Here is a 41,971-nt window from a genome sequence, read left to right as displayed (position 1 = left end):
GACGCCAAGCCAGTCAACATAAGTGTCGAATGTCAAACCGCTTCGCGAGCAGGCTCGCTCCCACAGGGGTCTTGTACGTTGGCCTGAAAAAACTCAGCTGCCGGTACGAATCTTGTTCCAAACCCGCGTCCGGATCCGGTCGATATTCAGCGGCATCGCTTCCAGCGCGAACAGCTTGCCCATCATTTCCGCACTCGGGTAAACCTTGGTGTCGTTCTTGATCGCCGGATCGATGAGCGTGTCCGCCTGTTCGTTGCCATTGGCGTAATGCACGTAATTGGTGATGCCGGCCATGACATCGGGGCGCAGCAGGTAGTTCATGAAGGCGTAGCCGGCCTTTTCGTCCGGTGCGTCGACGGGCATGGCGACCATGTCGAACCAGATCGCCGCGCCCTCCTTGGGAATCGCATAACCGATCTCGACGCCGTTCTTGGCTTCCTTGGCGCGGTTCTCCGCTTGCAGGATGTCGCCGGAAAAGCCGACCGCTACGCAGATGTCGCCATTGGCCAAATCACTGGTGTACTTGGAGGAATGGAAGTAGCTGACGTAGGGCCGCACTTTCATCAACAGGGATTCGGCTTTTTTGTAGTCTTCGGGATTTTTGCTGTGGTGCGGCAGGCCCAGATAGTTGAGCGCCGCCGGGAGCAGTTCCGGGCCGTTGTCGAGGATCGCCACGCCGCACTTCTGCAGTTTTTCCATGTATTCGGGCTTGAAGATCAGATCCCAGGAATCCACCGGCGCGTTGTCGCCCAGCACCGCTTTGACCTTGGCAATGTTGTAGCCGATACCGGTGCTGCCCCAAAGATACGGGAAGCCGTGCTCGTTGTTCGGGTCATTGGCCTGCAAGGCCTTGAGCAGCGCCGGGTTGAGATTCTTCCAGTTCGGCAACTGACTCTTGTCGAGTTTCTTCAGCGCCCCACCCTGAATCTGCCGCGCCATGAAGTGGTTCGACGGAAAAACCACGTCGTAACCGGATTTGCCGGTCATCAGCTTGCCGTCGAGGGTTTCGTTGCTGTCGTAAACGTCGTAGGTGACGCCGATGCCCGTGTCTTTCTGGAAATTCTTCGTGGTGTCCGGGGCGATGTAGTCGGACCAGTTGTAGACCTTGACCGTCTCGGCCGCGTGACTGACGGAAGCGGCCAGCAACAGCGGCGCCAATGCGAGGGTTTTCTGGATCATGGGGCGATTCCTGTATGGGCTTTTTTTGTTGGCAGGCAATCAAAGGATCAAACAATCAGAAAATCAGCACGTAGCTCTTGCGCACGGTTTCCTGGATATCCCAGATCCCGAGCGTGTTGGCAGGCAACATCAGTGCGTCGCCGCCTTGTATGTGCAGGGTTTCGCCGCCACCGTCGGGGGTGAAGGTGCAGCGCCCGGAAATGAAATGGCAGAACTCCTGCGCGGTGATCTGCCGCCGCCAGCGGCCCGGGGTGCATTCCCAGACGCCGGTTTCGACACCGTCGTCGCGCTCGACACTGGTGGTCGAGGCAATTGCGACGGGTTCGCCGAGGGGCACGGCGACCGGGTTGGATTCTTCGAGCTCGAGCGTGGCGGTGTTCTTGAATTGGGTGATGCTCATGGCGTGACCTGTTTATTGAGGGAAACGACGTTCAGTGCATGAAACCTTCCATGAACCCGGCAACCCGGCTGGCGAGCTTGCGCCGCCAGGGCGCGGTCGCGGGATTGGCCAGGGTCTGGTCTTCGTGCACGAAACTTTTGATGATCGCGTTGTAGCCGAGCCAGCGGCATGGCTCTGGCTCCCAGGCACGCAGCGCATGAATGCCACCGTCGGGCAGGACCCACGGTTGTTGGGTCAGCTCGCTGTCGCGCTCAAGAATCAGATCGGCCAGCGTCCGGCCGCCGAGATTGCTGGCACCGACGCCCTCGCCGCCATAACCGCCAGACAACGCGATGCCGTTGGCGCGGTCGCAGAGCATGTGCGGCTTGAAATGCCGCGACATGCCAAGGTTGCCGCCCCAGGCGTGGGTGATCTGCACATTTTTCAGCTGCGGGAACAGTTCGCCGAACAGATAGCGGCGCAGTTCGACCTCATCGCGGGTGAGGTTGAAGTCATGGCGCAGCTTGCCGGCGAACTGATAACCGCCACGGGCGCCGAAGATCAGACGATTGTCGGCACTGCGCTGGCCATAGGTGACCTGACGGCTGAATTCACTGAAGGCCTGGCCGCGATTGAGGCCGATTTCGTCCCAGGTCGCAGCGGACAGCGGCTCGGTGGCGACAATCAGGCTTTGCACCGGCAATTGATAACGGCCAAGTGGCGGCAAGGTCACCGAATAACCTTCCACCGCCGGGACGATCCAACGGCTGCGCACGCTGGCCTTGGCGGTACGCAGACTGCCGGGTTGCCAGTGGGTGACCGGGCTGTTTTCGTAGATTTTCACGCCCATGTTCTGCACGGTCCGCGCCAGACCACGGACCAGTTTCGCCGGGTTAATGGTCGCGACATGGGGGGCGAAGATGCCGCCGTAGGGCTTGGCCACGCGGATCTGCCGGGCCAGCTGCTCGGGACTGAGCCAGCGGTAGTCGTTATCGGTAAGGCCTTGGGCGTGCAGCTTGCTCAGGTAATCGCGCAGAACGGTTTCCTGCTCTGGGTAGCGCGCCGCACAATAAAGCACCCCGCCCTTACGGTAATCGCAGTCGATGCCTTCGCGTTCGAGGACGATCTCCACTTCATCGGGGATGCTGTGCAGCAGATCGAACGACGCCCTGCGCTGCTGCGGCGATAAGCCTGCGAACAAACGATCCTCGCCCAGCAAATTACCCATCAGCCAGCCGCCATTGCGTCCGGATGCACCGAACCCGGCGGTTTGCGCCTCGACGATGGCGATATCCAGGCCGGGCGCCTGTTTTTTCAGGTAGTACGCCGTCCACAGTCCGGTGTAACCGGCGCCGATGATCGCCACGTCGACATCCAGGTCACGCTCCAACGCGGGCCGCGCCAATAGCGGCTCATCGAGCTGATCCATCCACAAACTGATCGTGCGCCACGCCGACATGCCAGACTCCGCCACTGAAAACTTTCGATGGCGTCGATCCTAGTGGCTGCCTTCAGTGGATGTCTTGCGCGCGTGCCCGCAGAGAAATTTGTTTGGCGTAGGCCTTGGGCGACTGGCCGGTGTGTTCGCGAAAGCATTTGTAGAACGCTGACAGCGAATTGAAACCGGCGGCGAACGCCAGCTCGTCGACGCGCAACGGCGGCGTGGCGCTGTCCAGCGCACGCAGCAAATGCTGCAGGCGCGCCTGATTGACGTAGCGATAAAAGCTTTGCCCGAGCACCTGATTAAGCAGATAGGAAATCTGATTGCGGCTGTACCCGCACTCCTTCGCCACGCGTTGCAGGTCAAGCTCAGGGTCCAGATAGGGCTGCTGCTTTTCGAAATACTGTTGCAGGTCTTCGGCCATGAAGCTCAGTTGCCGCGGTGACAGACCTAGCCTGCTGACCGCCGGACGGCTTGGCGCGGAGCTACCGTCGGCTTGAGTACGCACCAGCGAGGCATACTCGTTGACGCGCCAGATCAAGCCGTCCTTGACCGTGATCGCTTCGCTGGAACGAAACGACACCAGGCCGTCGCCGCCGCGCAAGGTCACCTCGTATTGAATGAATGCGGTGTTGCCATCCACCCGGATTCGGTCGCAATGTTCGAGCAGTTCGTCGGATTCTCGCGGCATGCTCACGCGCACGTATTCGCGTAACTCATCCAGACCGAGCACCCGGTTCTGAAAGAAATCGTTGTACTGGATCTCGGCGTGATAAAGCGCCATGACGCTGTCCAGATCCCGGTGTTTCCAGCTCAGGTGATAGCGCATGACCGTGGCGGCCGTGGCCTGGGTCTGTTCGGGGCCGTCTTCATCAGCGTGCATAAGCGGCTCGGCGAAAAAGAACCGAGCTTGCCCAACTTCCTCTGCCGCTTCAATGAAAAATCCATGGTGGCGTTTTGGCGATAATCGATGAGCCAGTGACTTACATCAAAAAATGCGAATCAATCGCTAAACGGACTGAAAAAACTCACAGTTTTTTCACACACGGATGCTACTTTTAAAGCTCAAGCACTGGTTGAGCCAATGAAGGCTCTTCCCACCTAACATGAGCAAAAGGAAGCGCTCGATGAAGCAGGCGGGCAACACCATGAATAAAGGGTTCAGCAAAGTCACCTTTCCAAACGCTTGCCAGCTGATGCGCTGGCATTTTCATCCCATGGGTTTCGAAGCGACGATGGATGCGCCGGGCAGCATGATCGCCCGTCTTTTCGATCGGGCCAGCGGCGAAACCATGATCGCCATCGCTGGCATTCCCTGCGCAACGGTGATGAACGCGGCGGATGTCGAGCGCATGATCGAAGCCATCGAGGATGAGCTGGAAGCCTTCACTCCTCCGGAATCTCTCAAGAACTACGCATAACCACCTGATTTAAAACAAAAAGCCCGCAGTGATGCGGGCTTTTTATGGGTCAGGCGCTGGCCTTTTCGCGTCGATGGTCGACGAAGAACGGCTTGCCCTTGGCGACTTGATCCGACGCCCTCGGCATGTTTACCGCTTGGGTTTCCTGCGGTTCGACATACCAGTAGCAATGACTGACGGCGCGCGTGATACCGACGTAGGCAAGGCGCAGGATTTCGTCCTTTTGCGCAGTGTCGTACGGCTCGCTGTCGCCACTTTTGCCCAATCCCGCCATGCGATAGACCTGATTCTTGTACGGAGAACTGGTCAGATGCTGGCAATCACCCAGCAGAAATACTGCGTCAGCCTGCAAGCCTTTGGCGCTGTGATAGGTCAGTTGCTTCAGCCGCCGCGCGTCATAGGGCAAGCTCGAATCTACATTAAGTACAGGCTGAATATGCTGCTCTATCAATAACTTATCGCTGCTTTTTCGATAAAGCATCAAGATTGAATCGCCGCGCCGATAATGCTCGGCCAAGCGCTGACCCAATGCTTTATCATCCCGCTCAAGCACATTGACCGGGTGAAGCGGCTTGGGCTCACCACTGGCCTTGGCCTTCTTGCCTGCGATTGCCGGCGCTACACGGACGATGTGTTCGGCGGCGTCGATGATGTGCTGATGGCTGCGATAGTTGTCACTGAGCATCACTCTTGTGGTGCTCGGTGAAGGAAATTCCTTGTTGAACTCCATGAAGTAGCTCGGTGAGCTGCCGCGCCAACCGTAAATCGACTGCCAGTCATCGCCAACACACAATAGCGACGAACGCTGCGCCCCTCGCCCAACGTGCATGGCCGGGCCACGGCTGCGGATTTCATTGAGGCTGGCACGAATCCACGAAACGATCTGCGGCGATACGTCCTGGAACTCATCGATCATCAAATGCGCCATAGGCCGCAGCAACTCATCGCTGAGCAGCTTGAGGTTTTCCGGCGAGTGCTCGCTGAACAGCGCGAACATGCGGTTGTAGGTCATCACTGGCGGTTTCTGATCCAGCAGATGATCTTCAAATGCGCGCCAGAACAGGCTCAGGGCTTCAAAGAAAAAACGATCAGGGTCGTCCTTGGCGAAGCTCATCCGACTGGCCGCGTCTGGTACATCCAGGCCGAGGTTTTCGATAAAGCCTGCTGCGGCGACAAAACAATCCAGCAATGGCGCCGATGCCAGCTCGCCTTTGACCTTGTAATCGAAGCCGGGACCGGCGCTGGCATCTCCGGCCAACGTCGCAAGAACGCGCCTGGATGACTCGTAACTATCCAGCCAGATCAATGGCTTACGGCAGAAAGCTTGAAACAGGGTGCGTTTGACCGCCCACTCTGCACGGACACTCAGCTTGGCGTTGGGTCGGGTCAGCTGGGCGTTTTCCCTCGCATCAAAGCCGAGCACCACCCAGGCATCTAGGCTGGGAATATAGCCATGAGCGTGGAACTTCGAGCCATTGATTTCGAAGGCCTGCCGATTCGGCTCGATGCCTTTAATGGGCCACGCCCCTGCACGAAACCATAAATCTTCAATCACATCGCAGAGCTCTTCATCGCGCTTGGCCGCCAGTTCGGTGACCGCCATGCGTTTCTGCACATCAGGATGATCGCGCTCCAGTTCCTTCAACTGTAATCCGGCACGGGACAGCGGCTGGATCAACTGGCGGAAACGCTCGTCGTCGTTGAACAGGCGGTGATAACAAGCATTAAGTTGCTGGCGCTGCGCGTCATTGATGCGCAGGTCAAACGGATTGCTGTCGACCTCCTCCGCGCCGCTTTGCGGGCGATCGCTGAGGTTCTCGAAGGCCTGCAAACGCTCGAAACCCGGCAGGCTGCGCACCATCGGCAGGATGCGTGAGTGGAAGGTTCTGACCAGCTCGCGGGCCTGCTTGAGGTTCAGCGGCTGCCCCCACAGCGTGAAGATTTCGATCAGTTTGTTGATGAAGTCCTTGCGCGATTCGCGGGTGAAGGTCACCACGGTCATCGAATCCAGCTCAAAACCCAGATAATGGCTGAGCAAGAGAATGCGCAGCACCAGCGTGGTCGATTTGCCGGCGCCGGCACCGGCCACCACCGAGGTGGACGGCGTATCGCTGAAAATCATCTTCCACTGTGCGGCGCTGGGCTGGGCGTGGGCCGGAAGCAAACGGGCAACGTCAGCCTTGATGCGCTTCTTCAGTTCCGCCGTCAGCGGCAGGCGCCAGTCATCGAACAGGTGGTTATCGACGCTGGGCGGCCGATGTTCGGTGTTGCGGCTGTCGCGAATCAACAGCACCTGGCGGCCTTCCTCCAAACCCTCAAGCTTGCCCTCCTTGAAACCGTATTCGACGCCAGCGGTGTGGCCACTGCGAAATCCGTCGGCTTGCCCGTGCAGCCACGACGCCCGGTGCTGGGCGCGCAGCTTGGTCAACCCGTGACCAAAGAATCGCGCGGCCAGACGTTTGAACCAGGGCATCTCGGCCAGTGGACGAAGTTCAGGGGGAAGATCGGGAATGTGTTGCGCCACGCTGACGGACTCCAGGGTGTGAGGCTGTGGCGGCTATGGTGTCTGGATTTGCCGTCCAGTTCTAGCGAAATGCTTACAGGTCATCGGTTTAGGCGACGAATTGAAAGTCGGATGAGACGATTTCGAGGCGCATTCCCATCAAATAACCTGATCATGATGCGGCAGTTTTTGCGCTTTTTATCGATGATTGCCTGATAGATGATCGTCGTCATCACCCACGGGGCCCGCCCCCTGACGACCCTTATTAGGAGACGATCATGCTTGAACTCAGACCCTTCAGCTCGCTGGGCGGCGCCCATCATGGCTGGCTGGACGCGCATCACCACTTTTCCTTTGCCGAATACTACGATCCGCAGCGGATGAGCTGGGGCAACTTGCGCGTGTGGAACGACGACATCATTGCCGCAGGTACCGGTTTCCCGCAGCATCCGCACCGCGACATGGAAATCATCACTTACGTCCGAGAAGGTGCCATCACGCATCAGGACAATCTGGGCAACAAGGGCCGCACCGAAGCCGGCGACGTACAAGTGATGAGCGCCGGCACCGGCATCGCTCACAGCGAGTACAACCTGGAGGACAAGGAAACCAAGATCTTCCAGATCTGGATTCTGCCGACTGAAACCGGTTCGCCGCCGTCGTGGGGCGCCAAGCCGTTTCCCAAAGGCGAGCGCGAAGGTTTTGTGACGCTGGCCAGCGGCAAGGACGGCGACGATGAGAGCCTGCACATTCGCGCCAATGCACGTCTGGTGGCGGCGAACATCAAGGCTGGTGAAACAGCCGAATACCGGCTCGACGAAGGGCGTCGCGCCTATCTGGTTCCGGCCACTGGCGTGATCGAGGTCAACGGGCTGCGCGCGCAGGCGCGGGACGGCGTGGCGGTGGCCCACGAGCAAGTGCTGACGGTCACGGCGATCGAGGACAGCGAAATCGTACTGGTCGACCTGGCTTGATCTGCAGGCAATAAAAAAGGGCAACCATTACGGTTGCCCTTTTTCATGTGCGCATCACTTAGTGGAAATAGCGCCATCCACCAAGGTTTGCGCCTCGGCCACCAGTTGCTTGAGGTGGTCGTCGCCGAGGAAGCTCTCGGCGTAGATCTTGTAGATGTCTTCAGTGCCCGAAGGACGCGCGGCGAACCAGCCGTTCTCGGTCATGACTTTCAGACCACCAATGGCCTGATCGTTGCCCGGTGCATGGCTGAGGATGCTCTTGATCCTCTCACCCGCTAGCTCGGTCGAGGTGACCTGTTCCGGCGCCAGCTTGCTCAGCAGCGCCTTCTGCTCCGGGTTGGCTTTGGCGTCGACACGCACCGAGAACGGTTCGCCCAGTTCGTCGGTCAGCGCACGGTAGGCCTGGCTTGGATCGCGCCCGGTGCGCGCGGTCATTTCGGCGGCGAGCAAGGCTGGAATCAGGCCATCCTTGTCAGTGCTCCATACGCCGCCATCCTTGCGCAGGAAAGACGCGCCAGCACTTTCTTCACCGCCAAAACCCAGCGAGCCATCAAACAGGCCATCGGCGAACCATTTGAAACCGACCGGCACTTCGTACAGGCGACGGCCCAGGCGCTTGGCCACGCGGTCGATCAAACCGCTGCTGACCACGGTTTTGCCGACAGCGGCATCGGCGCGCCATTGCGGACGGTTCTGGAACAGGTAGTCGATGGATACCGCCAGATAGTTGTTCGGCGCGAGCAAACCACCGGACGGCGTGACGATACCGTGGCGGTCGTGGTCCGGATCGCAGGCGAATGCCACGTCGAAGCGCTCTTTCAGACCAATCAGGCCCTGCATCGCGTGGCTGGACGATGGGTCCATACGGATTTGGCCGTCCCAGTCGACGGTCATGAAACGGAACGTTGAATCGACCTGTTTATTCACCACTTCCAGGTCAAGACGGTAGTGTTCGGCGATGGCCGACCAGTAGCGCACCCCTGCTCCGCCCAACGGATCGACACCCAGACGCAGCTTGGCATCGCGGATGGCATCGAAGTCGATGACGTTGATCAGGTCGGCGACATAGGTGTTCAAGTAATCGTGACGATGGGTCGTGCTGGCCTTGAGCGCTTGCTCGTAGCTGATGCGTTTGACCCCGGCCAGTTTGTTCGCCAGCAGCTCGTTGGCCTTGGCTTCGATCCACTTGGTGATGTGGGTATCGGCCGGGCCACCGTTGGTTGGGTTGTATTTGTAGCCACCGCTTTGTGGCGGGTTGTGCGACGGCGTGATGACGATACCGTCCGCCAGGCCAGAGGTACGGCCGCGGTTGTAGCAGAGAATGGCGTGGGAAACTGCCGGGGTCGGCGTGTACTCATCGCCTTCGGCGATCATCACGGTGACGCCGTTGGCGGCGAGGACTTCCAGCGCGCTGGCGCCGGCCGGGGTCGACAATGCATGGGTGTCGATGCCGACGAACAGCGGGCCGGTGATGCCCTGGGCTTCGCGATACAGGCAGATCGCCTGGCTGATGGCCAGAACGTGCCATTCGTTGAAACTTAAATCGAACGAACTGCCGCGGTGGCCGGACGTGCCGAACGCCACTCGCTGGGTAGAAATCGATGCATCAGGCTGGCCGGTGTAATAGGCCGTAACCAGTCGCGGGATGTCGACCAACAGTTCTGCCGGTGCCGGTTTGCCCGCAAAAGGACTGAGTGTCATGCAAAAACCTCTGAAATCGGAGTGGTTCAGGAAATGCAGCGCAGTTTACTGGCAGTTTGACCACTGTGCGACGGGATGTATCCGAAACTCGCCCGATGTTTTTTAACGTTATTGGCCGGGCGACAGGCGCAAGGCATCGCCGAGCAAGCCGATGACACTCGGCAGATCCCGCTCGCCGTGGTGCAACGCGCTTATCCGCAGATGATCCGCATGCAGACCTTGCAGGCTGAACAGCTCGCCGGGGGCCACGATGATCTGTTGCTTGAGCAGGCGACGGAACACATTCGCCATGTCGACCGGCCGTAACGAACGCACCCACACCGTCGCCCCGCCCTGCGGCTCGACTATCTGCAGCGTATCGCCCAAACGTTCGTGCAGAACCTGGATCAACATGGCTCGCCGCTCACCCAGCATTCGCCGCAGCACAGATAAATGCTGATCAAGCCGCCCGCCATTCAACAACCGGGCAATCGCCTTTTGGCGGATCGGCGACAAGCGAAATGCGCGCAGCAGAAAATGGCGTTGCAGCGCCTCACGCCAGTGACGCGACAGGACAAAGCCGAATGGCGCTTCAGCGCCGATGAATTTCTCGAAAGTGGAAAACACCAGCAGACGCTCAGGATCAAGCCAACTGCGCAAACGCTGTGAATCATTGCGCTCGTCGAGCTCGCTGTAGCAGTCGTTTTCCAGCACCCAGACGCCATGTTGATTGAGCAACTGCGCGGCGGCCTGCTGACGCTCATGGGTGAAACCCTTGCCGTGGGGCATGCTCAGCACTGAAGACAAAAGAACCAGACGTACTGGCTCGTTCTCCAGCAGCGATTGCAGTACCGACAGGTCAAGCACGCCTTCGGCCAGCAATGGCCATTCGATCACGCGCACCCCGCACGACTCGAGCAGACGCAATATCACCCAGTCGCACGGTGATTCGACAATTACGCTGGCGTGACGCAATTCAAGCACCGAAATCAGAATCTCCAGGACCCCGCGCAGATCAGCACCGATATAGATGTCATCGGCATGCCAGAAATGCTCTGTCGAACTCGTGTACCGCGCTGCCAGGGCAACCCGCAATTCCAGCTCTCCGCAAGGTTGCACGAATGTCTGTAGCTGACGCGGATATTGGCGCAGAAGCTCACGTTCCAACGTCAACAACGGACTGTCCAGCGGTTGCAGCGAGGCCGGTTCGTCGGCGCTCAACACACACATTCCGGGACGTCTGGCGTTGACGTACACGGTCTCCAGCAGATCATTGCCGTTGCCGGGCGCATCCATGCTGAACAGCGCTTGCGCGTAATACCCTGACTTGGCTATCGAATAGACTCGACCTTCCTTCTCCAGAAGCGAATAGGCGTACTGCACCGTTGAAATGGAGACATTCAGTCGATCCGCCAGTTGTCGCAAGGAAGGCATGCGTACCGCCGCACCACCTCCGGCGTCATCAATCAGCGTGGTCAGATATCGATAAACTGCCTGATAAACAAAGTCGTTGTCCCGCGCGCTTTTCACACCCTCATTTCCGTAGATATCGGTTCACAACCCAGGCTCCGGCTCACCGTCAGCGTTCCGTCGACCGCTCGAATGACGAGGCCGAACCCGCCTGATCCTCAGACGCGTTCTCCGAGGCTAATTGCCTGGGCGCATGAATCTGCACAGGGCCTGTTGCATAGAGGCGGATCACCAATCTGACCGGCAACCCGCTCACTTCCGTTATCCACTTCAAAACCTGCTCCGGCGCGTGCAAGCCTTGCATGGCGCGGTGCAGGTCAGGCATGGCGACCAGCATGCCGGGATGACAGTTGCGCAGGAAGCGTTCGAGACCTTTGCCGTTGTCGATGAACGGCGCAAACAGCAGGCACACCAGCTGCGTTTCGCTCAATCCGAAACCATTGGTGAGGTAATCCTCGGCAAGCATCCGCAGTTGTTCTGGCCCGCCGGCGTTGTCGTAGCTGGCCAGCAAGTGCTCGCAGACGGTTTCGGCAACCTGTTTTCGCCGCATGTCGGCCAGCGTGTGCCGGACGTAATCGTCGATGCCCGCCTCATAGGCGCGCCCCTCGATGAAGCGTGCGTACAAACCTCGCACGTGCGCCGAGATCAGAGGGTCAGCGAATACCGCTTCGCCCTGGTACAGCGCCAGGTCGTCAGGCTCATAACCGAGAAATTCGCCCAGCAGCGGCCAACGATCCTCGATTTTGCCGACCATCATGTCGTTGATGTCGATAAAACTGGTGCGCCGACAGGCTTCGAACTCACCTTCCGGGCGCCACGCTATCCGGTCGTCATCTGCGCGCAGCTCGCGGTAAAAATCATCACCGAGCCCGTCGAGCAGCGGAAAAAGCGCTTCGAATCCGGCATTGACCAGTTCTGGACCGGCTATTGCCACTCGCTGCATTGCACGGTTCAGGCCTTCGAGGAAATGCTGCTGACTGCCTTTGGTTTCAGTGCTGATCATGGCGTCGACACCATTGTTCCAGCGGGCGATCTGGCTGTAGTACCCGGCCGTCGCCAGGTAGGCGTCATCCCATAATTCAGGCGTTTCCAGCCAGGTGCGACAGTGCCCGACCAGCAGCAGATTGACGCGGCTGGCCTCACGCCCTTCGTTGCTCACAGGCGTGCGATGGTCGAACGGCAGCACTTCGCGGTTATCCACCATCAGCACCTCGACCCGTGGATCGTCATAAAGGAATAGCGCGCTGTAGCTGCGATGCAGGTTTTGCAGGGCGAGCGGGCTGTCGCCACTCCAGCGCAGGGAAGCCACGCGCAACTGGAAGGTCGCCGGAGCACGTCCGGCGATGGTCAGCTGTGCGGCGCGGAGCAAGGCCAGGGTGTAGCAGCCGTCACGCAGGCCGGACTGAGGCACCAGCACCTTGAATTGCCCGATGTTTTCCATGCCGCCAGCGGCCACCACCAGGCGCTGTATCAACAACTGCAATGCCGTGCGCTCGGCTCGGGAAAAGAAACTCAGCAGACGCTGCAATACTTGCTGATAGACATAGTTCATTGCCTGATCATGGATCGTGCTCATCGGTATTTACCCGGTATCAAAAGTTTCATGCCGCGCAGACATGACAATGGGCGCGCGGCAATTGGATCAATAAGTAATAGACGCTGAAATGCTAACACTTACAAAGTTGTAGTTATTTGAAACACTTCACCTGAATAAAGCCATCCAGATGCCAAGCGTCACGCTCAACCACCCGTATTCATTGGGCTTTCGCCATTCGAAAATGATCTGAGGAAACTTCCCACAACGTCCCACGACAAATCATTACAAGAAAAGGAGAAGCAACTTCCGAAACGCCCTACAGCAATTAAACAGAAATTGACGAAGCCAGCCGAGCCAGCCATTTGATATTGCCTTGGACAAATTGAATGCACAGCCATAGCTCATTCCTTGAGATGAAAGTAATCATTCAATTATCAGTGCTTATAGTGTGATTAGAAGATACAGATCGAAGGCAAAAACCAGTTCAGTTGCTGAAGGGTCGATGCTTCGATATCGGGAAGGGTTTACTGACAGCGGAGGATCTAAACAGAAAAGAGTCCGTGACGGCCACGGACTCTGATGAGCGGATTTACGCGGTTTCCACTTGCAGGGCCACTCGCTCGCGGCATGGGCATTCGTCCATGTAGCGATGCGCTTCGACGAACTCGTTGAACGCGAATACACGAGTCTTGAGCGGCAGGAGCACGCGGTCAGCGGTCAACTGGTTGATGTCACGCAAAGCACGCTGCAGAGCGACGTGGTCCTGGACAATGCCCAGCTCCGGCTTGCCGGTGAAGTTGCCGATGCAATGCACGAAGAACTGGATGTTCTTCTGAAACGCCGCACACGCCGGGAACGGGGTCTGGTTACCACCTTGCAGCCCGTACAGCACCAGACTGCCGCGTGGCGCCAGCACATCGCCAAGCAACGACATCTGCGGGCCGCCAAGACCATCGAACACCACATCGACGCCGCGGTTGTCGGTGATCTTGTTGATGCGCATCAACAGATCTTCCTCTTCGGTGACGATGACCTTCTCCGCACCGAGGGACAGCAGGTACTCACGCTCCTCCGCCGATTTGGTCGCGGCGATCACTCGCACACCCAGCGCTTTGCCCAATTGCACAAACGACGGGCCGGCGCAGTGGCTGGCGTCAGTCACCAGCGCAAATTGACCCGGTTTGACCCGCGCCAGATCGGCATAAGCGAAGTAGGCAATCAGCAGCGGCGTGTAGTGCACGCTCGCTTCGATCGGGCTGAGCACATCGGGATAACGGGTCAGCGCGGTGCGCGGCAGAACGATCGACTCGCCGTAAACCGGATAGTCGTTCGGGCTTTCCGCTGGAAAACTGGCCACTTTGTCGCCGACGGACAGGTCGTCGACATCAGCGCCCACCGCAGTGACCACGCCAGCCATTTCATGACCGAGGCCCGAAGGCAGACGTGCCTGAGACGACGCCAGATTCTGGCGCCACAGAGTGTCGTACCAACTGATGCCGATTGCCTCGACACGCACCTGCACTTCGCCAGGACCTGGCTGAGCAGCCGCATGCTCTTCGCATTTGAGCACCTCGGCCGGACCAAACTTGTGAAAACGGATCGTGCGGGACATCGCAAACCTCGTCAAAGTAACCTCTAATGCCATGAACTCTATCTGGGCTTTCGACCCAAGACCATCAGTGGCTATTAATAGTCGACATGCCTGTCATTGATTCCGCATCAAGGGCGGCATTGGCAAAATCCATGAAAAAAGGCCTGCCACCGTCGCAGTAAAGCTGAATTTTCCGGTGCAGAGTACCAGCCTTTCCCCGTAAGATTCATGCCGGCCATTGTTCTCATATGGTCGCCCTCGTCAAGTTTGATGACTCTGCCAGGACTCCAGATGAATCGTAATGACCTGCGTCGTGTCGACCTGAACCTGCTGATCGTGTTCGAAACATTGATGCACGAACGCAGTGTGACTCGGGCCGCGGAAAAATTGTTCCTCGGCCAACCGGCTATCAGTGCGGCGCTGTCGCGTCTGCGCAGCCTGTTTGACGATCCCTTGTTTGTCCGCACCGGCCGCAGCATGGAGCCGTCCGCCCGCGCGGTGGAAATCTTCGCCCTGCTCTCGCCCGCCCTTGATTCGATCTCGACCGCCGTCAGTCGCGCCGCCGATTTCGATCCGGCGACCAGCACGTCGGTGTTCCGCATTGGATTATCCGACGACGTCGAATTCGCCCTGCTGCCCATGCTGCTCAAGCGCCTGCGCGCCGAAGCACCGGGCATCGTCCTCGTCGTGCGGCGGGTCAACTACATCTTGATGCCGGGCCTGCTCGCCTCCGGCGAGATTTCGATCGGCGTCAGCTACACCACCGACCTGCCGGCCAACGCCAAGCGCAAGGTCCTGCGCCGCAGCGCACCGAAGCTGCTGCGCGCCGACACCGTGCCGGGGCCGTTGAGCCTCGACGACTACTGCGCCCGACCGCACGCACTGGTGTCGTTCGCTGGCGACCTCAGTGGTTTTGTCGATGAAGAACTGGAAAAACTCGGACGCAAACGGCACGTGGTGCTGGCGGTGCCACAGTTCAACGGACTCGGCACGCTGCTGGCGGGCACCGATATCGTCGCGACCGTGCCGGATTACACGGCTGAGGCACTGACGGCAGCTGGCGGTTTGCGTGCTGAGGATCCGCCACTGCCGACGCGGACATTTGAATTGCACATGGCCTGGCGTGGGTCGCAGGATAACGACCCGGGAGAGCGGTGGTTGAGGTCGCGGATTCAGATGTTTTTCGGGGATCCGGATAGTCTTTAGGTATCGTCGGCTAGGGTGCTTTATCGGAAGTGCCGTAGAACGCACCCCGTCGGAATCAGATCCCGATTCAATATCCGGGCGGGCAAATTGGCATAATATGCCAATGTTCGTAAGTACCGGTTTGGCCAGCACTGGAGATAATTATGGCGACCCGAAACGTAGTGCTCACTCCTCACCAGGAACAGGTTATTCATGACCTTGTCCAGTCAGGCCGGTATCAGAATGCCAGTGAGGTAATGCGCGAAGGCTTGCGGCTGTTGGAGCAGCGCGTCGCCGAAGATACCGCAAAAATCGAGGCACTGCGTCAGGCGACCTCGATCGGCATCATGGATCTTGAGCGTGGGCGTTTTACTCAGGTGAACGAAGGGGATCTGGAACATTACCTTGAAGGCTTGAGCCAAGAGGCTTCCCTCCCCGCGCGCGAGAAACACTGAGGATGCCGCGATATCGGATTTCCAACCCCGCGCGCGCCGACATTGTCGACATACTCAGACTCTCGCATACCCAGTTCGGCGACCAGGCCCGCCAGCGCTACCAAGCGCTGATCCTTGCAGCGCTCCAAGCGCTGGCCGACAAGCCTTATCGCATTGGCAGCCATGACCGCGATGAGCTTGCACCAGGCCTCCGCAGCTATCACCTCATCTATTCGCGCCAGCAGGCGAAACCCACTCATGGAACGGTCAAGAGCCCGCGCCATATCGTGTTCTATCGCGTGGCAAATGACGACGTGATCGAGGTCGTCAGACTCCTTCATGACGCCATGGAAGCGCATTTGCACTTGCCTGCGGCTGATCAACCACCTGACCCCATGACCTGACTGGCCAAGAACAGGAAGATCAGGCGCCCCCTCTGAATCTCGACCCTGAAAGCCCTTTAGCCTCTTTCCCGACCCGAATCACTTGCCGCCAGTCACATCCAGAAAAGTACCCGTGACAAACGAGGCCTCCGCGCTGGCCAGCCACAAGATGGCCCGCGCCACCTCTTCCGGCTGACCGCCCCGCCCCATCGGGATCGACTCCTTCACGCGATCCACCCGCCCCGGTTCGCCGCCGCTGGCGTGCATGTCGGTATAGATGTGCCCCGGGCGAATGCAGTTGACCCTGATCCCTTCCCGCGCGACTTCCTTGGCAAAGCCGATCGTGAAGGTTTCCAGTGCGCCTTTCGACGCTGCGTAGTCGACGTATTCATTGGGGCTGCCCAAGCGCGCCGAGGCAGAAGAAACGTTGATCACTGCCCCACCTGTGCCGCCGTGCCGATAAGCCATGCGCTTCACCGCTTGCTGCGCGCACAGGATCGGTCCCAGAGCATTGACCGCGAAGATGCGCTGCATGCGTTCAAAGCTCAGGTCCTCCATGCGTGACTGTTTTGCCAGAACGCCAGCGTTATTGACCAGAACGTCGATCCGTCCAAATGAGCAATCGAGAGCCGAGAAGAGTTCAGCAACCTGCTCGGGGTCAGCACTGTCAGCACGCACCGCGAGGCCTTTGCGCCCCAATGCTTCGATATCCGCCACCACCGCCAGCGCGGCGGACTCGTTGGCGACGTAGCTGATGGCGACGTCGTAGCCTTGCGCGGCAGCGAGTCGGGCGGTGGCGGCGCCGACTCCGCGACTGCCGCCGGTGATCAGAATCAGCGGTGCTTGCGAGACGTTATCCATGCGACGTTCTCCTGAGCAGTTGGGCTGTGTCAGCCGATGATGATGGCGCCGCTGGCGATGACCACGCACGCCAGCATCCTGCGGACGGTGAGCTTTTCACCGAGGAACAAATAGCCGAGCAATGCGGCAAACAACACGCTGGTTTCGCGCAAGGCCGACACCGCGCCCAGTGGCGCTTCGTTCATGGCGTAGATAACGATTGCGTAGGCCAGCAACGAGACCAGTCCGCCGACCACAGCGGTCAGCATTCCGGGCCGTACGGAAAATAGACTGCGGACGTCGCGCAGGCCGATATACACCAGCGGCATCAGCACGCCCCACAGGGCGCTCATCCACACCGTGTACGCGAGCGGCGCACCGGAAAGCCTGGCGCCAATGCCATCGACGACGCTGTAGGCGGCGATGAAACAACCGGTGCCCAGCGCATACGGCAGGCTCGGCACCGACAGGCTGCGCCCGCGAAAGGCCAGGGAAATGATTCCGCCGGATACCAGACCGATGCCGAGCAGCTCAGCGGGAGTAATGGTTTCGCCGGCAAACAGCGCGGCGCCGAGGGTGATCAGCGCCGGTGACGAGCCGCGGGAAATCGGATATATCTGCCCTAGATCGCCGACCCGATAGCTGCGCACCAGGAACAGGTTGTAGCCGACATGCAGCAGTGCCGAGAGCAGCGCATACCCCCAGCTCTCAGGTGCAGGCGCGGCCATAAAAAAGGTGGCAATGAGGCAGACGATGGCGATGGCCACGCACATTATTGTCATCGACCAGAGCCGATCGGCACCGCCGCGCAGCAGCGCGTTCCAGCTGGCGTGCAGGAGCGCGGCGAACAGAACGAGGAGTACGAGATGGATTGGCATGCGGCATTTTAGTCATCGCTGCAGCCCACATTACAGAGAAGTCTCTTCATCCAGTCATGAGCAATACCTCATGACTCAGTGCTGCGCGCCCTGCACTTTCAACGCCTCACTGAGCAACCACTCGCGAAATTTGAGGATATGCGGCTGGGCTTCGATGCCTTTGGGACAGACGAAATAATAGGCAAGCGGCGATGTGAACGGCACATCGAACAGCCTTACCAAGCGGCCGTCGCCGATTTCATTTTCGACATGGCCGCTGCGCACCAGCGCCACACCCTGGCCGAGCAATGCAGCTTCGACAGTCATGTTGGTGTCGCCAAACCTTACGCTTTCGCGCAGCGGCGAAAATGCCAGCCCGACGGATTCAAACCACACCTCCCATTTCGGCGCCAACTCGGCGCCGTCGCGAATCAGCAATGGCATCTGCAGCAAATCGGCGGGACTGCCCGGCCTGCCGACGCGCTGCAGCAGTTCGGGACTGGCCACGGGAAACACCTGCTCACCGAACAGAAACTCCGAATACAGACCGGGATAATTGCCTTTGCCCAAGCGAATGGCGACATCGGCTTCGCCGCTGGCGAAATGGATGATCGTGTCCGTGGTATCTAGCGACACCAACAGCTCCGGGTGCAGGCGCGACAGATTCGGCAAGCGTGGCAGCAGCCACTTCAAGGCAAACGAATAAGTGGTGCTGACCGACAGGCGAACCCTGTCCTTTTGCTCGCGCAGATCCTCCAGCGTTGCTTCAAGGCTCATGAAAAACTCGCGCACGATCGGCGCCAGCGTCGCCCCCGCTGTTGTAAGGCGTAACGCCTTGCCGCGCTCGAACAATTGCAAGCCCCAAAGTTCTTCAAGGTGCCGGAGCTGATGACTGACGGCGCTTTGGGTTACGTGCAGTTCTTGAGCGGCAGCCGTGAACGTCGGGTGCCGGGTGGCCACTTCGAAAGCCCGCAGGGTCGCGGTCGGGGGCAGGTTGCGCATATATGAGAGTCCCGGGGATGGCAGAAGCTGACGGCATGAATATCAGCTCATGTTAGAGCGAAATGCGTTCGCATGCCTCTGGCCCCAAGTGGATTTGGTGACGATCGGGTTTGGGTTTAGCCGCAGACCCACAAATCGTAAGCCGAGAGCCGATGACAAACCTTATGGTAACGATTAGATTACCGCCGCCCCGCCAATGGAGAGTCGGGCATTCAGTCTCTGCTCTCGTTGGCGACGACATCTGCACCAACGAAAACACCGGGATGTATCTGTCCCGTCTTTCGACTGACCATTTTTTAGGGAAAAAAACATGAGCCTGGTTTTCTGCCGTGGTTGCGCCAAGGAAATAAGTACTCTGGCATTGGCATGCCCCCAATGCGGCGCACCTCAAGCGCCACTGCATTCCATTGCCAGTGGCCCCGTCATGGCGAGCGGCAACCCATACGTGGAGGCACTGAAGAAATATGCCGTGTTCACCGGACGCGCCACGCGCCGTGAATACTGGATGTTTTTTCTGATCAACATGGGCATCGCTATTGTCATGAGCGTTTTTGACGCCATGCTCAAGACCGGTGGCGCCTTGCAGAGCCTGTACAACCTGGCAATGCTGTTGCCGAGCCTCGCCGTTGGTGTACGACGCATGCACGACACTGACCGCAGCGGCTGGTGGATTCTGCTGCCCATCGTCAACATCGTGTTTCTGGCGCAAGACAGCCAGCCTGGTCCCAATCGCTTCGGTGCCAACCGCAAAGGCTTCAACTGATCAATAGCCGCAGTCGCGGATCGAAACGGCCTTCATGGCCGTTTCTTTATATATGGCTCCCTTCTCACAAAGGCCTTGCTCGATCATTGCTCGTCACGCAAGACAGATTTGCATGAAAACACATTGTTAGCACCCTAACGAAAGGTGCATGCTAGAGGGCTGTCTCGGAGCTTATATCATTCCGAATGATAGTTACCTTTGCTTCATTCGATTCGTGCCATCACACCCGCGCCGAGCATCATCCGCCCATCTTCAATACTTCGGCGGATTGCATCCATGGAACAATCACTCAAACATTTGCGCTTCCCGTTGGCCATGCTGGCCGTACTGGTGATGAGCGCCTGCGGCAAAACTCCGGAGACTGCCGGCGCCCCGCCCGCTGCCAAAGTCAGCGTGGCCAAGGTGCTGGAACAACCGGTCAACGAGTGGGACGAATTTACCGGGCGCCTCGAAGCGCCGGAAACCGTTGAAATCCGCCCACGGGTTTCGGGCCAGATCGATCAGGTCGCGTTCACCGAAGGCGCGCTGGTCAAAAAAGGCGACCTGCTGTTCCAGATCGACCCGCGTCCGTTCCAGGCCGAGGTACGCCGCCTCGAAGCTCTGGTTGCTCAAGCTCGCGCCACCGCCACTCGCAGCGAAAACGAAGCCGCTCGCGGTGAACGTCTGCGTGCCAGCAACGCCATTTCCGCTGAACTGGCCGACTCGCGCACCAGCGCCGCCCAAGAGGCCCGCGCCGCAGTTGGTGCCCTGCAGGCACAACTGGACCTGGCCAAACTGAATCTGAGCTTCACCCGCGTGACCGCACCGATCAGCGGCCGCGTCAGCCGCGCCGAAATCACTGCCGGCAACCTGGTGACCGCCGACACCACCGCGCTGACCAGCGTCGTCTCCACCGACAAGGTCTACGCCTACTTCGACGCCGACGAACGCGTGTTCCTCAAATACACCCAACTGGCCCGCAACGGCCAGCGCGGCGCAACCACGCCGGTGTACATGGGCCTGTCCAACGAAGACGGCAACCCGCACCTGGGCCAGATGAACTTCGTCGACAACCAGGTCAATCCGAAAACCGGCACCATCCGTGGTCGCGCAGTCTTCGACAACGCTGACGGCACCTACACCCCGGGCTTGTACGCGCGGCTGAAACTGGTCGGCAGCGGCACCTACAACGCCATGCTGATCAATGACGAAGCCGTGGGCACTGACCTGGGCAAGAAGTTCGTGCTGGTGATGGATGGCGACAACAAGACTGCCTACCGCGCCGTCGAACTCGGTCCGAAAATCGAAGGCCTGCGCATCGTCCGCAACGGTCTGAACAAGGACGACACCATCATCGTCAAGGGTCTGCAACGGGTTCGTCCTGGCTCACCGGTCACCCCTGAGGTGATTCCGATGGCCAGCGAGCAGACCCTCGCCGCCCTCGCTCAACAACGTCAAGCGCTGGAAGCCAGCAACCTGCCCAAAGTTGCCCCTGCCAAGGGTGCATCGGGTTCGGCTGCGAAGCTGGCCGCTACGACCCCACGCGGTTAAGGGACGACAACTCCGATGAATTTCTCCCAATTCTTCATTTCCCGGCCGATCTTTGCAGCGGTGCTGTCGCTGTTGATCCTGATCGCCGGTGCGATCTCGCTGTTCCAGTTGCCGATCAGCGAATACCCGGAAGTCGTGCCGCCGACCGTGGTCGTGCGCGCCAACTTCCCCGGCGCCAACCCCAAAGTCATCGGTGAAACCGTGGCCGCTCCGCTGGAGCAGGCCATCACCGGCGTCGAGAACATGCTGTACATGTCCTCGCAATCGACTGCTGACGGCAAGATCACCCTGACCATCACCTTCGCCCTGGGCACTGACCTGGACAACGCGCAGGTGCAGGTGCAGAACCGGGTGACCCGGACCGAGCCAAAGCTTCCTGAGGAAGTGACGCGCATCGGTATCACCGTCGACAAGGCTTCGCCCGACCTGACCATGGTTGTGCACTTGACCTCACCGGACAAGCGCTACGACATGCTCTACCTGTCCAACTACGCGATCCTCAACATCAAGGATGAGCTGGCTCGCCTGGGTGGTGTCGGTGACGTGCAGTTGTTCGGTATGGGCGACTACTCGCTGCGCGTCTGGCTTGATCCGAACAAGACCGCTTCGCGCAATCTGACCGCCACCGATGTGGTGACCGCGATTCGCGAGCAGAACCGTCAGGTCGCCGCCGGTCAACTGGGCGCGCCCCCTGCCCCGACCGCGCAAAGCTTCCAGCTGTCGGTCAACACCCAAGGCCGTCTGGTTTCCGAAGAAGAGTTCGAGAATATCGTCATTCGCGCTGGCGACGACGGTGAGATCACTCGCCTGAAGGACATCGCGCGCATTGAACTGGGCTCCAGCCAATACGCCTTGCGCTCGCTGCTGAACAATCAGCCGGCGGTGGCGATCCCGATCTTCCAGCGTCCCGGCTCCAACGCCATCGACATTTCCAACGAAGTGCGCGGCAAGATGGAAGAGCTGAAGAAAGGCTTCCCGCAGGGCATGGACTACAGCATCGTGTATGACCCGACGATCTTCGTTCGTGGTTCGATCGAGGCGGTGGTGCACACCCTGTTCGAAGCGCTGATCCTCGTGGTGCTGGTGGTGATTCTGTTCCTGCAGACCTGGCGCGCCTCGATCATCCCGTTGGTGGCGGTGCCGGTATCGTTGATCGGTACGTTTGCGGTCATGCACCTGTTCGGTTTCTCGCTCAACGCCCTGTCGCTGTTTGGCCTGGTACTGGCCATCGGTATCGTGGTGGATGACGCCATCGTCGTGGTGGAAAACGTCGAACGGAACATCGAACTCGGATTGACGCCGGTCGAAGCGACCAAGCGCGCCATGCGGGAGGTGACCGGGCCGATCGTGGCCACCGCACTGGTGCTGTGTGCGGTGTTCATTCCAGCGGCGTTCATTTCCGGCCTCACCGGGCAGTTCTACAAACAGTTCGCACTGACCATCGCTATCTCGACAGTGATCTCGGCGTTCAACTCGCTGACCCTGTCGCCAGCATTGGCCGCTGTGTTGCTGAAAAGCCACGACGCGCCGAAAGACCGCTTCTCGAAAGTGCTCGACAAGATCTTCGGCGGCTGGCTGTTCCGTCCGTTCAACCGTTTCTTCGACCGTGCCAGTCATGGCTACGTCGGCACCGTGCGCCGGGTCATCCGTAGCAGCGGCATCGCCCTGCTCGTGTATGCAGGCCTGATGGTGCTGACCTTCTTCGGTTTCTCCAGCACGCCGACCGGTTTCGTACCCGGTCAGGACAAGCAATACCTGGTGGCCTTCGCGCAATTGCCGGATGCCGCGAGCCTGGATCGCACCGAAGACGTGATCAAGCGCATGTCCGACCTCGCGCTGAAACAGCCGGGCGTGGAAAGCGCCGTAGCGTTCCCGGGCCTGTCGATCAACGGCTTCACCAACAGCCCGAACGCCGGCATCGTCTTCGTGACGCTGAAACCGTTCGACGAGCGTAAAGACCCGAGCATGTCCGCCGGTGCGATTGCCGGCGCCTTGAACGGCCAGTACGCGAACATTCAGGAAGCGTACATGGCGATCTTCCCGCCACCGCCGGTACAAGGCCTGGGCACCATTGGCGGTTTCCGCCTGCAGATCGAAGACCGGGGCAACCTCGGCTACGACGAGCTGTACAAAGAAACCATGAACATCATCAACAAAAGCCACAACGTGCCGGAACTGGCCGGCCTGTTCACCAGCTACACGGTGAACGTGCCGCAGGTCGATGCCGCTATCGACCGTGAAAAAGCCAAGACCCATGGCGTGGCCGTCAGCGACATCTTCGACACCCTGCAGATCTATCTGGGTTCGCTGTATGCCAACGACTTCAACCGCTTCGGGCGCACCTATCAGGTCAACGTTCAGGCCGAACAGCAGTTCCGCCTTGAATCCGATCAGATTGGTCAGCTGAAAGTACGCAACAACAAAGGCGAAATGATCCCGCTGGCGACCTTCATCAAGGTCAGCGACACCTCGGGACCGGATCGCGTGATGCACTACAACGGCTTCATCACCGCTGAAATCAACGGTGCCGCAGCCCCGGGCTACAGCTCCGGCCAGGCGGAAAAAGCCATCGAGAAACTGCTCAAGGAAGAACTTCCGAACGGCATGACCTACGAGTGGACCGACCTGACCTACCAGCAGATTCTGTCCGGCAACACCGCGCTGTTCGTGTTCCCGCTCTGCGTGCTGCTGGCGTTCCTGGTGCTCGCCGCACAATACGAAAGCTGGAGCCTGCCACTGGCGGTGATCCTGATCGTACCGATGACCCTGCTGTCGGCCATTACGGGTGTGATCATCTCCGGCGGTGACAACAACATCTTCACCCAGATCGGCTTGATCGTACTGGTAGGACTTGCCTGTAAAAACGCGATTCTCATCGTCGAGTTCGCCAAGGATAAACAGGAAGAAGGCCTCGATCCGCTCGCTGCGGTACTGGAAGCCTGCCGCCTGCGTCTGCGGCCGATCCTGATGACCTCGTTCGCGTTCATCATGGGTGTGGTGCCACTGGTGTTCTCCAGCGGTGCCGGTGCCGAGATGCGTCACGCCATGGGTGTGGCGGTGTTCTCCGGGATGCTCGGGGTGACCTTCTTCGGTCTGCTACTGACGCCAGTGTTCTACGTACTGATCCGTAACTTTGTCGAACGCGGCGAGCAGCGCAAAGCAGCCAAAGCCCTGCAATTGGAGGCGCAACAATGAGTCTGAAAGTCTTCCTGCCGAGTCTGCTGGTGCTGGCCCTCAGCGCCTGCGCCGTCGGCCCCGACTACAAGACCCCGGCCACGGAGGCGGCCAACATCACGACCGCCACCGACGGCGCCGCCGGACAAAAGAACTTCGACCGCTCGAAATTCGAAGGCATCTGGTGGCAGCAATTCGATGATCCGACCCTGAACCAGTTGGTGAGCCAGTCGCTGCAAGGCAACCGTGAACTGCGCGTGGCGTTCGCCCGCTGGAAAGCCGCTCGGGCGATCCGCGACGACGCCAGCAACGACGCGATGCCGACCATCACCAGCCGCGCCAGCAGCGACCTGGGCAAGGGCCAGATTCCCGGCCAGACCACCGACCGCGTCAATAGCGAACGTTATGACCTCGGTCTGGACATGGCCTGGGAGCTCGATCTGTTCGGCCGCATCCAGCGCAATCTGGAAGCCAGTGATGCCGACCAGCAGGCCGCCGAAGCCGATCTGTATCAGTTGCAAGTCACCATGATTGCCGAACTGGTCGACGCTTACGGTCAACTGCGCGGTGCCCAACTGCGGGAAAAAATCGCCGTGGCCAACCTGAACAACCAGCAGGAGTCGCGCAAGATCACCATCAGCCTGCGTGACGCCGGTGTCGGTGATCAGCTTGATGTCGAGCGCGCCGATGCGCGTCTGGCCAACGTCGAAGCCACCGTGCCGCAGTTGCAGGCGGAACAGGTTCGGCAGAAAAACCGTATCGCCACCCTGCTCGGCGAACGCCCGGACAAGCTGACCGTCGACCTCAGCCCGAAAGATCTGCCGGCCATCGCCAAGGCGCTGCCGATCGGTGATCCGGGTGAACTGCTGCAACGTCGTCCGGACATCCTCAGCGCCGAGCGGCAACTGGCTTCGGCCACCGCGCGTATCGGCGTGGCCAAAGCCGATCTGTTCCCCCGCGTCAGCCTCAGCGGCTTCCTCGGCTGGACCGCCGGACGTGGCTCGCAGATCGGTTCTTCGGCGGCCAACGCTTGGGCGCTCGGCCCGAGCATCACCTGGGCGGCGTTTGACTTGGGTAGCGTCCGCGCCCGCTTGCGCGGCGCCGATGCTGACGCCGAAGGCGCACTGGCCAACTACGAGCAACAGGTGCTGTTGGCGCTGGAAGAATCGGAAAACGCTTTCAGCGATTACGGCAAGCGTCAGCAACGTCTGATCTCGCTGATCCGTCAGAGCGAATCGAGTCGCAAGGCCGCCGATCTGGCAGAAATCCGTTATCGCGAAGGCACCACCGATTTCCTCGTCCTGCTCGACGCCCAGCGTGAGCGCCTGAACGCCGAAGACAGTCAGGCACAGGCCGAAGTCGAGCTGTATCGCGGCATCGTCGCAATCTACAAGGCCCTCGGCGGTGGCTGGCAACCGGAGACAGTTGCCAGCAAGTAAAGATTGTTAAAGAGCTCCTTTGGTTGGCCGCAACCAACCAAATTTTTTGCCCCGCGTATCATTCGGTCGCGGGGTTTTTTTATGCCTGTTTGCAGCACTGGGATTTGATCGTTCCCACGCTCCGCGTGGGAACGCCTCAAGGGACGCTCCGCGTCCAGTGACGCGGAGCGTCACGGGCTGCATTCCCACGCGGAGAGTGGGAACGATCAACACAGCTCCTACCGGGGATCAGGGTTCCAGGACGGTGACGGTGGCGGTGGTACCGGCGCGCAGGCGATGCTTGCCGGCAAAGTCACCATCAATGCCAATGCGCACTGGCACCCGTTGCGCCAGTTTCACCCAGGTGTAACTCGGGTTGATGTTCGCCAGCAGACGACTGCCCGGCGCGTTTTCGCGGTCGGCGATGGCGAAGGCGATGCTTTCTACCGTGCCGCCGAAACGCTCACCGCTCATCAATTGAATGCGTACCCGATCACCCTCCTCGATTCGCGGCAGCTTGGTTTCCTCGAAGTAACCACTGACATAGAACGAATCGCTGTCGACCAGCGCCAACAGTGCCCCGCCCGCCTGTGCGTAATCACCTTGGCGGGTCAGCAGGTTGGTCACGTAACCGCTCACTGGCGATTCAACGCGGGTGCGCTGCAAGTCCAGTTCGGCTTGGGTCAGCGCGGCAATTGCCAGTTGCACATTGGCTTCGGCCAGCCCGAGGTTGGCCTGATTGCGCAGCAGATCTGCCTGGGCAACCGCTACGTCGGTACTGGCCTTCTCCCATTCTTCACCGGAAATCGCGAAGCCCTGCTTCAGCGTGCGGCGGCGGCGCTCCTCGCTTTGACGTTGTTTGAGCAACGCTTCACTGGCGACGATTGCCGCTTGCGATTGCCCCAGCGACGCCTTGGACACTTCCACTGAACGCCGGGCATGCTCGACCGCCAGTTGATAGCGCGCCGGATCGATCTCCAGCAACAATTGGCCCTTGTCGACATGCTGGTTGTCCTGCACTGCCAGTTTGACGATTCGCCCCGAAACATCCGCCGACAGCGTCACCACATCCGCCCTCACCCGAGCATCCCGTGTCCACGGCGCGCGGGTGTAATACTCCCAGGCGAACCAGCCGAGGACGATCGCCAGGATCACCACTGCCACGGTCATCATTCGTGCAACTAGTGCTTTCAAGACATCAAGCTCCCATCAACAGAATCAGCGTGGCGCAGACACAGGCGTACAGCGCGCCTTCGAACAGTGCTTCATGCCACACCAGGCGCAGTACGCCGAGGCGCCGCAGACACCAGTCCAGCAACATGAAAATCGGAATCGCCAGTAACAGTGCCTGGGCAATCGGCGGCAGATAAACCCCGCCAATTTCGAAATCAATGGGCAAGTTGCGGTTCTCCTTCCAGGGCTTGAGGTTGCAAATATTCGCCGTGCCGCTCAAGGAACGACACCACAATCAGCAGCGCCACACGCATGCGAAACACCGACCAAAGATGTTCATGACTGGTGGCGTGCAGCTCGTCCAGCTCATCTCCGAGTTGGTGCAACGTGGCCAGCAGCGCCGCAAGCTGGACATCGTCGCGACCGGCAACCAAACGACCGGTCTTGCGCAACGCCGACGCCAGGCGTTGGCCGAACGCATCGGTAAGTAGCGCGTTGTTCTGTGCCTGCTGCCGCAGCTGATGCATGGCCACGCCCAAGGCCACGCATGCCAGGCTGATTTCATACAAGCGCTGCATGGCACGATCGTTCGCCGCTGGCAGCAGGCCGAGCATGCTGGTCAGGCGATCGGTCATCCGACTCTCGAAAGCGAATTGTTGTTCATCGGTCGCCGGCATTTTGCTCAGTTGGTACACCTGCTCCCGCGCTTCGCCGTACAGGCGGCGGATGCGCAAGCCCGGGCGGAACGGGAAGATCAGCGCATAAACGATCAGGGCCAGCATCGCTGCGCTGACGTAGGCGCCGGCGAATTCGAACCATTGAATCGCCGTATTCTGCCCAGTGCCGGTATTTTGCGGTCCGAGCATGAGGAAACTGGAGAGGCCAAGGCCCATGCCGATACCGGCGGTGGCCGGACTGGAAATTCCCACGGCAATGGCATATAGCAGCGGCGCCAGCAGCAAGGCCAGCAGCTCGAAATCACTGATCGCCGGCACCAGCATGAATTGATAGAACGCCGACACCACCAGTGCCAGACCCAAGCCTCGCGCATAGCTTTGCGCAGCCATCAGCGGACGCGGAAAAGTCGCCATCAGCGAGCAGAGAATCCCCACCAGAATCATTCCGCCGCGCGCGCCATCCCAGGCCGTTTCGATCCAGATCAACCCGCTGACCAACAGCGCGGTAAAGGCGCGAATCGCATTCATCGAAGCCAAGGTGAAATCCAGATGCAAAGGACTGCTCTGGCCGCGATAGAGACAACTGGCCGAGCGCCCTTCCTGAATCGCGTCGCTCAGTTCGAGGATCTGCTCAAGTTGCTGCAACAGGCGCGCCTGCTCCCAACGCAGCGCCCAAGCCAATGAACGCAGGGTCGCGCTCATGTTCTCGGATTGCTGCTCGGCCTTGTACGCCAATGCTTCGAACTGTTGCTGCAAGGTAACGAAACGCTGCCGATCGGCACCAGACAGCGCGCGGCCCTGTTGCGCCAGCTGCTCAAGCAACGCCAGTTCCTCGGCACGCAGCTGCTGGACCTCCAGCGGCAGATCGCCCTCCCAGCGTTCGATGAGCAATTCACGCTGATGACGCAGCGCGGTCAGTCGCGAGGTCAGCAGCATCAGTTGATTGCCGAGCAGCAATACCAGGTTGTCGGCACTGCGCAAACGTGGAGCATCGAAATACAAATGACGTCGCAAACCTTCCAGTGCGCTGATCTCACCGAGCAGCTGCATCTGCCGACGCTGGAAATCGGCTTCGCTTTCTTCCGTACGAAGCACCTCGGCAGCGTGGCTGGCCGCCAGTTTTATGACCTGATCGATTTTGGCGAAATAGCCCTTGGCGACGGCTTCAGGCCGGGCCGTCAGCAAACTGACCACACAGACACAGGCAACCGCCAACAGGGTTTCGGTGACGCGGGTGACCGCCAGCAGAAAGGTGCCGTCCTGATCCGGAATCGCCAGTAAAGCTACGACCACAGCGGTGTAACCACTGAGCACGAACGCCTGGGAACTGGTGTAGCGCAGCAAGGTGCCGCCCGCCGTGCACAGCGCCAGCCACAACGCCAATGTCGTGATGAACGGCAGCGGGGCCTGAGGGAAAATCGCCATGATCAGCACCGCCACCGCGGCACCCACGGTGGTGCCGATCACCTGGCCGAAACTGCGCGCCAGTGCCATCCCTGCCAGTGGCTGGCTGACGATCACCACGGCCATGATTGACCACTTCGGCTGTTCGAGATCGAAGATGAACGCCAGATAAAGGGTCAACAGCCCGGCGGCGATGGTCCGCAGGGCAAACAGCAGAACAGCCTGACCGGGATGGATCAAAGCCTTGAAATAGGTGTAAAGCGCAGACATGGGCACTCTCTTTAAAACGACTTCTGCAAGCGTAGACATTGCAGCAAAAGCCTGACGGATTTCACAGTCGACACGTGTTGTAGGACGATTCGCTGGCAACGGTTTGACTCACGCGCCAAGCTGAACGAAGCTTGCCGTTCTGCTCAAGTTCGAAGCTTTCGGAAACCCCGCATGACTCAGTCCCGCCGCAACCTGCTGATCGGCCTAGGCCTCGTACTGATCCTCGGCGTCGTCTGGCTGTCCTGGCGCAGCAGCACTCCGACCATCCCCGATGCTATCAAACATGGCTACAGCGAAGCGCTGAACGCCGCGCGCACCGGTGAGCCCGGAGCGGCGCGCCAGTTGTACCAGCAATTGGGCCGCCCGGACATCTCGGTCAAGCGCCGGGTCTGGCTGCATGGCGAACTGCCCAATTACCCCAGTCCGCAGGCGTTGAAGCTGGCGGACATCGACTTGCATCACGAAGCGCCGCAAGTGCGCGTCGCAGCGATCAAAAGCATCGTCGGTCTGGTGCCCGGCGGGCAGCGCAGTCTGCTGCTAGGACCGTTGCTCGATGATGAAGAACAAGCTGTCCGTTTCGCCGCGATCAATGCCCTGCTCGGCCTGGCCCCGGACGAGCTCGGCCTGTATTTCGCACCGCTACAGCAGGCCATCGACGGCTGGCAACAGACCTTGGAAAGCCAGCCGGAAAGCGCCGCCAACTATGCTCAACTGGCCCGTCTCTATATTCACAACGCCGAATACAAACAGGCCCAACAGGCGTTGGACAATACCTTGCGTCTGGAACCGGGCAACCTGCCAGCGCTGGTCATGCAGATCGATGTGCTCGACCGCCAGGGCCAGAGCGATGCCGCTCGCCAGTTGCTTGCCCGCCAGCTCAAGGCGCAGCCCGATTCGGCCTATCTGCAACATGCCCTCGGCCTGTGGCTGCTGCACCACGGCCAGCGCGAATATGCCCTGCTCGGCCTGTCCAAAGCGGTCGAGCTGGAACCGGACAACAAGGATTATCGCTACGACCTCGCCACCACCCTGCACAGCGCGGAAGAGCTGGAAGCGGCGCAGAAACAATTGCAGGAAATCGTTCAGCGCCACCCCGCCGACCGCAGGGCGCGGGTGTTGTTGATCAACTATTGGAAGGAAAGCGGCCAATTGCAGAATGTGCAGATTCTGCTGGCGCAACTGGAGCAGCTGAATCCGGACGACCCGGCCCTGCAACAAGGTCTTTAATCAAGGTAAAGCGGGTGCAATCAACCACCTGTCGAAAGAAAAAGCGGAACCGTGAACATGCCCTGAGGTCAAGTTATTCAGGCGGCTCACTTAAGCCAGCCGCCGGATTACCCTAGTCATAAGAGGGCGTTTTTTGACTACATCAAACGAGTTGATCAGTGCAAAGGCCGCCGTCGGCATTGTAGGTCTGGATGACATCCTTGCCGGTGGCCTGTCTCGCGGCCATGTGTTTTTGCTCGAGGGGGAACCCGGAACCGGCAAAACCACCGTGGCTTTGCATTTCCTCCGCGCCGGTGCGCTGGCCGGGGAACGTTGCTTGTACATCACTCTCTCGGAAACCGAGAAAGAACTGCGTCAAGGTGCGCTCTCCCACGGCTGGGAGCTGAACGAAAACATCAAGATCTTCGAGCTGACACCGCCGGAAAGCCTGCTCAATGCCGAACACCAGCAAAGCCTGCTGTATTCCTCGGACCTTGAACTGGGCGAGGCGACCAGGCAGATTTTCGAAGTGGTCGAACGCTTCAAACCGACCCGTGTAGTGCTCGACAGCCTTTCGGAGATCCGCCTGCTGGCGCAGAGCTCGTTGCGCTATCGTCGGCAGATTCTGGCGATCAAGCACTACTTTGTGCGCTACGACGCCACCGTCCTGCTGCTCGATGACCTGACCACCGAATCCCTCGACAAGACCGTGCACAGTGTCGCCCACGGCGTGATTCGCCTTGAAGAGCTGACGCCAAGCTACGGCGCCGAGCGTCGCCGGGTACGAGTGGTCAAGTATCGCGGGCAGAAATACCGTGGCGGTTTCCACGATTTCACCATCATGGGCGACGGCGTCCATGTTTTCCCACGCCTGGTAGCGGCGGAACATCGCGGCGACTACGCGCGGCTGCAGTTGTCCAGCGGCATCCCGCAAATGGACGCCCTGCTCGGCGGCGGCATCGAGACCGGCTCCAGCACGCTGATTCTCGGCCCGGCCGGTACCGGCAAATCAATGATTTCGATGATCTTCGCCGCCGCAGCGGTGGCCCGAGGCGAAAAAGCCGCGCTGTTCATTTTCGATGAAGAGCTGGGCCTGCTGTTCGAACGCATGCGTCATCTGGGCATCGACCTCAAAGCCTTGCAGGCCACCGGTAATCTGCTTATCGAACAAGTAGACGCCGCCGAATTGTCTCCCGGTGAGTTGTCCCATCGCGTGCGCCGTTGCGTCGATGAGCTGGGTATCAAAACCGTGGTGATCGACAGCATCAACGGCTATCAGGCAGCGATGCCGGAAGAAAACGCGCTGGTGCTGCACATGCACGAGCTGCTGCTGTACCTTAACCGCAAAGGCGCGGCGACTTTCATGACGGTCGCCCAGCACGGCTTGGTGGGCGATATGCAGGCGCCTGTCGATATCACTTACCTGGCCGACACGGTGATTCTGTTGCGCTACTTCGAAGCCCTCGGCAAAGTCCGCCGGGCGATCTCGATTATCAAGAAACGTACCGGCAACCACGAGTCGACCATCCGTGAATACCGGATCTCCTCGCGTGGCATGACCATCGGCCAACCGCTGGAATCCTTCCAGGGCGTGCTGCGTGGCGTGCCGACCTACATGGGAGCGAGCAATCCATTGCTTGAGGATGAAAGCTTGTGACGGTCAACACGCCGTTGGCCGAGCGGGTGCTGGTGCTGGCGCCCATGGGTCGTGACAGCCAGATCGCGTTGATGATTCTCAACGAAGCCGGTTACGGCGGCATGGTGGCGCCGAATCTCGCCGCTCTGTGCACGGAACTGGAGGTCGGCGCCGGGTTGCTGCTGATTGCTGCTGAAGCGCTGCGCGGACCGGAACTGGAAGGGCTTATAGCCTACCTTGACCAGCAACCCGCGTGGTCGGACATGCCCATCGTGCTGCTGACTCATCATGGCGGCGATGAACAAGGTCCGCCGTCGCGTCTCAGCACCCTGCTCGGCAACGTGACTTTTCTCGAGCGCCCCTTCCATCCCGCGACGCTGGTCAGTCTGGTCTCTGCCGCCCTGCGTGGGCGGCGACGACAATATGAAGCGCGGGATCGGCTGATCGACCTGAGTGAAAGCGAACGACGCCTGCAATCAACTCTGGAAACCCTCGAACAACAGGTTGAAGAGCGCACCGCACAACTTCGCCACAACGAAGAAGCGCTGCGCCAATCGCAGAAAATGGAAGCGGTCGGCCAACTGACTGGCGGCATTGCTCACGACTTCAACAATATGCTCACCGGCATCATCGGTAGCCTGGAACTGCTGCGCCGACGGCTGGCCCGGGGCCGCACCGAAGACCTCGACAGTCTGATCGATCTAGGCGTGACCTCCGCCAACCGCGCCGCCGGCCTGACTCACCGCTTGTTGGCGTTCTCCCGCCGGCAATCGCTCGACCCGAAAGCCGTGCAGATGAACACGCTGGTGCTGTCGATGGGCGAGCTGCTGCAACGCAGCCTCAATGAGAGCATTCATCTGGAAATGCGCCTGGACGACAACCTCTGGGTTGCCGAGGCCGATCCCAATCAACTCGAAAGCGCCCTGCTCAACCTGGTAATCAACGCCCGCGATGCGATGCCCGAGGGCGGCAAACTGGTGGTGGAAACCAGCAACCAGGTGCTGCATCGCGATTTCACGGCTGCATACAGTAATCTGGAGCCGGGCGATTACGTGATGCTCAGCGTCACTGACAACGGCAGCGGCATGCCGCAGAGTGTGGTCAGCCGCGCGTTCGATCCGTTCTTTACGACCAAGCCGATCGGCCAGGGCACCGGCCTCGGACTGTCGATGATCTATGGCTTCAGCAAGCAGTCGCGCGGGCATGTGTCGATCGACAGTGAAGTCGATCAAGGCACCACGGTAAAACTCTACCTGCCGCGTTTCCGTGGTGAAGAAGTGGAAATTCCCGTCTCGGATTCGCAGCAGGCTCCGTATGCGATGGATGGCGAAACCGTACTCATCGTCGAAGACGATCCGGCAGTGCGCGTGTTGGTCAGCGCCGTGCTCAGTGAGTTGGGTTATGCGTTCGTGGAGGCCGGTGATGCCGACGGCGCCATGCCGATTCTAAACTCGACGCAACGCATCGACCTGCTGATCAGCGATGTTGGCCTACCGGGGATGAACGGTCGTCAACTGGCGGAGGTTGGTCGGCAATATCGCCCAGGTCTGAAAGTGTTGTTCATCACCGGTTATGCCGAGCACGCGGCGGTGCGCGGTGGCTTCCTCGACTCGGGAATGCAGATGATCACCAAGCCCTTCACCTTTGATCTGCTCACCGCCAAGGTGCGCGAGATGATCAATAGCTGATTCTCATGCAGGAGCTGCCGAAGGCTCGGCAGCTCCTGCATGACAATCAGGCCAGCAACTCCTGAATCTTTTCCTGCAATACATCCAGATCGAACGGTTTTTCCAGGATCGGTGCCTTGCTGGTGATCGGGCTGCCGGTTTCACGGATTTCCTGCGGGTAGCCGCTGATGAAAATCACTTTGAGGTCCGGTCGCAATTTCACCGCTGGCTCGGCAATCTGCACGCCGGAGATCCCGCCCGGCAGGCGGAAATCGGTAATCAGCATGTCCAGGTGAGGTTTGCTGGCGAGGATCTCGAAAGCCTGCTCGCCATTTTCCGCTTGCAACACGCGATAGCCCTGCCCTGACAGGTAATCCGTCAGGACCATCAAGATAACCGGTTCGTCTTCGACGACGAGTACTACATCTTGCGCATCTACGCTCATGGGAAGCCTTTGTTCGGTCAATAGCTGCTGATACGACCGTGTGGTCACTCAGAGGTTGCGTCGGATATGCCGTTTTCCTGGATCGGCAGACAAACGCGAAACAGGGCGCCTTCGTTGATTTCACTCTCGACGACGATGGAGCCGCCATGGGCGGCGACGATCTGCTCGGAAATGAACAGACCCAGCCCGAGCCCGGCCACCACCGTCTTGGCGGACACCCGTTCGAACTGCTGAAAAATACGCTTCTGGTTCTCGGCGCTGATGCCGATGCCGTGATCCTGGACCTCGACCCGAGCCTCGTCAGCTTCGCGATAGACGCGCACCTGAATCGGGCTGCGACCGCCGTAACGCAAGGCGTTGGTCAGCAGATTGGACACCACTTGCTCGATGCGGAACTCGTCCCAGCAACCTTCGACCGGCTCGGACGCCTCAAAGGAAACGCTGGTTTCCGCCGCTTCCATTTGCGGTGCAAAATTTTGCAGCAGATTGCTGACCAGTTGCACCAGATCGAAACGACTCGGGCGGATCGACAGTTTGCCGGTGCGGATTCGCGAGACATCGAGCATGTCTTCGATCAGGCGAATCAGGCTTTTGATCTGCCGCTCATCGCGGTCGACCATCGCCTGCATCTTGTCGAGGGTGAACGCCGCGGCGTTATCCCGCGCCAGGTGCATCTTGCGCAGCTGGGTTTCAAGAATCAGACCATTGAGCGGCGTGCGCACCTCGTGCGCAACGATGGACATGAAGTCATCGCGCATGCGCACCGCTTGTTCCAGCTCAAGCTGCGTGCTTTGCAGCTGTTGCAGCAGCGCTTCCTGCTCGCGTCGGGCCTGCTCGAGCGCCTCGACCTGCTGTTTCATGGCCTTGCTCTGGCGATACAGATCGACGAAAACGTTAACCTTGCTCTTCACCGCATGAATGTCCAGCGGCTTGTGCAGGAAGTCCACCGCACCGCTTTCGTAGCCCTTGAACGCGTAGTTGAGTTCACGGCCAGCGGCGCTGACGAAAATGATCGGAATGTTCTTGGTCTTCTCGGTGCCGCGCATCAACTCGGCCAGTTCGAAGCCGTTCATGCCGGGCATCTGCACGTCGAGAATGGCCATGGCGAATTCGTGTTGCAGCAACAGCGACAGTGCCTCGTCCGCCGACAGAGCCTTGTAGACCGTGCGATCCTCGCGCTTGATCAGCGCTTCCAGCGCCAGCAGGTTTTCTGGCAGATCGTCAACGATCAACAGTTTGGCTTGGATATTACTCAGCATGCGATTCGTTCCAGCTCGACTAGCAGACGGCCGATGCCGTGAATGGGTAGGACATGATCCGGCTGCAGAACGTTCAGTGCAGCCTGGGGCATGGTGGCGACTTGTGCATCATCGGGGTCTTGAACAATGGTCAGGCCGCCGCAGTGCTTGACGCAGGCCAACCCGCGCGCGCCATCGTGATTGGCGCCGGTCAGCAGGACAGCGGCGAGTGTCTCGCCGTAAACATCAGCGGCCGATTCAAACAGGTAATCAATAGACGGCCGCGAATGATGTACGCGGTCCTCGAGGCTCAGCGACAGGCTGAGATCCGCTTCGACCGACAAGTGATAACCGGGCGTGGCGAAATACACCGTGCCGGCTTCAATGTCCTGCTTGTCTTCAGCTTCCTTGACCGGCATCGCCACACGGCGGGAGAACACTTCGGCCAGATGACTGCGGCGTTCTTCCGGCAGATGCAGAACGATGATGATCGGCAGCACATAGCCTTTGCGTAATGGCCCGAGCAGGGTCAGCAACGCCTCGACACCGCCTGCGGAGGCGCCGATCACGACGGCCTCGATGCGAGGCAGGCTCGGGGTGTCGTTCATGATTTGCGGTAGATCCGTTCTTGTTTGACCAACGCCTCGAACTGGTTCGAATAGTTGGAAAAATCCAGGGTTTCCTTGCTGCCCAGCACCAGAAAGCCGCGATGCGACAACGATTCATGGAACAGCCCGAACGCCCGGTCCTGCAACTTCTTGTTGAAATAGATCAGCACGTTGCGGCAGGAAATCAACTGGGTTTCGGAGAACACGCTGTCGGTGGCCAGGCTGTGGTCGGCGAACGTCACGTTCTCGCACAGGCTCTTGTCGAAAATCGCGTAGCCGTAGGCTGCCGTGTAGTAATCGGCAAACGAACGCTGACCGCCGGCCTGCTGATAGTTGGCAGTGTAGGCGCGGACGTTTTCCATGGAGAAAATCCCTTGCTTGGCCTTCTCCAGCGAGCGCGGGTTGATGTCGGTGGCGTAAATGATCGTGCGGTCGAGCAGGCCTTCCTCGCGCAACAGGATCGCCATCGAATAGACCTCCTCGCCCGTGCTGCATCCGGCAATCCAGATCTTCAGCGACGGATAGGTGCGCAGCAGCGGCACCACTTCGTTGCGGATCGCCAGGAAATGCGACGGATCGCGGAACATCTCGCTGACCGGGATCGTCAGCAGTTGCAGCAGTTGCATGAACGCCGTCGGGTCGTGCAGGACTTTTTCTTGCAGGGCCGAGATGGTTGCGCACTCGAACTGACTCAGCGCGTGCTGCACCCGGCGCTTGATCGAAGCGCCGGAGTAGTCGCGAAAGTCATAGCTGTATTTCAGGTAAATCGCCTCGATCAACAAGCGTAATTCGATTTCGCTGTTGCGCTCGGCTGAACTGCTGCGTTCCACTAGATGCGTTCCATTTTCGGTAACCACACACGTATCAGCGAGAACAGACGATCAAGGTCGATGGGCTTGGCCAGGTAATCGTTGGCGCCCGCTTGCAGGCAGCGCTCCTGATCGTCCTTCATGGCCTTGGCCGTCACCGCGATGATCGGCAGCTTGCGCCAGCGCGGATCCTTGCGGATTTCCATGGTGGCTTCGAAGCCATCCATTTCCGGCATCATCACGTCCATCAGCACCAGGTCGATGTCCTCGACTTCATGAAGTTTCTCAATCGCTTCGCGGCCATTACGGCCGATCACCACGACTGCGCCTTTGTGTTCCAGCGCGCTGGTCAGGGCGAAGATGTTGCGCACATCGTCGTCCACCAGCAGCACTTTGCGACCTTCAAAGACCTTGTCGCGGCTGCGCGCGGTCTTGAGCATCTTCTGCCGTTCATGGGACAGCTGCGATTCGACTTTGTGCAGAAAGAGTGTGACCTCATCGAGCAACCGCTCCGGGGAGCGTGCGCCCTTGATGATGATCGAGCGCGAATACTTGCGCAGTTCGGCCTCTTCGTCGCGGGTCAGGTTGCGTCCGGTGTAAACGATGACCGGCGGGAACGAGCAGATGTCCTCGGTGGACATGCGCTTGAGCAGATCGTTGCCGAGCATGTCCGGCAGCTTGAGATCAATGACCATGCAGTCGTAGATGGTCGTGCGCAGCAATTCCAGAGCGTCCTGAGCCAGGCCGACCGCAGTGATTTCAATGTCTTCGTCGCCAATCAGCCGCGCGATGCTTTCGCGTTGCAGATCGTCATCTTCGACCAGCAGCACGCGTTTGACCTTCTGCGTCAGCTTGGCCTCGAGACGGGCGAACACATCTTTGAGCTCTTCGCGGGTGGTCGGCTTCACTGCGTAGCCGATCGCGCCCATGTGCATGGCGGCTTCGACGCGGTCTTCCACGGAAATCACGTGCACCGGAATGTGCCGGGTTTCGGCGCGTTCTTTCAGGCGTTGCAGCACGGTCAGACCGGAATGATCCGGCAGGCGCATGTCGAGCAGGATCGCATCCGGCACGAATTCGCGCGCCAGGTCGTAACCTTCGTCAGCGCCGTGGGCGACCAGACACATGTAGCCCAACTCATGGGCCAGGTCATAGAGGATACGGGCGAAGTTCGGTTCGTCCTCCACCACCAGAATGCAGCGGGTGGCGAACGGTGCCTTGTCGCGATCGTCGGCAAAGCGCGGGATGACTGCCGGAATCGCCGATGCGAGCGGAGCCGCAACAGCAACTGGCGCAGGCGTCACAGGTGCCGGGTGGAAGGTCAGCGGCGCGGCCGGCGTTTCACCGAATTCGTGATACTGACGCGGCAACACTAGCGTAAACGTACTGCCCTGCCCCGGCACGCTGTCGACGCTGATCGAACCGCCCAGCAACGTCGCCAGATCCCGCGAGATCGACAGGCCCAGACCGGTGCCGCCGTACTTGCGATTGGTGGTGCCATCCGCCTGACGGAACGCCTCGAAGATACTTTCCTGCTGATCCGCGGCGATACCGATCCCGGAATCCTTGACGCTGAAGGCGATGTGATCATTCGGCTGCGCGGTGATGCTCAGGCTCACGGCGCCGTGCTCGGTGAACTTGATCGCGTTGGACAGCAGGTTCTTGATCACCTGCTCCAGACGCTGACGGTCGGTGAACAGCAAGCCCGGTGCGTCCGGCTGAACCTCGACGCTGAAGGCCAGTTTCTTGTCCGCCGCCAACGGTTCGAACATCGAGCGCAAGCCGTCGACCAGACGATCGACGCGGGTGTTTTCGGCAATCACTTCAAGCTTGCCGGCCTCGACCTTGGAAATGTCGAGAATGTCGTTGATCAGGTTGAGCAGATCGTTGCCGGCCGAATAGATCGATTCGGCGAACTTGACCTGTTCCGCCGACAGATTCTGCTGCGGGTTTTCCGCCAACAGTTTGGCCAGAATCAGCGAACTGTTGAGCGGCGTGCGCAGTTCGTGGGACATGTTGGCGAGGAATTCGGACTTGTACTTGCTCGAGCGTTGCAGCTCTTCGGCACGCTCTTCAAGCTGGATCTGCGCATGATTCAGCTCGGTGTTTTTCTTGTCCATCGCATCGCGCTGCTCGGCGAGCTGCTCGTTGGTCTGCTCCAGCTCCACTTGCTGGGTTTCCAGATGCGCCTGGGATTCCTTGAGAATCCGCGACTGTTCTTCCAGCTCTTCGTTGGCAGTCTTCAGCTCTTCCTGCTGCACTTGCAGCTCTTCATTGAGCTGCTGGGTTTCGGCGAGCACTTCCTGCAAGCGCTGACGGTAACGCGCCGCTTCGATCGAGGTGCCGATGTTGCCAGCAATCAGTTCCAGCAGTTCGATATCGCGCTCGGACAGCGGACGCAGGAAGCCCAGTTCGATCACACCGTTGACCCGATCATCATCGCTGGTCGGCACCACCAGCACACTGTGCGGCAGGCCTGCGCCGAGACCGGAGCTGACTTTGAAATAGTCGCCCGGGACCGCGTCGAGACGGATCAGGCGTGCCTGTTCTGCCACTTGGCCGACGATGCCTTCGCCGCTGTAAATCGTTTGATTGAGCTCTTCCTGCTCGCGGGAGAAACCATAAGTCGCCACGCGCTTGAGGCCGCCATGTTCTTCGCGCACATAAAGCGCGGCGACGGCAGTGCCAAGGTATTGCGCGCAGAATTGCAGAATATTGCGCCCCAGCAGGTTCAGCGTCAGTTGCCCCAGCACCTGCTCGGCCAGTTGTGTCTGGCCATTGCGCAGCCACGCCTGTTTCTCAAGGCGTTCGGCGCTGGCCAGTTGCGCCGCGAGGTTGGCGCTGTAGTTGGTCGACAGGTTTAGCAGATCACGGCGGCCGATGTAGGCCAGCAAACCGCTGATGCCAACGATGAAGATCAGGTAAAGGGTGATGCTCCAGATCGTCGTGCGGCGCACATCCTCGTTGCGCGTGGCGCGCAGCACTTGCTCGGTCTCGATGACGTCCTCGAATTGCTTGCGGATTTCATCGGTCAGGCGCTTGCCCCGCCCGGCCTTGACCGCACCGCGATAGTCGCCACTGCTGCGCTGCAGATCGATCATCGATTGCGCGTAGTTGGCCCATTCCACCTGCAAGGCTTGCAAACGGCGCAAGCGATCGGTCTGCACCGGATTATCGGCGGTCAGCTCCAGCAACGTATTGAGAGCGACCTCGATACGCGGCTTGGCAACTTCGTACGGGTCAAGAAAGTGCTCGTCACCGCTGAGCAGATAGCCGCGCATGCCGGTTTCGAGATCGACAGTGAGTTTCACCGCCTCATTGGCGTTATTGATCACCCGGTCGGTGTGCTCGACCCATTGGATGACCGACAGCAAATAAGTGATCAGCGAGACGAAGAACACGGCGCTGAGCACGCCGACGCCCAGCGGCAGGCTGACGTTGCGACTCAGAAGTTTGCGGAACCGTTGTTCATCAACCGAGGACGGAGAGGACATGGGGCAGCCTTGTCGAACTGTTGAAAACCCGAGAGTTTGCCCCAAAACCCCGCCATGGATCCATTTTTCTCACACAAATGATGGCATTTTCCTACACACGCCTGCGCATTGGACGACGCCAACGGTTATCCTTGCCGCACCGCACTGACCTGTTCTTTTTTGTATCAGCTCGGGAACTTGTGGCTATGCGCCACTTACTCATGCAAGAGTCCGGCAAAATTCGCTTGCCCGGTATCCCCCGATTTCAATTTTTGAGAGTCCTGCCATGTCTGCCAATGCCTCCACTATCCTTGTCGTAGAAGATGACGACATCGTGCGCATGCTCATCGTGGATGTGCTGGAGGAGCTGGAATACACGGTATTGGAGGCTGATGACGGCAACGCGGCACTCGAAATCCTTGCGGATCCTGGCAAAGCCATCGATTTGATGATGACCGACCACGGCCTGCCTGGCATGGATGGTCGCGAACTCTCTCAAAGGGCCCGTCAGCTGCGCCCTGCTCTGCCCATCCTGTTTGCCAGCGGTTATGCCGAGACTATCGAAGTACCCGGCGACATGCATGTCATCGGCAAACCGTTTTCGATTGACCAGTTACGCGACAAGGTCAAATCCATACTGGAATAGTCCTGCGCATCTACCAGCATTGGCTGGAACCCGAGCAATCGTGATCAACCTGAACTGGCGATGAGCACACATCACTGTGGTTTAATTGCGCCCTTTTTTATGCGCCGAGAATCCAGTGATGTCCCACTCCGTTCCCACCAAAGTCCTGGTCATCGGCTACGTCTGGCCCGAGCCCCGCTCTTCGGCGGCCAGCGGGCATGTCATGCAGATTCTTGAAGCGTTCCTCGAGCAAGGCTGGGACATCACGTTCAGCAGCCCGGCCGGCCCGGGGGAACACAAGGCTGACCTGACGTCACTGGGCATTCGCGAAGTGCCGATCGAACTCAACAACAGCAGCTTTGATACGTTCATCAGCGGGTTGGCGCCGGATATCGTGCTGTTCGATCAGTTCATGATGGAAGAACAGTTTGGCTGGCGGGTGGAGAAACACTGCCCGGACGCCCTGCGCATCCTCGAAACATCCGACCTGCAAAGCCTGCGGCATGCGCGTCATCAGCGTCTGAAAGACCGGCTGAAAAGCGACGACGAGCAGACTGATTTCACCGAACTGTTCGCACCGGCATTGCACGAAGAATTCCAGCTGATGGCGAGCACCGATCTGGCCAAACGGGAAATCGCTGCGCTGTACCGGTGCGATTTGAACCTGATGATTTCCGAAGTCGAGATCGACCTGCTGGTGGAGGAATTCGGCCTGCCTCGGCAAATCCTGCATTGGTGTCCGTTGATGATTGATCTTCCGGACACCGCCGCGCCAGGTTTCGAAGAGCGCGCGCATTTCCTCAGCATTGGCAACTTCCGTCACGCGCCAAACTGGGATGCCGTGCTCTGGATGAAGACCACGCTCTGGCCGCTGATCCGCGCGCGCTTGCCTCGCGCGCAACTGCATATCTATGGCGCCTATACGCCGCCCAAAGCCACCGCACTGCACAACCCGGCCCAAGGCTTTCACATCATGGAC

Annotated in this window: 34 protein-coding genes; 14 read left to right on the top strand and 20 right to left on the bottom strand. The window is 59.5% G+C overall.

The window, feature by feature from the left end:
- Positions 1-93 precede the first annotated feature (93 nt).
- Genes QMX86_RS13785 through QMX86_RS13770 form a run of 4 tightly spaced genes read right to left on the bottom strand, consistent with a single transcriptional unit; the run spans position 94 to position 3,882 of the window.
- Positions 94-1,179: a polyamine ABC transporter substrate-binding protein gene (locus QMX86_RS13785; RefSeq protein ID WP_282383808.1), complete on the bottom strand. Its 1,086-nt coding sequence runs from the start codon at positions 1,177-1,179 to the stop codon at positions 94-96.
- A gap of 55 nt (positions 1,180-1,234) precedes the next feature.
- Positions 1,235-1,579: a cupin domain-containing protein gene (locus QMX86_RS13780; protein WP_024013066.1), complete on the bottom strand. Its 345-nt coding sequence runs from the start codon at positions 1,577-1,579 to the stop codon at positions 1,235-1,237.
- A 31-nt stretch (positions 1,580-1,610) separates the two neighbouring features.
- Complete coding sequence (locus tag QMX86_RS13775) at positions 1,611-3,017, bottom strand: FAD-dependent oxidoreductase (protein ID WP_282383803.1); 1,407 nt, start codon at positions 3,015-3,017, stop codon at positions 1,611-1,613.
- A 52-nt stretch (positions 3,018-3,069) separates the two neighbouring features.
- Entirely contained in the window at positions 3,070-3,882 is an 813-nt protein-coding gene (locus tag QMX86_RS13770) for a nuclear transport factor 2 family protein (protein ID WP_282383801.1), read from the bottom strand.
- A 265-nt stretch (positions 3,883-4,147) separates the two neighbouring features.
- On the opposite strand from QMX86_RS13770, the gene QMX86_RS13765 reads away from it, so the two are divergent.
- Positions 4,148-4,420 (top strand): DUF1652 domain-containing protein, encoded by a 273-nt coding sequence (locus QMX86_RS13765; protein ID WP_038862172.1) that lies wholly within the window; start codon positions 4,148-4,150, stop codon positions 4,418-4,420.
- A 49-nt stretch (positions 4,421-4,469) separates the two neighbouring features.
- On the opposite strand, the gene QMX86_RS13760 is transcribed toward QMX86_RS13765, so the two are convergent.
- Entirely contained in the window at positions 4,470-6,944 is a 2,475-nt protein-coding gene (locus QMX86_RS13760) for a UvrD-helicase domain-containing protein (RefSeq protein ID WP_282383799.1), read from the bottom strand.
- A gap of 257 nt (positions 6,945-7,201) precedes the next feature.
- Here QMX86_RS13760 and QMX86_RS13755 point away from each other — a divergent pair, with 257 nt between their 5' ends.
- On the top strand, positions 7,202-7,897 hold the full coding sequence (locus tag QMX86_RS13755) for a pirin family protein (protein ID WP_071172543.1): 696 nt from the start codon (positions 7,202-7,204) through the stop codon (positions 7,895-7,897).
- 54 nt (positions 7,898-7,951) lie between these two features.
- Here the strand turns inward: QMX86_RS13755 and pgm are convergent, their stop codons facing one another.
- The 4 genes from pgm to QMX86_RS13735 form a co-directional block, all read right to left on the bottom strand.
- Complete coding sequence (gene pgm / locus QMX86_RS13750; RefSeq protein WP_280035394.1) at positions 7,952-9,598, bottom strand: phosphoglucomutase (alpha-D-glucose-1,6-bisphosphate-dependent); 1,647 nt, start codon at positions 9,596-9,598, stop codon at positions 7,952-7,954.
- A gap of 108 nt (positions 9,599-9,706) precedes the next feature.
- Positions 9,707-11,107, bottom strand: a complete 1,401-nt coding sequence (locus tag QMX86_RS13745) for a PLP-dependent aminotransferase family protein (protein WP_151552606.1) — start codon at positions 11,105-11,107, stop codon at positions 9,707-9,709.
- Between the two features lie 49 nt (positions 11,108-11,156).
- Positions 11,157-12,623: a hypothetical protein gene (locus QMX86_RS13740; RefSeq protein WP_282383783.1), complete on the bottom strand. Its 1,467-nt coding sequence runs from the start codon at positions 12,621-12,623 to the stop codon at positions 11,157-11,159.
- A 550-nt stretch (positions 12,624-13,173) separates the two neighbouring features.
- Positions 13,174-14,196: a zinc-dependent alcohol dehydrogenase family protein gene (locus QMX86_RS13735; RefSeq protein WP_016774849.1), complete on the bottom strand. Its 1,023-nt coding sequence runs from the start codon at positions 14,194-14,196 to the stop codon at positions 13,174-13,176.
- Positions 14,197-14,466: 270 nt separating this feature from the next.
- On the opposite strand from QMX86_RS13735, the gene QMX86_RS13730 reads away from it, so the two are divergent.
- The 3 genes from QMX86_RS13730 to QMX86_RS13720 all read left to right on the top strand — a co-directional run bounded on the left by QMX86_RS13730 (position 14,467) and on the right by QMX86_RS13720 (position 16,198).
- Positions 14,467-15,381, top strand: a complete 915-nt coding sequence (locus tag QMX86_RS13730; RefSeq protein WP_016774850.1) for a LysR family transcriptional regulator — start codon at positions 14,467-14,469, stop codon at positions 15,379-15,381.
- A 143-nt stretch (positions 15,382-15,524) separates the two neighbouring features.
- Positions 15,525-15,815, top strand: a complete 291-nt coding sequence (locus QMX86_RS13725; RefSeq protein ID WP_071172546.1) for a type II toxin-antitoxin system ParD family antitoxin — start codon at positions 15,525-15,527, stop codon at positions 15,813-15,815.
- A gap of 2 nt (positions 15,816-15,817) precedes the next feature.
- Positions 15,818-16,198 carry a type II toxin-antitoxin system RelE/ParE family toxin gene (locus tag QMX86_RS13720; protein ID WP_071172547.1) on the top strand — a complete coding sequence of 127 codons (381 nt, stop codon included), beginning with the start codon at positions 15,818-15,820 and terminating at the stop codon, positions 16,196-16,198.
- Between the two features lie 78 nt (positions 16,199-16,276).
- On the opposite strand, the gene QMX86_RS13715 is transcribed toward QMX86_RS13720, so the two are convergent.
- The 3 genes from QMX86_RS13715 to gcvA all read right to left on the bottom strand — a co-directional run bounded on the left by QMX86_RS13715 (position 16,277) and on the right by gcvA (position 18,876).
- Entirely contained in the window at positions 16,277-17,038 is a 762-nt protein-coding gene (locus tag QMX86_RS13715) for an SDR family oxidoreductase (RefSeq protein ID WP_071172548.1), read from the bottom strand.
- A gap of 29 nt (positions 17,039-17,067) precedes the next feature.
- Positions 17,068-17,895, bottom strand: a complete 828-nt coding sequence (locus QMX86_RS13710; protein ID WP_071172549.1) for a DMT family transporter — start codon at positions 17,893-17,895, stop codon at positions 17,068-17,070.
- Positions 17,896-17,970: 75 nt separating this feature from the next.
- A complete protein-coding gene (gene gcvA, locus QMX86_RS13705; protein ID WP_122706348.1) occupies positions 17,971-18,876 on the bottom strand; it encodes a transcriptional regulator GcvA in 906 nt (301 codons plus the stop codon).
- A 310-nt stretch (positions 18,877-19,186) separates the two neighbouring features.
- Here gcvA and QMX86_RS13700 point away from each other — a divergent pair, with 310 nt between their 5' ends.
- The 4 genes from QMX86_RS13700 to QMX86_RS13685 all read left to right on the top strand — a co-directional run bounded on the left by QMX86_RS13700 (position 19,187) and on the right by QMX86_RS13685 (position 25,782).
- Positions 19,187-19,639, top strand: a complete 453-nt coding sequence (locus tag QMX86_RS13700) for a DUF805 domain-containing protein (RefSeq protein WP_071172551.1) — start codon at positions 19,187-19,189, stop codon at positions 19,637-19,639.
- Between the two features lie 276 nt (positions 19,640-19,915).
- The gene (gene mexE / locus QMX86_RS13695) at positions 19,916-21,169 is read left to right on the top strand and encodes a multidrug efflux RND transporter periplasmic adaptor subunit MexE (protein WP_024013077.1); all 1,254 of its coding nucleotides are present in this window, start codon (positions 19,916-19,918) and stop codon (positions 21,167-21,169) included.
- Positions 21,170-21,184: 15 nt separating this feature from the next.
- Positions 21,185-24,364, top strand: a complete 3,180-nt coding sequence (locus QMX86_RS13690; protein ID WP_110645380.1) for an efflux RND transporter permease subunit — start codon at positions 21,185-21,187, stop codon at positions 24,362-24,364.
- Positions 24,361-25,782, top strand: a complete 1,422-nt coding sequence (locus QMX86_RS13685) for a TolC family protein (protein WP_039761555.1) — start codon at positions 24,361-24,363, stop codon at positions 25,780-25,782. The genes QMX86_RS13690 and QMX86_RS13685 overlap by 4 nt, the downstream gene beginning before the upstream one ends.
- 228 nt (positions 25,783-26,010) lie before the next feature.
- Here QMX86_RS13685 and QMX86_RS13680 read toward each other — a convergent pair whose 3' ends face one another.
- Genes QMX86_RS13680 through QMX86_RS13670 form a run of 3 tightly spaced genes read right to left on the bottom strand, consistent with a single transcriptional unit; the run spans position 26,011 to position 29,285 of the window.
- Positions 26,011-26,955, bottom strand: coding sequence for an HlyD family secretion protein (locus QMX86_RS13680; protein WP_071172553.1), 945 nt, complete (start codon positions 26,953-26,955; stop codon positions 26,011-26,013).
- Between the two features lie 4 nt (positions 26,956-26,959).
- Positions 26,960-27,160, bottom strand: a complete 201-nt coding sequence (locus QMX86_RS13675; protein WP_016774855.1) for a DUF1656 domain-containing protein — start codon at positions 27,158-27,160, stop codon at positions 26,960-26,962.
- Positions 27,150-29,285, bottom strand: coding sequence for an FUSC family protein (locus QMX86_RS13670; RefSeq protein WP_282383772.1), 2,136 nt, complete (start codon positions 29,283-29,285; stop codon positions 27,150-27,152). Before QMX86_RS13670 ends, QMX86_RS13675 begins: the two co-directional genes overlap by 11 nt.
- A gap of 171 nt (positions 29,286-29,456) precedes the next feature.
- On the opposite strand from QMX86_RS13670, the gene QMX86_RS13665 reads away from it, so the two are divergent.
- The 3 genes from QMX86_RS13665 to QMX86_RS13655 all read left to right on the top strand — a co-directional run bounded on the left by QMX86_RS13665 (position 29,457) and on the right by QMX86_RS13655 (position 33,815).
- Complete coding sequence (locus QMX86_RS13665; RefSeq protein ID WP_122706354.1) at positions 29,457-30,512, top strand: tetratricopeptide repeat protein; 1,056 nt, start codon at positions 29,457-29,459, stop codon at positions 30,510-30,512.
- 133 nt (positions 30,513-30,645) lie between these two features.
- Positions 30,646-32,148: an ATPase domain-containing protein gene (locus QMX86_RS13660; RefSeq protein WP_071172556.1), complete on the top strand. Its 1,503-nt coding sequence runs from the start codon at positions 30,646-30,648 to the stop codon at positions 32,146-32,148.
- Positions 32,145-33,815 carry an ATP-binding protein gene (locus QMX86_RS13655; protein WP_110645384.1) on the top strand — a complete coding sequence of 557 codons (1,671 nt, stop codon included), beginning with the start codon at positions 32,145-32,147 and terminating at the stop codon, positions 33,813-33,815. The genes QMX86_RS13660 and QMX86_RS13655 overlap by 4 nt, the downstream gene beginning before the upstream one ends.
- A gap of 46 nt (positions 33,816-33,861) precedes the next feature.
- Here QMX86_RS13655 and QMX86_RS13650 read toward each other — a convergent pair whose 3' ends face one another.
- The 5 genes from QMX86_RS13650 to QMX86_RS13630 are packed head-to-tail and all read right to left on the bottom strand — an operon-like array spanning position 33,862 to position 40,388.
- On the bottom strand, positions 33,862-34,239 hold the full coding sequence (locus QMX86_RS13650; RefSeq protein ID WP_016774860.1) for a response regulator: 378 nt from the start codon (positions 34,237-34,239) through the stop codon (positions 33,862-33,864).
- Positions 34,240-34,283: 44 nt separating this feature from the next.
- Positions 34,284-35,498 (bottom strand): hybrid sensor histidine kinase/response regulator, encoded by a 1,215-nt coding sequence (locus tag QMX86_RS13645; protein ID WP_016774861.1) that lies wholly within the window; start codon positions 35,496-35,498, stop codon positions 34,284-34,286.
- Positions 35,492-36,085 carry a chemotaxis protein CheB gene (locus QMX86_RS13640; protein ID WP_282383765.1) on the bottom strand — a complete coding sequence of 198 codons (594 nt, stop codon included), beginning with the start codon at positions 36,083-36,085 and terminating at the stop codon, positions 35,492-35,494. Before QMX86_RS13640 ends, QMX86_RS13645 begins: the two co-directional genes overlap by 7 nt.
- Positions 36,082-36,915: a protein-glutamate O-methyltransferase CheR gene (locus QMX86_RS13635; RefSeq protein ID WP_016774863.1), complete on the bottom strand. Its 834-nt coding sequence runs from the start codon at positions 36,913-36,915 to the stop codon at positions 36,082-36,084. Before QMX86_RS13635 ends, QMX86_RS13640 begins: the two co-directional genes overlap by 4 nt.
- On the bottom strand, positions 36,915-40,388 hold the full coding sequence (locus QMX86_RS13630) for a response regulator (RefSeq protein ID WP_282383763.1): 3,474 nt from the start codon (positions 40,386-40,388) through the stop codon (positions 36,915-36,917). Before QMX86_RS13630 ends, QMX86_RS13635 begins: the two co-directional genes overlap by 1 nt.
- 265 nt (positions 40,389-40,653) lie before the next feature.
- On the opposite strand from QMX86_RS13630, the gene QMX86_RS13625 reads away from it, so the two are divergent.
- A complete protein-coding gene (locus QMX86_RS13625; protein ID WP_071172561.1) occupies positions 40,654-41,013 on the top strand; it encodes a response regulator in 360 nt (119 codons plus the stop codon).
- A 118-nt stretch (positions 41,014-41,131) separates the two neighbouring features.
- A partial coding sequence (locus tag QMX86_RS13620; protein WP_282390395.1) for a glycosyltransferase occupies positions 41,132-41,971 on the top strand: 840 nt, incomplete at its 3' end.

Source organism: Pseudomonas sp. PS01270 (genome assembly GCF_029959775.1).
Taxonomy (GTDB): Bacteria; Pseudomonadota; Gammaproteobacteria; order Pseudomonadales; family Pseudomonadaceae; genus Aquipseudomonas; species Aquipseudomonas atacamensis.
Note: the sequence above shows the minus strand (reverse complement) of the source record. Positions and strands in the feature narration are given on the sequence as shown.

Coding starts and splice junctions, on each gene's coding strand:
- QMX86_RS13785 (WP_282383808.1), bottom strand. CDS start 1,179: ATGATCCAGAAAACCCTCGCATTGGCGCCGCTGTTGCTGGCCGCTTCC.
- QMX86_RS13780 (WP_024013066.1), bottom strand. CDS start 1,579: ATGAGCATCACCCAATTCAAGAACACCGCCACGCTCGAGCTCGAAGAA.
- QMX86_RS13775 (WP_282383803.1), bottom strand. CDS start 3,017: ATGTCGGCGTGGCGCACGATCAGTTTGTGGATGGATCAGCTCGATGAG.
- QMX86_RS13770 (WP_282383801.1), bottom strand. CDS start 3,882: ATGCACGCTGATGAAGACGGCCCCGAACAGACCCAGGCCACGGCCGCC.
- QMX86_RS13765 (WP_038862172.1), top strand. CDS start 4,148: ATGAATAAAGGGTTCAGCAAAGTCACCTTTCCAAACGCTTGCCAGCTG.
- QMX86_RS13755 (WP_071172543.1), top strand. CDS start 7,202: ATGCTTGAACTCAGACCCTTCAGCTCGCTGGGCGGCGCCCATCATGGC.
- pgm (WP_280035394.1), bottom strand. CDS start 9,598: ATGACACTCAGTCCTTTTGCGGGCAAACCGGCACCGGCAGAACTGTTG.
- QMX86_RS13740 (WP_282383783.1), bottom strand. CDS start 12,623: ATGAGCACGATCCATGATCAGGCAATGAACTATGTCTATCAGCAAGTA.
- QMX86_RS13735 (WP_016774849.1), bottom strand. CDS start 14,196: ATGTCCCGCACGATCCGTTTTCACAAGTTTGGTCCGGCCGAGGTGCTC.
- QMX86_RS13730 (WP_016774850.1), top strand. CDS start 14,467: ATGAATCGTAATGACCTGCGTCGTGTCGACCTGAACCTGCTGATCGTG.
- QMX86_RS13725 (WP_071172546.1), top strand. CDS start 15,525: ATGGCGACCCGAAACGTAGTGCTCACTCCTCACCAGGAACAGGTTATT.
- QMX86_RS13720 (WP_071172547.1), top strand. CDS start 15,818: ATGCCGCGATATCGGATTTCCAACCCCGCGCGCGCCGACATTGTCGAC.
- QMX86_RS13715 (WP_071172548.1), bottom strand. CDS start 17,038: ATGGATAACGTCTCGCAAGCACCGCTGATTCTGATCACCGGCGGCAGT.
- QMX86_RS13710 (WP_071172549.1), bottom strand. CDS start 17,895: ATGCCAATCCATCTCGTACTCCTCGTTCTGTTCGCCGCGCTCCTGCAC.
- gcvA (WP_122706348.1), bottom strand. CDS start 18,876: ATGCGCAACCTGCCCCCGACCGCGACCCTGCGGGCTTTCGAAGTGGCC.
- QMX86_RS13700 (WP_071172551.1), top strand. CDS start 19,187: ATGAGCCTGGTTTTCTGCCGTGGTTGCGCCAAGGAAATAAGTACTCTG.
- mexE (WP_024013077.1), top strand. CDS start 19,916: ATGGAACAATCACTCAAACATTTGCGCTTCCCGTTGGCCATGCTGGCC.
- QMX86_RS13690 (WP_110645380.1), top strand. CDS start 21,185: ATGAATTTCTCCCAATTCTTCATTTCCCGGCCGATCTTTGCAGCGGTG.
- QMX86_RS13685 (WP_039761555.1), top strand. CDS start 24,361: ATGAGTCTGAAAGTCTTCCTGCCGAGTCTGCTGGTGCTGGCCCTCAGC.
- QMX86_RS13670 (WP_282383772.1), bottom strand. CDS start 29,285: ATGTCTGCGCTTTACACCTATTTCAAGGCTTTGATCCATCCCGGTCAG.
- QMX86_RS13665 (WP_122706354.1), top strand. CDS start 29,457: ATGACTCAGTCCCGCCGCAACCTGCTGATCGGCCTAGGCCTCGTACTG.
- QMX86_RS13650 (WP_016774860.1), bottom strand. CDS start 34,239: ATGAGCGTAGATGCGCAAGATGTAGTACTCGTCGTCGAAGACGAACCG.
- QMX86_RS13645 (WP_016774861.1), bottom strand. CDS start 35,498: ATGCTGAGTAATATCCAAGCCAAACTGTTGATCGTTGACGATCTGCCA.
- QMX86_RS13640 (WP_282383765.1), bottom strand. CDS start 36,085: ATGAACGACACCCCGAGCCTGCCTCGCATCGAGGCCGTCGTGATCGGC.
- QMX86_RS13630 (WP_282383763.1), bottom strand. CDS start 40,388: ATGTCCTCTCCGTCCTCGGTTGATGAACAACGGTTCCGCAAACTTCTG.
- QMX86_RS13625 (WP_071172561.1), top strand. CDS start 40,654: ATGTCTGCCAATGCCTCCACTATCCTTGTCGTAGAAGATGACGACATC.